General features: G+C 39.9%; 53 protein-coding genes, 1 tRNA gene, 4 pseudogenes and 1 riboswitch. Of the genes and pseudogenes, 28 read left to right on the top strand and 30 right to left on the bottom strand.

Annotated elements, in window-relative coordinates:
* Nucleotides 1–133: 133 nt before the first annotated feature.
* The 8 genes and pseudogenes from ybgF to JCM15074_RS16320 all read right to left on the bottom strand — a co-directional run bounded on the left by ybgF (nucleotide 134) and on the right by JCM15074_RS16320 (nucleotide 6,923).
* Nucleotides 134–871 carry a tol-pal system protein YbgF gene (gene ybgF, locus JCM15074_RS16285; protein WP_025822486.1) on the bottom strand — a complete coding sequence of 246 codons (738 nt, stop codon included), beginning with the start codon at nucleotides 869–871 and terminating at the stop codon, nucleotides 134–136.
* A 24-nt stretch (nucleotides 872–895) separates the two neighbouring features.
* The gene (gene pal / locus JCM15074_RS16290; RefSeq protein WP_025822488.1) at nucleotides 896–1,450 is read right to left on the bottom strand and encodes a peptidoglycan-associated lipoprotein Pal; all 555 of its coding nucleotides are present in this window, start codon (nucleotides 1,448–1,450) and stop codon (nucleotides 896–898) included.
* A gap of 20 nt (nucleotides 1,451–1,470) precedes the next feature.
* A complete protein-coding gene (gene tolB, locus JCM15074_RS16295; protein ID WP_025822490.1) occupies nucleotides 1,471–2,796 on the bottom strand; it encodes a Tol-Pal system beta propeller repeat protein TolB in 1,326 nt (441 codons plus the stop codon).
* A 9-nt stretch (nucleotides 2,797–2,805) separates the two neighbouring features.
* Nucleotides 2,806–3,770, bottom strand: a pseudogene (gene tolA, locus JCM15074_RS22695) (cell envelope integrity protein TolA).
* Nucleotides 3,771–4,208, bottom strand: coding sequence for a protein TolR (gene tolR / locus JCM15074_RS16305; protein ID WP_025822492.1), 438 nt, complete (start codon nucleotides 4,206–4,208; stop codon nucleotides 3,771–3,773).
* Entirely contained in the window at nucleotides 4,208–4,897 is a 690-nt protein-coding gene (tolQ, locus tag JCM15074_RS16310) for a protein TolQ (RefSeq protein ID WP_025822494.1), read from the bottom strand. Before tolQ ends, tolR begins: the two co-directional genes overlap by 1 nt.
* The gene (gene ybgC, locus JCM15074_RS16315; protein WP_025822496.1) at nucleotides 4,887–5,288 is read right to left on the bottom strand and encodes a tol-pal system-associated acyl-CoA thioesterase; all 402 of its coding nucleotides are present in this window, start codon (nucleotides 5,286–5,288) and stop codon (nucleotides 4,887–4,889) included. Before ybgC ends, tolQ begins: the two co-directional genes overlap by 11 nt.
* A 765-nt stretch (nucleotides 5,289–6,053) precedes the next feature.
* Nucleotides 6,054–6,923, bottom strand: a complete 870-nt coding sequence (locus JCM15074_RS16320) for a flagellar protein MotY (RefSeq protein ID WP_025822499.1) — start codon at nucleotides 6,921–6,923, stop codon at nucleotides 6,054–6,056.
* A gap of 147 nt (nucleotides 6,924–7,070) precedes the next feature.
* Between JCM15074_RS16320 and rnt the strand changes: the two genes are divergently transcribed.
* The gene (gene rnt / locus JCM15074_RS16325) at nucleotides 7,071–7,754 is read left to right on the top strand and encodes a ribonuclease T (RefSeq protein ID WP_025822501.1); all 684 of its coding nucleotides are present in this window, start codon (nucleotides 7,071–7,073) and stop codon (nucleotides 7,752–7,754) included.
* Nucleotides 7,755–7,817: 63 nt separating this feature from the next.
* Here the strand turns inward: rnt and JCM15074_RS16330 are convergent, their stop codons facing one another.
* Nucleotides 7,818–8,423, bottom strand: a complete 606-nt coding sequence (locus tag JCM15074_RS16330) for a peroxiredoxin (protein WP_025822502.1) — start codon at nucleotides 8,421–8,423, stop codon at nucleotides 7,818–7,820.
* A gap of 303 nt (nucleotides 8,424–8,726) precedes the next feature.
* Between JCM15074_RS16330 and JCM15074_RS16335 the strand changes: the two genes are divergently transcribed.
* Both JCM15074_RS16335 and JCM15074_RS16340 read left to right on the top strand, forming a co-directional pair.
* Nucleotides 8,727–10,046 carry a Na+/H+ antiporter family protein gene (locus JCM15074_RS16335; protein WP_025822504.1) on the top strand — a complete coding sequence of 440 codons (1,320 nt, stop codon included), beginning with the start codon at nucleotides 8,727–8,729 and terminating at the stop codon, nucleotides 10,044–10,046.
* A 153-nt stretch (nucleotides 10,047–10,199) separates the two neighbouring features.
* Entirely contained in the window at nucleotides 10,200–11,519 is a 1,320-nt protein-coding gene (locus tag JCM15074_RS16340; RefSeq protein WP_025822506.1) for a Na+/H+ antiporter family protein, read from the top strand.
* Between the two features lie 54 nt (nucleotides 11,520–11,573).
* Here the strand turns inward: JCM15074_RS16340 and upp are convergent, their stop codons facing one another.
* Nucleotides 11,574–12,200 carry a uracil phosphoribosyltransferase gene (gene upp, locus JCM15074_RS16345; RefSeq protein WP_025822508.1) on the bottom strand — a complete coding sequence of 209 codons (627 nt, stop codon included), beginning with the start codon at nucleotides 12,198–12,200 and terminating at the stop codon, nucleotides 11,574–11,576.
* A 241-nt stretch (nucleotides 12,201–12,441) separates the two neighbouring features.
* On the opposite strand from upp, the gene purM reads away from it, so the two are divergent.
* Both purM and purN read left to right on the top strand, forming a co-directional pair.
* Complete coding sequence (purM, locus tag JCM15074_RS16350; protein WP_025822510.1) at nucleotides 12,442–13,479, top strand: phosphoribosylformylglycinamidine cyclo-ligase; 1,038 nt, start codon at nucleotides 12,442–12,444, stop codon at nucleotides 13,477–13,479.
* Nucleotides 13,479–14,123 (top strand): phosphoribosylglycinamide formyltransferase, encoded by a 645-nt coding sequence (gene purN, locus JCM15074_RS16355; RefSeq protein ID WP_025822512.1) that lies wholly within the window; start codon nucleotides 13,479–13,481, stop codon nucleotides 14,121–14,123. The genes purM and purN overlap by 1 nt, the downstream gene beginning before the upstream one ends.
* A 58-nt stretch (nucleotides 14,124–14,181) precedes the next feature.
* On the opposite strand, the gene yecR is transcribed toward purN, so the two are convergent.
* On the bottom strand, nucleotides 14,182–14,493 hold the full coding sequence (gene yecR / locus JCM15074_RS16360; RefSeq protein ID WP_025822514.1) for a YecR family lipoprotein: 312 nt from the start codon (nucleotides 14,491–14,493) through the stop codon (nucleotides 14,182–14,184).
* A gap of 539 nt (nucleotides 14,494–15,032) precedes the next feature.
* Complete coding sequence (locus tag JCM15074_RS16370) at nucleotides 15,033–18,452, bottom strand: M66 family metalloprotease (RefSeq protein WP_025822516.1); 3,420 nt, start codon at nucleotides 18,450–18,452, stop codon at nucleotides 15,033–15,035.
* A gap of 106 nt (nucleotides 18,453–18,558) precedes the next feature.
* Nucleotides 18,559–18,646: riboswitch (cyclic di-GMP riboswitch) on the bottom strand.
* Nucleotides 18,647–18,926: 280 nt separating this feature from the next.
* Here JCM15074_RS16370 and JCM15074_RS16375 point away from each other — a divergent pair.
* The 3 genes from JCM15074_RS16375 (at nucleotide 18,927) to JCM15074_RS16385 (ending at nucleotide 22,892) form a co-directional block, all read left to right on the top strand.
* A complete protein-coding gene (locus tag JCM15074_RS16375) occupies nucleotides 18,927–19,673 on the top strand; it encodes an HAD-IIA family hydrolase (protein WP_025822518.1) in 747 nt (248 codons plus the stop codon).
* A 398-nt stretch (nucleotides 19,674–20,071) separates the two neighbouring features.
* Nucleotides 20,072–21,739 (top strand): asparagine synthase B, encoded by a 1,668-nt coding sequence (gene asnB / locus JCM15074_RS16380; protein ID WP_025822520.1) that lies wholly within the window; start codon nucleotides 20,072–20,074, stop codon nucleotides 21,737–21,739.
* An 82-nt stretch (nucleotides 21,740–21,821) separates the two neighbouring features.
* Nucleotides 21,822–22,892 carry a PQQ-dependent sugar dehydrogenase gene (locus JCM15074_RS16385; protein ID WP_025822522.1) on the top strand — a complete coding sequence of 357 codons (1,071 nt, stop codon included), beginning with the start codon at nucleotides 21,822–21,824 and terminating at the stop codon, nucleotides 22,890–22,892.
* Between the two features lie 52 nt (nucleotides 22,893–22,944).
* Here JCM15074_RS16385 and JCM15074_RS16390 read toward each other — a convergent pair whose 3' ends face one another.
* The 3 genes from JCM15074_RS16390 to JCM15074_RS16400 all read right to left on the bottom strand — a co-directional run bounded on the left by JCM15074_RS16390 (nucleotide 22,945) and on the right by JCM15074_RS16400 (nucleotide 24,971).
* Nucleotides 22,945–23,700: an outer membrane protein OmpK gene (locus tag JCM15074_RS16390; protein WP_025822524.1), complete on the bottom strand. Its 756-nt coding sequence runs from the start codon at nucleotides 23,698–23,700 to the stop codon at nucleotides 22,945–22,947.
* A 242-nt stretch (nucleotides 23,701–23,942) separates the two neighbouring features.
* Nucleotides 23,943–24,116, bottom strand: a complete 174-nt coding sequence (locus tag JCM15074_RS24410) for a hypothetical protein (protein WP_159105308.1) — start codon at nucleotides 24,114–24,116, stop codon at nucleotides 23,943–23,945.
* Nucleotides 24,117–24,269: 153 nt separating this feature from the next.
* The gene (locus JCM15074_RS16400; protein ID WP_025822526.1) at nucleotides 24,270–24,971 is read right to left on the bottom strand and encodes a DUF445 domain-containing protein; all 702 of its coding nucleotides are present in this window, start codon (nucleotides 24,969–24,971) and stop codon (nucleotides 24,270–24,272) included.
* A 144-nt stretch (nucleotides 24,972–25,115) separates the two neighbouring features.
* Between JCM15074_RS16400 and JCM15074_RS16405 the strand changes: the two genes are divergently transcribed.
* Both JCM15074_RS16405 and JCM15074_RS16410 read left to right on the top strand, forming a co-directional pair.
* On the top strand, nucleotides 25,116–25,478 hold the full coding sequence (locus JCM15074_RS16405; RefSeq protein ID WP_025822528.1) for a glutathione S-transferase N-terminal domain-containing protein: 363 nt from the start codon (nucleotides 25,116–25,118) through the stop codon (nucleotides 25,476–25,478).
* A gap of 150 nt (nucleotides 25,479–25,628) precedes the next feature.
* A complete protein-coding gene (locus JCM15074_RS16410; RefSeq protein ID WP_025822530.1) occupies nucleotides 25,629–25,811 on the top strand; it encodes a DUF2986 domain-containing protein in 183 nt (60 codons plus the stop codon).
* Nucleotides 25,812–25,883: 72 nt separating this feature from the next.
* On the opposite strand, the pseudogene JCM15074_RS24075 reads toward JCM15074_RS16410, so the two are convergent.
* Nucleotides 25,884–27,199: pseudogene (locus tag JCM15074_RS24075) on the bottom strand (MATE family efflux transporter); the annotation flags it as partial.
* A 6-nt stretch (nucleotides 27,200–27,205) separates the two neighbouring features.
* Nucleotides 27,206–28,045 (bottom strand): ion transporter, encoded by an 840-nt coding sequence (locus JCM15074_RS16420; protein WP_025822531.1) that lies wholly within the window; start codon nucleotides 28,043–28,045, stop codon nucleotides 27,206–27,208.
* A 160-nt stretch (nucleotides 28,046–28,205) separates the two neighbouring features.
* On the opposite strand from JCM15074_RS16420, the gene JCM15074_RS16425 reads away from it, so the two are divergent.
* Nucleotides 28,206–28,694 (top strand): L,D-transpeptidase family protein, encoded by a 489-nt coding sequence (locus tag JCM15074_RS16425; protein ID WP_025822532.1) that lies wholly within the window; start codon nucleotides 28,206–28,208, stop codon nucleotides 28,692–28,694.
* 11 nt (nucleotides 28,695–28,705) lie between these two features.
* A complete protein-coding gene (locus tag JCM15074_RS16430; RefSeq protein ID WP_025822533.1) occupies nucleotides 28,706–29,287 on the top strand; it encodes a VOC family protein in 582 nt (193 codons plus the stop codon).
* Here the strand turns inward: JCM15074_RS16430 and JCM15074_RS16435 are convergent.
* Nucleotides 29,271–29,798: a TrmH family RNA methyltransferase gene (locus JCM15074_RS16435; RefSeq protein WP_025822534.1), complete on the bottom strand. Its 528-nt coding sequence runs from the start codon at nucleotides 29,796–29,798 to the stop codon at nucleotides 29,271–29,273. The genes JCM15074_RS16430 and JCM15074_RS16435 overlap by 17 nt on opposite strands.
* 353 nt (nucleotides 29,799–30,151) lie before the next feature.
* Here JCM15074_RS16435 and JCM15074_RS22705 point away from each other — a divergent pair.
* The 12 genes and pseudogenes from JCM15074_RS22705 (at nucleotide 30,152) to JCM15074_RS16495 (ending at nucleotide 41,433) form a co-directional block, all read left to right on the top strand.
* Nucleotides 30,152–30,531, top strand: a pseudogene (locus JCM15074_RS22705) (RidA family protein).
* Between the two features lie 13 nt (nucleotides 30,532–30,544).
* Nucleotides 30,545–31,825, top strand: coding sequence for an L-cysteine desulfidase family protein (locus JCM15074_RS16445; protein WP_025822535.1), 1,281 nt, complete (start codon nucleotides 30,545–30,547; stop codon nucleotides 31,823–31,825).
* A 14-nt stretch (nucleotides 31,826–31,839) separates the two neighbouring features.
* Nucleotides 31,840–32,496 (top strand): helix-turn-helix transcriptional regulator, encoded by a 657-nt coding sequence (locus tag JCM15074_RS16450; protein ID WP_025822536.1) that lies wholly within the window; start codon nucleotides 31,840–31,842, stop codon nucleotides 32,494–32,496.
* A gap of 141 nt (nucleotides 32,497–32,637) precedes the next feature.
* Entirely contained in the window at nucleotides 32,638–33,807 is a 1,170-nt protein-coding gene (locus JCM15074_RS16455; RefSeq protein ID WP_051536937.1) for an NnrS family protein, read from the top strand.
* A 90-nt stretch (nucleotides 33,808–33,897) separates the two neighbouring features.
* Nucleotides 33,898–34,302 carry a phosphate-starvation-inducible protein PsiE gene (locus JCM15074_RS16460; RefSeq protein ID WP_025822538.1) on the top strand — a complete coding sequence of 135 codons (405 nt, stop codon included), beginning with the start codon at nucleotides 33,898–33,900 and terminating at the stop codon, nucleotides 34,300–34,302.
* Between the two features lie 200 nt (nucleotides 34,303–34,502).
* Nucleotides 34,503–36,023: an asparagine synthetase B family protein gene (locus JCM15074_RS16465; protein WP_025822540.1), complete on the top strand. Its 1,521-nt coding sequence runs from the start codon at nucleotides 34,503–34,505 to the stop codon at nucleotides 36,021–36,023.
* Nucleotides 36,020–36,436 carry an FAD synthase family protein gene (locus JCM15074_RS16470; RefSeq protein WP_025822542.1) on the top strand — a complete coding sequence of 139 codons (417 nt, stop codon included), beginning with the start codon at nucleotides 36,020–36,022 and terminating at the stop codon, nucleotides 36,434–36,436. The genes JCM15074_RS16465 and JCM15074_RS16470 overlap by 4 nt, the downstream gene beginning before the upstream one ends.
* A gap of 144 nt (nucleotides 36,437–36,580) precedes the next feature.
* A complete protein-coding gene (locus JCM15074_RS16475; protein ID WP_025822544.1) occupies nucleotides 36,581–36,895 on the top strand; it encodes a PilZ domain-containing protein in 315 nt (104 codons plus the stop codon).
* A gap of 91 nt (nucleotides 36,896–36,986) precedes the next feature.
* Nucleotides 36,987–38,663: a sensor histidine kinase gene (locus tag JCM15074_RS16480; protein ID WP_025822546.1), complete on the top strand. Its 1,677-nt coding sequence runs from the start codon at nucleotides 36,987–36,989 to the stop codon at nucleotides 38,661–38,663.
* Nucleotides 38,660–39,367 (top strand): two-component system response regulator BtsR, encoded by a 708-nt coding sequence (gene btsR, locus JCM15074_RS16485; protein ID WP_025822548.1) that lies wholly within the window; start codon nucleotides 38,660–38,662, stop codon nucleotides 39,365–39,367. Before JCM15074_RS16480 ends, btsR begins: the two co-directional genes overlap by 4 nt.
* A gap of 111 nt (nucleotides 39,368–39,478) precedes the next feature.
* A complete protein-coding gene (locus JCM15074_RS16490) occupies nucleotides 39,479–40,912 on the top strand; it encodes a carbon starvation CstA family protein (RefSeq protein ID WP_025822550.1) in 1,434 nt (477 codons plus the stop codon).
* Between the two features lie 140 nt (nucleotides 40,913–41,052).
* Nucleotides 41,053–41,433, top strand: a complete 381-nt coding sequence (locus tag JCM15074_RS16495; RefSeq protein ID WP_025822552.1) for a rhodanese-like domain-containing protein — start codon at nucleotides 41,053–41,055, stop codon at nucleotides 41,431–41,433.
* A 66-nt stretch (nucleotides 41,434–41,499) separates the two neighbouring features.
* Here JCM15074_RS16495 and JCM15074_RS16500 read toward each other — a convergent pair whose 3' ends face one another.
* The 8 genes and pseudogenes from JCM15074_RS16500 to queA all read right to left on the bottom strand — a co-directional run bounded on the left by JCM15074_RS16500 (nucleotide 41,500) and on the right by queA (nucleotide 49,073).
* Complete coding sequence (locus tag JCM15074_RS16500) at nucleotides 41,500–42,036, bottom strand: YaeQ family protein (protein WP_025822554.1); 537 nt, start codon at nucleotides 42,034–42,036, stop codon at nucleotides 41,500–41,502.
* 63 nt (nucleotides 42,037–42,099) lie between these two features.
* The gene (locus JCM15074_RS16505; RefSeq protein ID WP_051536938.1) at nucleotides 42,100–43,035 is read right to left on the bottom strand and encodes a precorrin-2 dehydrogenase/sirohydrochlorin ferrochelatase family protein; all 936 of its coding nucleotides are present in this window, start codon (nucleotides 43,033–43,035) and stop codon (nucleotides 42,100–42,102) included.
* Between the two features lie 97 nt (nucleotides 43,036–43,132).
* Complete coding sequence (locus JCM15074_RS16510; RefSeq protein ID WP_373278917.1) at nucleotides 43,133–43,447, bottom strand: putative signal transducing protein; 315 nt, start codon at nucleotides 43,445–43,447, stop codon at nucleotides 43,133–43,135.
* A gap of 126 nt (nucleotides 43,448–43,573) precedes the next feature.
* Nucleotides 43,574–44,521: a protein translocase subunit SecF gene (secF, locus tag JCM15074_RS16515; RefSeq protein ID WP_025822559.1), complete on the bottom strand. Its 948-nt coding sequence runs from the start codon at nucleotides 44,519–44,521 to the stop codon at nucleotides 43,574–43,576.
* Between the two features lie 12 nt (nucleotides 44,522–44,533).
* Nucleotides 44,534–46,383, bottom strand: a pseudogene (gene secD / locus JCM15074_RS22710) (protein translocase subunit SecD).
* 16 nt (nucleotides 46,384–46,399) lie between these two features.
* Nucleotides 46,400–46,729, bottom strand: coding sequence for a preprotein translocase subunit YajC (gene yajC / locus JCM15074_RS16525; protein ID WP_025822561.1), 330 nt, complete (start codon nucleotides 46,727–46,729; stop codon nucleotides 46,400–46,402).
* A 28-nt stretch (nucleotides 46,730–46,757) separates the two neighbouring features.
* Nucleotides 46,758–47,882: a tRNA guanosine(34) transglycosylase Tgt gene (gene tgt, locus JCM15074_RS16530; protein ID WP_025822563.1), complete on the bottom strand. Its 1,125-nt coding sequence runs from the start codon at nucleotides 47,880–47,882 to the stop codon at nucleotides 46,758–46,760.
* Nucleotides 47,883–48,035: 153 nt separating this feature from the next.
* Nucleotides 48,036–49,073 carry a tRNA preQ1(34) S-adenosylmethionine ribosyltransferase-isomerase QueA gene (queA, locus tag JCM15074_RS16535; RefSeq protein WP_025822565.1) on the bottom strand — a complete coding sequence of 346 codons (1,038 nt, stop codon included), beginning with the start codon at nucleotides 49,071–49,073 and terminating at the stop codon, nucleotides 48,036–48,038.
* 230 nt (nucleotides 49,074–49,303) lie between these two features.
* Here queA and JCM15074_RS16540 point away from each other — a divergent pair, with 230 nt between their 5' ends.
* The 4 genes from JCM15074_RS16540 (at nucleotide 49,304) to JCM15074_RS16555 (ending at nucleotide 52,528) form a co-directional block, all read left to right on the top strand.
* Nucleotides 49,304–49,897 carry an acyl carrier protein phosphodiesterase gene (locus JCM15074_RS16540; protein WP_025822568.1) on the top strand — a complete coding sequence of 198 codons (594 nt, stop codon included), beginning with the start codon at nucleotides 49,304–49,306 and terminating at the stop codon, nucleotides 49,895–49,897.
* Nucleotides 49,898–49,996: 99 nt separating this feature from the next.
* Nucleotides 49,997–50,398, top strand: coding sequence for a thioredoxin domain-containing protein (locus JCM15074_RS16545; protein ID WP_159105309.1), 402 nt, complete (start codon nucleotides 49,997–49,999; stop codon nucleotides 50,396–50,398).
* A gap of 40 nt (nucleotides 50,399–50,438) precedes the next feature.
* Nucleotides 50,439–51,092, top strand: coding sequence for a pseudouridine synthase (locus JCM15074_RS16550; RefSeq protein ID WP_025822572.1), 654 nt, complete (start codon nucleotides 50,439–50,441; stop codon nucleotides 51,090–51,092).
* 77 nt (nucleotides 51,093–51,169) lie between these two features.
* Nucleotides 51,170–52,528: a Gfo/Idh/MocA family protein gene (locus JCM15074_RS16555; RefSeq protein WP_025822573.1), complete on the top strand. Its 1,359-nt coding sequence runs from the start codon at nucleotides 51,170–51,172 to the stop codon at nucleotides 52,526–52,528.
* 55 nt (nucleotides 52,529–52,583) lie between these two features.
* Here JCM15074_RS16555 and sstT read toward each other — a convergent pair whose 3' ends face one another.
* The 4 genes from sstT to JCM15074_RS16575 all read right to left on the bottom strand — a co-directional run bounded on the left by sstT (nucleotide 52,584) and on the right by JCM15074_RS16575 (nucleotide 56,032).
* Nucleotides 52,584–53,807 carry a serine/threonine transporter SstT gene (sstT, locus tag JCM15074_RS16560; protein WP_025822575.1) on the bottom strand — a complete coding sequence of 408 codons (1,224 nt, stop codon included), beginning with the start codon at nucleotides 53,805–53,807 and terminating at the stop codon, nucleotides 52,584–52,586.
* 212 nt (nucleotides 53,808–54,019) lie between these two features.
* Entirely contained in the window at nucleotides 54,020–54,490 is a 471-nt protein-coding gene (locus JCM15074_RS16565; RefSeq protein ID WP_025822577.1) for a dual specificity protein phosphatase family protein, read from the bottom strand.
* 21 nt (nucleotides 54,491–54,511) lie between these two features.
* A complete protein-coding gene (locus JCM15074_RS16570) occupies nucleotides 54,512–55,795 on the bottom strand; it encodes a DEAD/DEAH box helicase (RefSeq protein ID WP_025822579.1) in 1,284 nt (427 codons plus the stop codon).
* A gap of 161 nt (nucleotides 55,796–55,956) precedes the next feature.
* Nucleotides 55,957–56,032, bottom strand: a tRNA-Glu gene (locus tag JCM15074_RS16575).
* Nucleotides 56,033–56,110: the final 78 nt, after the last annotated feature.

Raw genomic sequence — 56,110 nt, forward strand, 5'->3', positions numbered from 1 at the left:
TTTTTACTTCTCAACCCGGCTTGCCGTGCTGAGGGCGCCTATAATACCTATTTCATCATTGCATGCAAGTGTAAATATTGCTTTTTTGGTTGTTTGCCTGAAAAACAAGCTAGGCGCCTAAATTTTAGTTAAATCATGATTTAATTGCAGCCAACTGTTGCTTGGCAATTCTTGCAGCAGCACTATTTGGGTATAGCTTAACAACTTCGTTATAGATACCTTGAGCTGCAGTTGCATCACCTGACTTTTCAGAAATCAATCCTAACTTGACTAAACTATCACCACGCTTATTCGATTTAGGGAATTTTTCAACTACCGTCATAAAGGCGGACTTTGCTTTAACGAAGTCTTGCTTATTATAAAGTAGCTGCCCTAACCAATAATTGGCATTAGCTGCATAGGTAGAATTGGGATACTTTTCGATAAACTGACCAAATGCTGGAATCGCTTCGTCATATTTCCGCTGTTTTAAAACAAGATTAACCGCTTGTTCATAACTTGCAGTTTCGCTCAAACTGACATTCGTCACCACTGGTGCTGTAGATGTAGGGGCAACAGTAACAGCTTGCTCTGATGATTTAGCAGTGAGATTCGCAATTTCATCATAAAGTTGACGTTGACGCTGTAACATCTGATTTATTTGATAGCTCTGTTGCTCAGTCAAGCCTCGTAGATCAAGTACGTCTTGTTGTAATTGATCAAGTCGTTGTTGCATTTCAAACTCTGATTGCTGTTTAGCTTTCATCATTCGCTCAAGCATAGCGACTTTATCGCCTTGACTCATTGCAGACACATCTTCTACTGGCGCTGGTGCGGCAGATGCCACACCAAGATAGAATACTGTTGCAACGGCTAATACCGCTCTTTTCATTGATACTCTCCTTAACACTACAGATTAGTAAACTAATACTGCACGACGGTTTTTCGCAAAACCTTCAGGAGTACGTGATAAGTCGATAGGTTTCTCTTCACCGTAACTTACAATGCTCATTTGACTTGGCATCACACCCATGCCTTGTAAATATTTAGCAACGGCTTTAGCACGACGCTCACCAAGAGCAATGTTATATTCAGGTGTTCCACGCTCATCGGCATGACCTTCAATCATCACTTTTACATTTGGATGTTCAACCAAATATTCACCATGTGCTTGTAAAATTTGAGCATATGGACCTTGTACTTCACTACGGTCGAAGTCAAAGTAAATGACATGCTCTTTACGTAACTCTTGGTTCTTTAAACGTTGCTGCTCTGCTGGCGATAAAATAGGAGCAACTGAGCCAGTTTGAACACCTGACCCCGTAGTGCCATCTTGACCTTGGCCTGTTTGTGTAGAATTAGTTGATGAGCCAGATGCATCCACTTCAGATTCTGATGTCGTACTACAAGCACTCAATGCCATAATAGGAAGTGCAACCACCATTGCTTTTAATAATTTGTTCAATTCCATTATTCTTTCCTTATTCTTGTTTAATTTTGTAAAAATGGAGACCAAGCTGGTGACTTCACTTCACCCTGACCTACAGGTAATCTTGCTTTAAAACGACCGTCCATCGACACTGCAGCTAATACTTGCTTACCTTGGTAAGTTGTACCGTAAATAATCATAGTGCCATTAGGTGCAATGCTCGGAGATTCATCTAAGCGAGTTGTTGTTAGTACTTGCATAAAACGAGTTTCTAAATCCATACGAGCAATATTAAATTTGCCATTAGTACGGTTAACAAAAACGATGCTTCGACCATCTGGAGTAATTGAGCCGCCTAGATTCCATTCACCTTCAAAAGTTAAGCGCGCAACCTTACCCGTGGCGATATTCATCTTATAAAGCTGAGGACGACCACCGCGCTCAGAAGTAAACAGTAATGACTTACCATCAGGGAACCAACTTGGTTCAGTATCAATGGCATAGTGATTAGTCATGCGTTTAGCCGCTTTAGTCGCAATATCGATAATATAAATTTCTGGTTGGCCATCTTTAGATAAAGTAACCGCCAACTTTTTACCATCAGGTGAAAATGAAGGAGCACCGTTAATTCCTGGATAACTGGTAATTAATTGACGTTGCTGGGTATAGATATCTTGAATGTAAATTTCAGCTTTTTTATTTTCAAAACTCACATAAGCTAATTTACGACCATCTGGCGACCAAGATGGTGACATCAAAGGCTCTGGTGAACGTAATAACATATGTTCATTATGGCCATCATAATCAGCAATCATCAATTGAAATGGTGATTTGTCAGCATAATTAACAACCACATAAGCGATACGCGTTAAAAAGGCACCGCGAATTCCGGTTAGCTTTTGATAAACGATATCACTGATACGATGACCAAACTGTCTAAATTGATCAGCACTAATCACTGACTGGCGGCTTTCTAATAAAATATCTTGTGCCTTGGCATCATGATTTAACTGCGCTTTAACTAAATCAATGAGATCAAAGCTTACCTGATAATTACCATCAGCTAACGGCTTAACAGATCCCATTAATACTGCTTCGGCTGTTGAACCCGCCCACTGTTTAAGATCAAACTGAGCAACACTATCAATATTATGCTGTGGTAATTTATCTTGAGCGAGTGGCGAAAAGGTACCGCTGCGGGTTAAATCAGATAAAACAACATCAGATATTTGCTCTGGCGCAGGACCAGTGCCTTGCCATACAAATGGAATAACGGCAATTGGTCTTGCAGCATCAACCCCTTCAGTAATAACAATATCCAGCGCTGCTCTTGCAGGCATAGCAATTACGACCAAGGTCAATAACAGCCATTTTGTTAACGTTTTCATGCCACTCCTTTAGTTAAATTCAGGTTTTACCGTTAAATTGATTTCTTTTAATTTGTTATATACATCAGCATCAGGAGATACCGGTAAACGTCCTGCTTTATTAATCGCTGCGGTAGCTGCACGGCATACCACACTATCGCCACTTAATGTACGCGTTGACGTTACAAACCCATCTTTAGCCAATCTAATATTGACTCGACAACTCTTATTGCGCATTGACTCATCGATCACTAAATTGCGCTTAATTGTCGCTTGAATCATCGCAGTATATCTTGCCACTTCACCATTAATCTGACGATTACGCGTTTGTGACAATGCAGCTTGTTCAGCCGCTAATGCGTCTTGCATTTGTTGCTCTTGTTCTTGCCTTGCTTTTTCTTCTGCTAGACGTTTACGTTCCGCTTCCGCTTTACGCTTACGTTCTTCGGCAGCTTTTTTAGCCGCAAGTTCCTCTTGTTTACGTTTTTCGGCGGCTTTTTGGGCTGCAACTTCAGCCGCTTTTTGCTCTTGCTCTTTTTGCTTACGCACTTGTTCTGCTTTTGCCGCTGCGGCTTGTTGCTGTTGCTCTTTTAACTTAGCCACTTTCGCTGCTTCGTTGGCTTTTTTAGTCGCAATTTCTTGCTGTTTACGTTGCTGCTCTAATTCGCGTATACGTTGCTGCTCACGCTGACGAGCTTTTTTAGCCTCATTAGCTTCACGCTCCAATTGTTGCTGACGTTTTTGCTCTGCAAGTCGTTCATCACGTTGCTGTTGTTTAAACTTTTCAACTTGAGCAGCGACTTTCTGCTGATCCACCATCACGGCTTTAACGATAGGTTTTGGCGCTTCACCAGCGACGGAGCTTGAGTGGCGACTTGTGGTAATGGCTTAGGCTCTGAATCAAATTCAAAACCCACCAATAATATACCAATGACAACCAAATGAACCGCAGCAGAAATTAACAAAGGAATTGTCATATCTGATTTAGCTTTCACTTATTGCTCCTTAGGTGAGTCAGTCATCAAACCAACAGAAGGTACGCCTGCATGCTGCAGAGTCACCATTAATTGGATAACGCGATCATAAGGAATTGCTCTGTCTGCTTTCACAACGACAGGACGTTCTGGTTCTAACTGGATCAGTGCACTCACTTGCGTAGCGAGGTCTTCAAGTGTTAGTGCCTGCTTAGTTGCGGCGCCACCTGCATCTAGAAAATATTCACCTTGTGCATCAACTGACGCAATAATAGGAGGCTTGCTGTCAGCAGGTAATGCCTCAGCTGATGCCTCTGGCAAATCGACTTTCACGCCTTGTGTCACTATTGGCGCAGTTACCATAAAGATGATCAATAATACCAACATCACATCGATATAAGGTACTACGTTAATTTCAGCTACTGGGCGTCTGCGTTTACGCTGATAACCCTGTTGCATTAGTCATTATCCTTACTTGTAAATGCTTGACGATGAAGAATACTGGTAAACTCTTCCATAAAATTAATATAAGTAAGCTCTTGTTTCTCAACCATAGTGCAGTAACGGTTATAAGCAATTACCGCTGGAATAGCGGCAAATAAACCCATTGCAGTTGCAATCAAAGCTTCAGCAATACCGGGAGCAACCATTGCTAGAGTGGCATTTTCTACCGCACCCAATGCGATAAATGAATTCATGATGCCCCAAACAGTACCAAATAGACCAATATAAGGTGTTGTGGAACCAATTGTGGCAAGAAGTGGTAAGTTGTTTTCAAGTTTTTCAACTTCACGAGTTAAGGTCACTCGCATCGAGCGATATGTCCCGTCCATTACAGCATTAGGTGCTTTACCGTTTAACTGAGTTAGACGAGTGTACTCTTTAAAACCATTAACAAACATGGTTTCAAGTCCAGAAGTGTTATCGCCACGCGCACTTAATTCTTGGTAAAAACGATTTAAATCGACACCTGACCAAAATTTATCTTCAAAAGCAACAGCATTAACACGGGCTGCTTTTAAGAGTTTATGACGCTGAATAATGACAGCCCAAGATAAAACGGATAATCCAAGCAGGGTTAGCATCACTAATTTAACTAACAAACTGGCTTGAAGAAATAATCCTATAAATGAAATATCAGCGTGCACCTTGAAACTCCTGCAAAATCAACTGAGGGATAGATTTAGGTCGCATTTTGGATAATGCAACACATACAACAACAATGCTGGCTCGGCAATAACATTGACCATCAGCATCAACTAATTCTTGATCAAACACCATAGATGCACGTTTGAGTTCTTGAATTCGACTATTAACTAGCAGCTTTTGTTCAAACTTAGCGGGTTTAATAAAATCGATATCGGCTTTTTTGACCACAAAAGCAACATCTTGTTCAAGTAACGTAGCTTGCTTAATATTCATGGCATATAACCATTCACTACGAGCACGTTCAAAGAAATTAAGATAATTTGAATGATACACAACGCCACCTGCATCAGTATCTTCATAATAAATAGAAATCGGCCAAGTAAACATAATCTTAATCTTTAAATTTGATATAAAAATAGAAGCCTACTATACCGAGCATTATCAATCTTGTGAATGATTTGGAATGGGGATTTAGCGATTCTTTTATGAAAAAAACAGCTTGGTAACTATTTTTGCAGAAGATAGCTTTTTTTTTATAATTTAACGCTATCCATCAGGCGACCACTTTGGCCTTATCTGACTTATCAGTTCAAAATATTCAACACTTAATCATACAGAATTAGCACACGCCATTTATTTGCCGTAGCAAGTGTATATTTACCGTTTAATATTTGTACTAAATGATAAAAAGTTATAAAAATAGTCCACTTAAATATTAATTAAAATACATGTAGGATAGGCCATTGCGCCGCGTTAACAATTTAGCAACACTAAAAAGTTCAATAAAATTAGGTTTACTAATACTAAATTGGGTTATTCCACAAAAATAAGGATTAAATAGTGATCTAGATCGCTTTACTCTGAAAGTTTCACATTAGATTTACTAATCTATATCGCTAATTTTTCTTGGTTGTATAGTGTTATAACTATGCCTACAATTGCCTCGTTTTCTGGAAGTGCTTGTTTAACGACAGGTATGAAAACAAAGAACTTTTTATCGATGTTTGATGACGTCGATTATCCCTGGTTCTTATGCTTGACTTCCTTCCTTCAATTTGTTGATTGCAATCTATTTTTTTGCAGCCCGCTTGATGAGCGGGCTTTTTTTTGCCTAAAAAAAACCAACATCTCTGTTGGCTTTATTCTATTGGTTAATTAACTATTTTTATTAATTCGAATCACTACCCTTCGGTTTTTAGCACGTTCATCAATTTCATCATTCGTCGCAACGGGCCGTTTTTCACCATGAGCCATCGTCACAATACGCTCTTTAGGTATCCCCTTGGCAATCATAAAGTCTTTCACCGAGTGAGCACGCCCTTGAGCAACTCTTTGGTTGACGCTACGGCTGCCATAACTGTCGGTATAAGCATCCACTAGCACCAAATCCACATCTTGATCATATGCAAGGTACTCTTGTACTCGCTTAAGTTGACGCTGCGAAATCTGAGTTAAGTCATTACCGCCTGATTCATAGTTCAATACGGTAAAGGCAATATCTTCATAGCCGTAGGGTAACAAACGTGAAAGACAGTCTTTAAAAGCATTATAATTTCGTTTGAAATTAGCCGATGATAGGCCAACGGCAACTTGTTGATTACGATTGTACCAATCAGAGTAATAGAAAGTCGGTTGCATGCCACGCTCTAATTCATTCAACATAAACCATGCATCTTTTTTGGCGACCTCACCATTAAAGTGTTTTTTGTATTCGATATAGGTAATAGGTGTCGATGCTTTTCCTGGACGCCAGTCAGGTGATTTACTCATTAATTTTGCATTAGTGACAGCATCAGGTTTAAGCCACATATCTAATACAAAATGTAAATTAAGCTGTTTACTCGCCTCGCTAATGAATACCGCTTTGCCGTATGATGGAATATCATGTTCAAGTCGGCACTGTACTGGTGTATTTTCTGCTAAACGCCATGATGAATTATCGATAGCAGCAACATACTGTCGCATATCAGCCACGGCCGCGAATGGAAGGCTTAAGGTTGTTATGAGTAATATTTTCTGCCACATAAAAGTCACTTTTAGCTATTTCAGTCCCTAGTTTCCAACTATCGGCAAAAAAAAAGAATTCTTTAGCTTAGAATTTACGCAATCACACATGACACCTTGCCTGCATTTTTTGCATAATAGCGAGTAGAGAGATAACTAGGGATTTATATGAGCGATATTTGCGATGCACACAAACTAAAACACCGTTTCCGTGGATATTATCCAGTGGTGATTGATGTTGAAACCGCAGGCTTTAACGCTCGCACCGATGCACTTTTAGAGATTGCTGTCAGCCTCTTAAAAATGGATCAAGATGGTGATTTGGTCTTAGATAAAACCCTACACTTCAATATAGAACCATTTGAAGGGGCAAATTTAGAACCTGAAGCTTTAGCATTTACAGGCATTGACCCAACGAACCCTTTACGTGGTGCGGTATCTGAAAAAGAAGCCTTACTCGAAATTTTTAAAGAAGTTAAAAAAGGTCAAAAAGCTTCAAATTGCCATCGCAGTATAATTGTGGCTCACAATGCCGCTTTTGATCATGGTTTTGTTAGCCAAGCGATTGAACGAACAGGTATCAAGCGTTCACCATTTCATCCGTTTGCGACCTTTGACACGGCATCATTAGCTGGTTTAGTGATTGGCCATACTGTATTAGCTAAAGCTTGTAAAATGGCAGGCATCGATTTTGATAATAAAGAAGCACATAGTGCACTGTATGATACAGAGCGTACTGCGGAGCTATTTTGTTATATGGTCAATCGTTATAAAGCATTAGGTGGTTGGCCTTTACACCAAGATGAAGATGAAGACGAAGATAGCCAAGTAGCGATCGCTGCTGAAGGGTAATTTGAAATCAATAGTAATAAAAAAGCTGCCTAAGGCAGCTTTTTTCATTTTATTGCAGCGAGATTATAGCTCGTCTGCATTTTCTGCAAGATAAGAAGCCACACCATCTGGACTTGCGTCCATACCCTTCTCACCTTTTTCCCAACCTGCTGGACAAACGTCACCGTGCTCTTCATGGAATTGCAGTGCATCAATCATACGTAGCATTTCGTCAACATTACGACCTAGCGGTAAGTCGTTAACCACTTGATGACGTACCATGCCTTCTTTATCAATTAGGAATGAACCACGGAATGCAACACCCGCTTCAGGATGCTCAACATCATATGCTTTACAAATTTCATGTTTAACATCAGCAACCAGTGTATATTGAACTTGGCCAATACCACCTTTGTCTACTGGCGTATTACGCCATGCATTATGGGTAAACTGTGAATCGATAGAAACACCAATCACTTCAACACCACGCTTTTTGAACTCATCCATACGATGATCAAATGCAATCAACTCAGATGGGCAAACAAAAGTAAAATCGAGTGGGTAAAAGAAAACAACTGCAGTTTTACCTTTAATGGCAGCAGTAAGGTTAAAACTATCTACGATATCACTGTTACCTAAAACTGCTGCTGCGGTAAAATCAGGTGCTGGACGACCAACTAATACGCTCATTATAAATCTCCATCATGGACTAAGCTTATGACAATGTAATAATCCCTATTACAAGGGTTACTATTTGGTCGCATTAAGATACAACCAAATCAGAAAGAGATCACCTTTTACTTTCTTTCTTGCAACAAATGATCACATTATTAATTCAAATAATATACCTTCGTATAGATTATCCACAAGCCTCAAGATTAAAAATGGATTATTTGTGGATTAATTGAATTTAATGCCATTTCAAGGCTGGACAATACCTGCCTACCCAGTCGAGAATAGGTACATTAACTACAATAACTAAAGACTTAACTAATGAATGCAGTCGTTATCTCTGTGTGTCTGATGCTAGGCCTCAGTATGGCCCGGGTCAATGTCGTGATCGCTTTAACCATCAGTGCGGTAGTAGCCGGATTATTTGGTGGCTTAAATTTACATGATACCATCTCAGCCTTTAATCATGGTTTAGGTGGTGGTGCTCAAATCGCGCTAAGTTATGCGCTATTGGGCGCATTTGCGGTTGCTTTATCGCATAGTGGCTTAACTACCTTAATATCAAAAAAGATTGTGCATTCTATTGGTGCTAATCCCGATGCAGCTAATATTCGTAAAGTTCGTTATATTCTGCTTTTCGCATTATTGTCTATGGCAATTGCATCGCAAAACGTACTACCGATCCATATTGCGTTTATTCCAATTTTGGTTCCGCCACTGTTGCACGTCATGTCTAAACTCAAGCTAGATCGTCGTTTAGTGGCTTGTGTCATGACCTTTGGTCTCGTCACAACCTATATGATATTGCCGGTTGGATTTGGTGGCATATTTTTAAATGATATTCTTTTAGCGAATTTACGTGCTAATGGATTACAAGCGGTCACGGGTGAAGTCACTCATGCGATGTTAATCCCTGCTTTAGGTATGTTTGTTGGTCTATTGATTGCAGTATTTATTAGCTACCGTAAACCACGTGAATATAACGAAGAACAAATTTTAGCCGTTGAGCCTGAAGACGGTATCAATAAGCGAAATATTACCATTGCACTTATCGCTATTGCCTCAACCTTAGCTGTGCAACTTTATACTGATTCAATGATTTTTGGTGCCTTAGTTGGCTTTGTGATCTTTAGCGCATCAGGTGCATTAAAGCATACTGCAGATCAAGATATCTTTAACCAAGGCGTACGCATGATGGCCAATATTGGCTTTATTATGATTGCTGCTGCAGGTTTTGCTGCTGTCATTAAGGCTACCGGCGAAGTTCCAAGCCTAGTTGAATCAGTTGGCACCATGATTGGCCAACATAAAGGTATTGCCGCTTTCTTAATGCTTTTTATTGGATTACTGATCACGATGGGCATTGGATCTTCGTTTTCTACGATTCCAATTATTGCCACCATTTATGTGCCATTAGCCCTAAGCTTTGATTTCTCTGTAGCAGCGACTATCGCGTTAGTTGGTACAGCAGCAGCATTAGGTGATGCAGGCTCGCCGGCATCGGATTCAACCTTAGGCCCTACCGCTGGTTTAAATGCTGATGGTCAGCATGATCATATCCGCGACAGTGTGATCCCAACCTTTATTCACTATAATATTCCGTTATTGATATTTGGCTGGATTGCCGCGATGGTACTCTAACCACATCTTATACGATTCATCTTAAAGCCAGCAAAATTGCTGGCTTTTCATTTTAAAACACTGAACATTTATTAGTAGTAGCTTATTTAAGCTGGTCATTACCTCTCAAGCCTGATAGAAATAAACAATCGCCCTCAACAATAAGAGCACTTTATGAATGCCGTTGTGATTGCTGTCTGTCTGATGTTATTGCTAAGCCTGCTACGAATAAATGTCGTTATCGCCCTCACGGTAAGCGCTGTAGTCGCGGGGTTGATGGGGAATTTAGATCTACATCAAACTATTGATGCCTTTAACTCAGGATTAGGTGGTGGCGCAAAAATTGCGCTGAGTTATGCCTTGCTGGGAGCTTTTGCCGTCGCCCTATCTCATAGTGGCTTAACCACATTGATTTCTAATAAAATAATCCACTATATTGGCGTTGACCAAAACCATGCAAATTTAACTAAAATTCGCTACATATTATTGGTGGCGATACTGACCATGGCTATTTGCTCGCAAAACATACTGCCCATTCATATTGCTTTTATTCCAATTTTAATCCCACCACTTTTACATTTGATGTCCACGTTGCAGTTAGATAGACGTCTAGTCGCGTGTGTACTAACTTTTGGTTTAGTTACCACCTATATGATTTTACCCGTTGGATTTGGTGCGATTTTTATCAATAATATTTTGCTGTCCAATCTTAATGCCAACGGCTTAAATGCGGTTGGGACACAAGTGACTGAGGCGATGTTACTCCCCGCACTAGGCATGATTAGTGGCTTGTTAATCGCAGTATTTATTAGTTACCGTAAACCTCGTCAATATTCCGATAGCCAAATATCAAGTTCCACATCAGAGCAACGAATTAAACCATACAGTATTGTTATTGCGATTATTGCAGCGCTTAGCACATTAACAATTCAAATTTATACCTCATCAATGATATATGGCGCTCTAGTTGGTTTTATAATTTTTAGTTTGTCAGGCGCACTTAAACACAGTAACGATCAAGATGTGTTTAATCGAGGTATGCGGATGATGGCCAACATCGGTTTTATTATGATTGCAGCAGCAGGATTTGCGGCAGTGTTAAAAGCGACGGGTGATGTACCGTTATTGGTTGAATCAATGGCTGGATTTATCGGTCAAAATAGAGCATTGGGAGCAATACTAATGTTAGTAATTGGTCTATTAATCACCATGGGAATTGGCTCATCATTTTCAACGATTCCAATTATTGCCACCATTTATGTGCCATTATCTTTAAGCTTAGGTTTTTCAGTGGCCGCAACGATTGCAATTGTAGGCACGGCAGCAGCTTTAGGTGACGCTGGCTCCCCCGCATCAGACTCCACTCTAGGTCCAACTGCAGGCTTAAATGTTGATGGCCAACACGATCACATTCGTGACAGCGTGATCCCCACGTTTATTCACTACAATATTCCTTTACTGATTTTCGGTTGGGTAGCCGCTATGAGTTTATAATTTAATCAATAAAAAAAGGAAGCCTAAGCTTCCTTTTTATCATTCGATAACTAATTATTTAGTACCAAAAATCTTGTCACCCGCATCACCAAGGCCAGGTAAGATGTAACCCTTGTCATTTAGACACTCGTCAATTGCCGCAGTGTATAATTCAACGTCTGGGTGAGCCTTTTCTAATGCTGCAATACCTTCAGGTGCAGCCACTAAAACTAATGCGCGAATAGCGGTACAGCCACGAGATTTTAATAAATCGATAGTTGCAATCATTGAACCACCTGTTGCTAACATAGGGTCAACAACTAGTGCAATACGCTCATCAACGTTGCTTGCTAGCTTTTCAAAATATGGAACTGGTTCTAAAGTTTCTTCATCACGGTAAATGCCTACTACCGAAATACGTGCACTTGGCATATGCTCTAATACGCCATCCATCATGCCTAAACCTGCGCGTAAAATAGGCACTACAGTAACCTTTTTACCTTTGATCTGTTCGATCTCAACAGGGCCATTCCAACCTTCAATAGTCACAGTTTCAGTTTCAAAGTCAGCAGTTGCTTCATAAGTCAGTAAACTACCTACTTCAGCCGCTAACTCACGAAAACGCTTAGTGCTAATATCACCTTCGCGCATTAGACCGATTTTATGGCGTACTAAAGGATGCTTCACTTCAACAACTTTCATGCTTTTCTCCTGCTTTTTTGACGTATTTGCTCAAAGCAAATTTTACAGATTCTAGTTTATTTCGGTCATAGAAGAAAACACAAAATCAAATTATCATCAAAATCGTGATTTAACTCAGCTATTTCACAAAAAAAAGCGAAAAGATTATTTAGGAATCTGACCTTTATAGGGCTGCTACAAACTGTTAGAATCAGCGCCATAAAAAAATCCATAATAACGATGTACCCTAAGAGGATCCTCCGTGACCACTCCTACCTCACTAAGCTACAAAGATGCCGGCGTCGATATTGATGCAGGTAATGCGCTCGTAAACAATATCAAATCAGCGGTTAAACGCACTCATCGTCCAGAAGTCATGGGCAATTTGGGTGGGTTTGGTGCGCTATGCGAATTGCCTACGAAATACAAACACCCCGTACTTGTTTCAGGCACTGACGGTGTTGGTACCAAACTAAGACTTGCTATCGATTACAAAAAACATGACAGCGTAGGTATTGATCTCGTTGCGATGTGTGTAAACGACTTAATTGTACAAGGTGCTGAACCACTGTTTTTCCTTGACTATTATGCGACTGGCAAACTTGATGTAGAAACTGCGACATCAGTTGTTAACGGTATTGGCGAAGGTTGCTTCCAATCTGGTTGTGCCTTAATCGGTGGTGAAACAGCTGAAATGCCTGGTATGTATGAAGGTGACGATTACGACCTAGCTGGTTTTTGTGTAGGTGTGGTTGAAAAAGACCAAATTATTGATGGCAGCAAAGTCAAAGCAGGCGATGCACTTATCGCATTAGCTGCAAGCGGCCCTCATTCAAATGGCTACTCACTCATCCGTAAAGTATTAGAAGTGAGTCAAGCCGACCCACAGCAAATGTTAGAAGGCAAACCGCTTATCGAACATCTGCTAACCCCAACTCGTATTTATGTTAAACCTCTTTTAAAACTGATTGAGCAAACTGAAGTTCATGCTATGGCTCACATTACTGGTGGCGGATTCTGGGAAAACATTCCCCGCGTGTTACCAGAAGATTGTAAAGCTGTAGTGCAAGGAAACTCTTGGCAATGGCCACCTGTTTTCAGCTGGTTAATGGATAACGGTAATATTTCAGCATTTGAAATGTACCGTACCTTTAACTGTGGCGTTGGAATGATTGTAGCCCTACCTGCCGATAAAGCAGCGCAGGCGGTTGAGTTCCTTAACGCTGAAGGTGAACAAGCTTGGCTCATCGGTGAAATTGCCACTAGACATGGTGATGAAGAGCAAGTGGAGATCTTGTAATGCCTAAGAGCTGTCGCGTTTTAGTATTAATTTCAGGTAATGGTAGTAATTTACAAGCCGTTATCGATAGTTGTGATGACCACCTACAAGCGGAAGTTGTTGGCGTAATCAGTAATCAACCAGATGCTTATGGATTAATGCGTGCTCATCTCGCAGAGATTGATACCAGCTGCGTGATCGCTCATTCAGGTGAAAGCCGCCAAGAATACGATCAACGTTTAGCGAAAGCAATTGAACGTTATCAGCCTGATTTAATTGTATTAGCAGGCTTTATGCGCATCTTATCTAACGATATTGTTAACCAATATCTAGGTAAAATGATAAATATCCATCCTTCGTTGTTACCTAAGTATCCGGGTATGAACACCCACCAGCGTGCACTTGATGCTGGTGATACTGAACACGGTGCAAGTGTTCATTTTGTTATTCCTGAACTTGATGCAGGCCCAGTTATTTTACAGGCTAAAATACCTGTTTATGAAGGTGATGACGCTGAAGTATTAGCTCAACGAGTGCACGAACAAGAACATGCCATTTATCCATTAGTGGTTAAATGGTTTGCTCAAGGCCGTTTAGCAATGGTTAATGGTAAAGCAATACTTGATGACAAAGATGTTGGTCCTAGTGGTTATGCTCCTGATTAATCATTAATTAAATGAAAAAAGGAACCTATTTAGGTTCCTTTTTTATTGAAAGTCCTTTTTATTGGGAAGTACATAGGTACGCTTGTGTAATCCGCCAAGCATTACAGCCATTAGATGACTGTTTATTACACTCTGTAGTTATTGTTTGTTGTTCCCTTGCATAAGTGTAGCCTTTCGCTTTACATTGATTGACCGCGAGTATTGTCGCTTGCTGTCGACTGATCATCGGCGCTTCATAACCATTATATTGATAAGATAATTCAATCATTAGCTCTGTCTGATTTGTGTGCAAGGCTGCTGGCGACAAAGTGTTAGTATGGCAAGCAGATATCAATAGTACAGACACTAATATCAATAGAATATTTACCATACCCCAAACCTCATACGTCCCTTACCTAACTGCAACTTCACCATAAAATATTAAACCCATTAATTTAGTATGGTTATATCATGTTCAAATATTGACCTAATAGAAATTAGTCAAAAGTCGCAATCATCATTATAAATAAAAATGCAATTTGCACATTATTGAATTCGCTAACATGTTCTGAATCCTGCACGGTAAATAGAGATATGAGCCACTTTCCTTTGGCTTTATTAAGAATAATAAGTTGCGCCAACTTGATTAAATAACGCACTATCTTGTAAATAACTGCCAACAAGATTACTTACAACTGCACTTATTAGGAGTTAATAATCTTACGTTTAGCTGTTATCACTTTATGCAATGTACTCCCTGCCTTTAAACAGACTAAATACTTCACTGCTTGCTCATCCTTGAGCTTTAACTCACAACATTGCCGACCCGCAATTAACATAGATCCTCATATTTAATCCACTTAACCACTTTATATAAAAAAACCAGCGATAAACGCTGGTTTTTACCATCAAGAGTTTGCCGCTATAATATTATTTATAGCTATATTGACCAAAACGGCTTGAGAATACCCAATCTAGCCCATTGGACCACTTAATGTGTTCAACTTGCACACATTGGCCAGCAGCATTCACAAATCCAGCACCATAAAAACCATTATTAATCAGACTACATAAGTTGCGATTACTGCCGAGTTGCTCACTTTCACCTTTAGCTTTAACTCGTTCACCAGTATGTATTGGATCCCATAATGATAACCACTCAAATTGATTTAATGGCGATTCAATTCGCTCATCAATTCCAGCTTGTCGCACCGTAATATCATCACCACCACTACAGCGATAATCACCTGTTGCTAACTGCTCAACAAAACCATGAACAGTTTGCACTGTACCATTTATATTAAGATCAAAACGACATATAGGTAGCTGCACATCACCGACTTTCATTGTGGCTAGGTTATTTCTATCTCGTTGACTTAAATTATTTAAATCCATTTGCGCTGAATGCTTAAACCAGCCATTGTCAATTGAACTTGTTAATGCCTGATAACCATATTGCTGCCCAATAATGACGGCCTCTGGTAACTTATCCAAACCAGTGGCTAATGATGGAGTTAACTGAGCTAACTGATGTACACCCTCACCATCCTCACAATTTAAGCTGACATTCGCTAGAGTTTGTTGTGGCAAGTTAATATGGAATTTATTACTTTCACTGCTATTTAATCGCTGCCCCGCCAAGTCATATGAGCTTGATTGACCATGACTATCAATCACCTCTAAGCGGCAGACGTTGTGATGAATATATTGCCCTTGTTCAATATTATTACGCCAAATAGTGTACGCCCAATCACGATTATTACTGTGTTTAATCCCTGCAATTTGTACACATTGTCCATCTTGTACAAAGCCGGCACCGTTATGACTACTATTATCAATATCGGTCAATAAGCATAAACGCACTTCGCCAATTTGTGGCGTTGGGGTATAGCTAATCTCACCACGCCCATATGGGTATAACAGAGAGTAATCGCCAACTTGTGACTGCATCACTTGACGCTGACCATCAATCGTCCAACGCATATCATCACTGACTTGGCAAGTATTGGTTTGTTGATCAACACTACCGACTAAATTAACATTTTCAGCGGCAGAAGTTTGGAAGCTAAATTGGCATAGTCGCTTATACGAACCATTATCAACAATTGTTTTCCAACTCGTTGCTGCAATTTGTTCTGCCGTTAATGACTGCAATTGATGCCAACCTTGAGTCAGTGATAACTCTCCCGCTGCGGGGGTATAATCAGCCCCTTCAGGCAAATTAAACGTATTACCATAATTACCGTATAACACAGGATAAATCTGACTCGCATTCACTCGCATTGGATCATAAATACCCACTAAGGTCGTTACAGGCACGCCAGTTTGCGCTGCAGCAGGAAAATCTGTTTCAGCATCAATATAAGCTTGTAGTGCTTGATCCCATTTTACATAATAACTTGCACTGCTTGGATCTTGGTTATAGCCACTGTTTAACCAAGCTTGAACTCGCCTTACTTGCATAGGATGCTGATACGTAAAATTACTGACTAATCCTAATTTTCTATATTCACCACCCGCTTGGCTGTCAACCACAAAACGGAACGTGTCTAAATAAGGTGCAGAGGTTTCACCGCCAAGGGTAATTTCCCTTGCCTCACCACGCCAGTCTAAACTACCAATAAAACGTTTAAATAAATTATCCCAACCCCAGCCACTTTGCATATCATGCACTGACGCCATGCTTGGATAATGTCCTAAGCCGTAATTATGTGCCAACTCATGCGACCACTCATTACCGGTTGTATCTTCTAAAGTCACAATACCACCGCCGCCACTACCACCATGCACGACCGTTTTAGTCGCGTGAGTTTTTGCATCGGTATAAACTCCCACGTTGGTATGAGCCGTAATATGATTAAAACGTCGATTATAAGCTTGTGAACTGCCAGCTGTGGTACTTATGCCCACATTGGCATTATTGATACCAGTAGAGATAAGCGCTTTACCAATCGCCTCACGCATATCGCCAGAATGCCAGCCGCCATCAGTATCGCTACGCTCTGTGTAAACTTTACCATTTGGCATGGTCACAGTAGCAAAATAAGCGGGTGCATATTGACCAATAACCATTTTTGAAACTGGGATCTTTTGGAAATAATCTGCTGCATGTTCAGCAGTATTATTGGCCATCGTATTACGGCCTCGAGGCTGAGTAAGCATACCCATATCAATATTTTGAATCACAAGCTCAGGGGCGCCGCCAAATTCGATAGGTTGCGCTAATTGCGCATGCCGACCGTGATTATCAATAAACGCTAAGGTTAACCCCGGCAGCATCCAATCCCATGGTAAAGGTAAACTCCATACTTGATGACCAAAAATAACCGTAGGACGACCATCCACTTGATATTGATCGGTTTTAGGTTGCTGAGCAGGACTTTGCATCGGTAATCGACCAAGCAAAACGCCATCTTGATAGGCTTCTAACCAAAGTTGATTGATGTCGCTAAGCTGTGGAGTAACGAGTAACATCGCATCTCGCTTCATCACCACATCTGGCGCACCAATATCAGCATTACCAAATGGAGCAGTTAAGCTGTGACTTTGCATCAAGGATAAGTGCGCACCAAAATCTCCCTGCAAATGGTTTAATTGGCGAATACCATCATGAAATCCCATCTGAGTAGGTGCGGTAGTAAAACTGATGCTTGGTGCATCAATACAACCTGTTGTATTACAAGCTTGCAATTGAATTTGATACTCAGTATCCGCGACTAATTCAGGAAGAAAAAACTCAGGCTCTGTGGCACTAAACGCCTGAATGCGAGCGTCCGACGCAGAGGTTAATTGAATATGATATTGATTACCGGCCTGATGCCCTTTCCAAGTAATACTTGCCCCTACATCATAAATGCCCGATAACTGCAGCTCAGAAATGACAGGAGCACTGATACATTCGGTTTTCTCAAACCGCATAGTTTCAGCAGTTGAGAAACTTTGATTTGGATAATATTCAATAAAACAGCCTTGAGTTGAACTACTCATGCTACCAAATTCGTCATGAATAAAATAAAAACCATAGTCATTATTCATCACGACATCCCATTTATCATCTAAAAATGGAAAAGTATCGTAATACGGTTTTAGGGCTTCAGGGCCACCATAAGGAAATGGGAATTTAGGATAATTATTTTGATGGAGCTCAAAACGATGCTGATTATAAATAATATAACGTTTGCCATTTTCAACAATAACGCCATCGTCAGCATTCGCTCGTTGCTGGATACTCGTTATAATATCAAACGTTTGTTCAGCAGCTTGCTGCATATTAATTTGAGCATAACCACTAACAGGTAAAATTGCACTCGCAATTAATAGGGTCAGTGGTTTAATTTTGCTAGGTAACATATTAAATTCCTTATTGAATCATATAATCAATAAGGCAAAAACGCGTAAACGTAACCTGCGACTCATCCACTGCAACTCAGCTACAGTAAACGAGTGGTAAGATACCAATGGCATCCCCGCTATCATAGGTACAAAAGACCCTTAGACCGGTGGTTTTGCGTCCCAGCTTTTCAACTGGTTTGCCTTTTTCAATGTCACAGTAATCATTTACTGCTGTTGCAATATATGTGTAACTAAATAATTACACAAGTTTTTATAATGTAACGCGCAACCTACTATCACCCTATTTATGACGATTTGCGTTACTTATTGATACACTAAAAATAGCGTTAAAACGCGGTCTGTTAGACTTCTCAAGCATTAAAGTCGCTAATATTTTATTTGTATCAAGACCAACATTAAATTTGTATCACAATCTTGATCTTCCGCCATAAAAAGACTTAGATGAAATCAAAATGATAGCGAGGATAACCAATGAAAAGTGTAATTTGTGATATTGATGGCGTGTTATTACACGATAATCGGCTTATTCCAGGGAGTGATCTATTTATCCATCGCTTACTTGAGCAAGGTAATCCATTGGTACTGCTAACCAATTACCCCGTACAAACTGGATTAGATCTACAAAATAGATTGGCATCAGCAGGGATTAATGTTCCCGCATCATGCTTTTATACTTCAGCAATGGCCACTGCTGATTTTTTAAGGCATCAACACGGTACGAAAGCTTATGTCATTGGTGAAGGGGCATTAACGCATGAGCTGTATAACGCAGGTTTTACCATCACAGATATAAATCCAGACTTCGTCATTGTTGGTGAAACCCGCTCATATCATTGGGATATGATCCATAAGGCCGCTCAATTTATTAATAATGGCGCCCGTTTTATTGCCACTAATCCAGATACTCATGGTCCCTCTTTTAGTCCTGCTTGTGGCGCATTATGCGCACCAATTGAACTGATCTGTGGTAAAAAACCTTTCTACGTGGGTAAACCTAGCGCTTGGATTATTCGATCAGCACTGAACAGTATCAATGCTCATTCTGATAATACCGTTATTATTGGTGATAATATGAAGACAGACATATTGGCGGGTTTTCAAGCAGGTTTAGAAACCATTCTAGTCACCAGCGGTGTCAGTCAATTAACCGATATAGAAAAAGAGCCTTTTGAACCTAATCACGTCTTTAGCTGCGCAGGTGATATTGACGTCATATAAATACTCCCCCCAGAGTGAGCCACTTGCTCACTCACCTTTGGTTATACCCATTCTGCAACTGCTCTCATCTCACTTCAAAATAATGATTTCTACTATATGCATCAATAAAACTGTTATTTTTGACTATTTTTATATACGGGTTCAATTAGTTAACTCTGATTATGGTTTCATTAATCCAGCCCTTAAAACTAAGATACAAATTAAAGATTAACCATTAAAATCACAAATCACTTAAATAATATTCATTTTACAAGCTAAATACCAAAGAAATAATCAATAAAAATAGCGAAAATAGTGAGTTTTCATCAAAAATAAATTTGGCAAATATATTTTTTACTGGCACAGTGAGTCCATCAGCGTACTAAGCGCTCACATTATTGTAGTTGGAGTGACCCCACATGTGTTCAATTTTTGCCATTTTAGAATTACAACAACAAGCACTGACTTTACGTCCTACCGCCTTAGAACTTTCAAAATTGATGCGCCATCGAGGCCCTGATTGGTCAGGTATATATTGCGCAGATAATGCTATTTTGGCGCATGAACGCTTAGCAATTGTTGATATTGAACATGGCGCACAACCATTAGTTAGCGACGATGAGCAGATTATTTTAGCGGTAAACGGTGAAATCTATAACCATAAACAACTCAAAGCAGAGCTAGGTGATAAATATCAATACCAAACAAACTCTGACTGTGAAGTCATTCTGGCACTGTACCAAGAATATGGTGTCGATTTTTTAGATAAGCTTAACGGCATTTTTGCCTTTGTACTCTACGATAAAAGCAAAGATTTTTACCTAATTGGCCGTGATCATATGGGCATTATCCCGCTCTATACTGGTCGTGACAGCCAAGGCCAGCTATATGTTGCCTCAGAAATGAAAGCACTGATGCCAGTTTGCAAAACTGTTAGCGTATTTGAGCCTGGACAATATCAAACCAGTGATTCACCAACGCCCGTTAAATATTATCAACGTGACTGGCATGACTTTGCTGCAGTACAAGATAACCCAGCAAGTGTCGATGAACTTCGCCAAGCACTTGAAGCTGCCGTTAAACGTCAATTAATGTCAGATGTACCTTACGGCGTATTATTGTCTGGTGGTTTAGATTCATCCGTTATTTCAGCCATCACTCAGACATACGCAAAAATGCGTATTGAAGATGACAGCCAGAGTGAAGCTTGGTGGCCACAACTGCACTCATTTGCAGTTGGCCTTGAGGGCGCGCCCGATCTAATTGCTGCTAAAAAGGTCGCTGATAGTATTGGTACGATTCACCATGAAATCAACTTTACCTTCCAAGAGGGATTAGATGCCATAAAAGATGTGATTTATCATCTTGAAACATACGATGTCACTACAATTAGAGCGGCAACACCTATGTATTTAATGGCGAGAAAAATTAAAGCAATGGGAATTAAAATGGTGTTATCAGGTGAAGGTGCTGATGAACTATTCGGTGGCTATCTGTACTTCCATAAAGCACCAAATGCTCAAGCGTTCCATGAAGAGTTGGTCAGAAAATTAGATAAACTGTACTTATTTGATTGCCTAAGAGCCAACAAAGCGATGGCGGCTTGGGGCCTAGAGGCACGTGTACCTTTCCTTGATAAAGAGTTTATGGATGTTGCAATGCGGATTAATCCTGAAGCTAAAATGTCTAAAGATGGTCGCATTGAAAAGCATATATTACGTCAAGCATTTGAGCATAAGTTACCGCAAGAAATTGTATGGCGCCAAAAAGAGCAGTTTAGTGATGGTGTTGGCTATTCTTGGATTGATGGCTTAAAAGATCAAGCTGAGCAACAAGTGAGTGATAAAGATATGGCACAAGCAAGTTATCGCTTTAGCTACAATACACCAACAACTAAAGAGGCCTACTTCTACCGTACGATTTTTGATGGATTGTTCCCACTTGAAAGCGCAGCACAAACCGTACCAGGCGGCAAGTCTGTAGCATGTTCAACCCCAGAAGCTTTAGCTTGGGACGAAAGCCTGCAAGCTTGTATTGACCCTTCTGGCCGTGCAGTACAAAACGTCCACGCAGATAGTTACCATTAATTAATCGTTACAAAAATCTCATTATTAAAGGATAGCAATCAGCTATCCTTTTTTTATGTTCAAGCATAAGAAGGAAACCGAGATGCGGCAATTTATCGGAATATTATTGATAAGCTTATTGATTGGTATTAATCAAGCTCAAGCCATTACCTTAATTAGTGATAAATTTGAGTCACCTTGGGGCATGGCATTTATTGACAATAATAATTTACTGATCAGCGAAAAGCACGGAAGTATAAAACAGCTCAACATCAACACCGGTAAGGTAATTATGTTAACCCAATTGCCTAAAGTGCTCGGCGCAGGCCAAGGGGGGTTAATGGATATCCAACTCGCCCCAGATTTTGAACAATCACAACAGATATACGTGACTTATGTCACAAGTCATCCCCAGACAAAACAACCCGCAACGACGTTAGCGAAATTGCAATACACGGCCAATAATGGCAAGCAAAAACCTAGCTTAACACAACTAACCCCCTTGTATTACAGCTTAGCTGATAGCGATAAAAGTCATCATTTTGGCAGCCGTCTTGCCTTTGATAAGCAACATATCTATATGACGGTTGGCGATCGAGGTCACCGAACAAGTGCTCAGGATTTAAATCAAGATTCAGGTAAAATACTAAGATTAAACTTTGATGGCTCAGCGGCTCAAAATAATCCTTTTTTCGGTGAAACGAATAAACGCGCAGCGGTATACAGCTATGGCCATCGTAATCAGCAAGGCATCAGTTTTGATAAAGCTGGACAACTATGGACCATAGAACATGGCCCCAGAGGAGGTGATGAACTCAACCTCGTTCATAAAGGAGTAAATTATGGTTGGCCAGTGATCTCATATGGACGTGAATACATGAGTCGTTTGCCTGTTGGTACAAGCCATCAAGCAGGTATGGAGCAACCTGTACATTATTATGTTCCATCAATTGCACCGAGTGATTTATTAATTAGTCAGCAAAATCAATTCTATATCAGTGCATTAAGCGGTAAGCAAATTAATAAATTAACGCTTGATGATAATAATCAAGTTATTAATGAACAAGTGCTGGCTAAATCATTAAATCAGCGAATACGTAGCTTAGCTGAAGATCCGGATGGAAATATCTATTTTGTGACAGATAGTGGTAATTTATATAAATTGACAGATTAACGATTAGGGCTCAATTATAATTAAATGAGCCCTAATTTAATTATAGCAACTTTTAAAGGTGGTATTTCACCATAAATGAGAATGTATTTTGGTCTATACCATCAACACCATATTTATTACGCCAGTAATCATATTCTACACCGACATATAAATGATTTTTCTGCGCCTGACCGAACATCACAGCACCTAAATCGTATTTTAATTGTGGATTAAAATGGAAGTTTTCTTTAAAGTTTGCTTCATCAGCAGAGAATACCCAGTCAATATAACCATCAAATACAATACTTGAATTACCTACTGGAAAATCCATTCTAAATGATGGCGAAACTTGCCAGCCATCACTGCTATTTAAATCATCATCAATCGCCATACGGCGGAACACGTTTACATTAAAATAACTGAATAACGGCACATCAAAATCAACACCTAAACCATATAGGAAGCTTTCTACAGGGCCCTCGCCCTCTTCAAGGCTTAACGCTAATGAAAGATCTTTTACAGGGCCAAAGCCTACTGATTGGCCTAGAATCTTACCCGCACTAAAACGAGTAGTGATCTCACCATAAGTCGTCTCATCGGTACCATAGTTATTACCGTTGAAATAAGTCACATCTTGGAAGGCAAACCAGTCGCCGTATTTCCAGCCACCAGCGGTTTCGAAAGTAATCGTTGTTTGCTTATCCGACGCTGCTAGATCATAGTCTTCACCATATAATGCGCTGACACTGACATCCCACCATTGAATAATATCACCAGCCATTGCTGGCGGTGTTGCGAGTAATGCTAAAGCAATCAATTGTTTTTTCATGAAACATGTCCTTGTTATTGGTATAAACAATTTTAATTCTAGTGACGTATTTATTTAAAAAATGATACCACCGTCAAATAAATGATAAATATAACTGTATTCAAATAATATTAACCGACTGTAAAGTTTATACTTTTAAATAAGTACAACCTATTTAAATACACAAACAATCGATTTAATTATCACAATGATAGAATATTAATTAACGCTCTATCATTGTAATAATTTAATATTAACTATGGTTATATTTTATTTTGTTTTTCAGCATATATAATATTACTGATAGATATAAATGCTAACACAGGCAATAATATTGTTGTTAATATAATGGGCGCACTTAATATTGCTGCGGCTATGATAGCGGCTCCCCACAAAATCGAATTTGAAATCACTAGTTTTTTACATTGCCCCGTCATGCCTTACTCCCTATTTTCATTTTGAACGTGAACAGCAACGACAAGGCAATTAACCTAATACTGATATAAAAAAGGATAGCTAATCACTATCCTTTAATACAATATAATCATGTAACAGACTATCAAATTGATACTTTTTTAAGCAACTTTTAATTAAATAAAAGCGGCGACTAAACCAATCAAGCCACCAAACACGCCCCCCCAGACAACTAACCACCCCAAGTGCTGTTTAATCATCTGCTGTACTATCTCTTTAACCATTTGCGGTGTTAACTCATTTAGGCGCTGCTCAACAATAGCATCGATTCGGGCACTTAAACCACTGACTAGATCGGGTGCTGCTAACTGTTTTTTAATTAAACTTTGAAAGTCTTCGCTATCTGCGATTTCAATTAAAGATGCTTTCATTTTCGCTTCAAATGGTTGTTTTAATGGTGCAATCGCTTCGCTACCACCAAACATCGACAACATACTGCCAAATGAAGACTGCTCTACAGTCGTCACCAATGCATTAAATGCAGGGGTTAAATCGACTTGCTCAATAACAGGTTTAAGTTCGATGACATGATCAGACTGAGATTGATTTGCCATAAATCGTTCAATATTTTCAGGATTAAAAAACTGCTGCATCATCATGCTATGAATAGCTGCTTTAAATTCCTCAAACCGACTTGGAATAACGCCGGAGCCATAAAAGCCAGGTACTTTTTCAAACAACATATGAATAGCTATCCAGTTAGTCAGTGCACCCGATAATGCAAATAACCCTACACTGAGTAAAATCTCTGAATTAATCCCATAGCCAACTGCCACTAAAATGGCTGCAATACCATTCGTCACTAAACTTTTATTCACCGCGTTAACCTAAGTTTGAATTAAAAACGGCGTAGTTTAACAAGAGCAACTAAGCTCAACAAGTTAAGTGCCTTATAAGACCTTAATTGCTTGCTAATATGAATTTGGTTACCATGCCTTCAAGCAATTTTTTAAGGAATTTTTATGAAATTTATTCGCTGGATTTTGGCTCGTCTTATTCTTTTTTTCAATTTTGCTTTTCCTGCATCACGTAAAAAGCATAACGCGGCAGTACAACAACAACTCGATCTACAGACTCAAGCACTTAAGCTGTACCAATACCCAGCCTGTCCATTTTGCGTCAAAGTACGCCGAGGTATACGTCGTTTAGGACTTAATATTGAGTTGGTTGATGCTAAACAGGAGCAGAACAAACAGATATTGGCGAGCCAAGGTGGCAAAATTAAAGTGCCCTGTTTACGTATTGAGCAAGATAACAAGGTTACTTGGCTGTATGAATCAAACGATATTTTAGCTTATTTGCAAGATAACTATGGTCAGCAATAATTCAATGCTTAAGATTTATGTACGCAATACTGGCTCATAAAGCGCTTTTAAGGTAGGATCCGCCTCCCATTCGCGGCATCTAGATTGAAGCAGTTTGTTTTTCTGCCAGAACCGCTATAATTAGACAAAATTTAGCAAGTAGACATTACTATGAACCGTAAGCAAAAGATGATTAAAAAAACCGCCAAGCGCGCGAAAGCAAGATTTAACAAGGTTGAAAATCCTGGCACAGCGGCAGCTAAAGAACGTTATATCTCTAAAGCTGAGCGTGCACGCTTGGCTGAACTAGAAAAAGCTGAAGCAACGACTGAAGTTGTCACTGAGCAAGAGTAATTCCTTACATAAAAAAACGGACATCATTTGATGTCCGTTTTTTATCTACGATTTAGAACAATGATAACGTTTGCTCACTTTATCAACTAAGCGATAAGCCCACCACACAGCAACAATCGAAAAAATAACCATGCCTAATGCCTGTCCAACCAATACCCCGTAAACACCGCCGATTTTAGCACCCACATAAATAAATGGAATCGTACCAACAGTGGCTCTGCCTACGTTAAAAAAGGTTGAATATTTCGCTTTACCCAAATTATTAAAACTCGCATTAGCAATAAATAGCGCACCAGAAAAAACAAAGGTAATGGCGATATAATGGCTAAAGAAAGTAAACATATGGGTTCCCTCCGCCGACAAACCAAACCAGTGGCTTACGTGGGAAGATAGCAACATCAACAATAATGATACGAAAACGACGTACACCATGCTAAATTGCAAGGCTCTGGTTAAACATAACCGCACTCTGTCAAACTGCATCGCGCCAAAGTTTTGTCCAATAATCGGACCTACAGCACCCGATAAGGCAAAAATCATCCCAAAACAAACAGGAATAATCCGCCCAATGACAGCCCAAGAGGCAACATAAGTATCGCCAAAATCAGCAATGGCACGGGTAATAAAACCATTGCCTATTGGGGTTGCAATATTGGTTAGCATGGCAGGTCCTGCCACATTGAAAATAGGTCTTAAATCTTCAACAAAGTATGTCCATTGAAACCGGCCAATCAATCTATGTTTAACGGCAATCGCCATATCGCAAGTGATAATGCAGCAAATCGCGCAATAACGGATGCAATTGCCGCACCTTCGATTCCCATTGATAACGCAAAAATAAAAATGGGATCAAAAATGGCATTAACCACCCCACCAAGTAAGGTGGTATTCATGGCCAATTTAGCATCACCTACAGCTCTTAACGCTGCACCTAATGACATGGTTAAACAGATAAACGGTAGCGATGGTACTAAGATATATAAATAACTGCTGGCAAGCTCTGCAGTGCGACCATGGGCACCGAGTAAATTAAGCAAATCAGGGATCAACATTAATACGACGGCTAATACCAAAATTGAGATAATCAGGGTAGTTACCGCAGTACTCATTAATAACCGCTTAGCACGCTCAGTTTCACGAGCGCCAATGGCCCGCGAAACTAAAGCGCCCATCGCGATAGATAACCCAATACCAATAGATGTAGTAAAAAATGCTATGGTGCCAGCATAACCAACCGCAGCAGTGACCTCATGCTCACCAAGTAAACTTAAGAAGAAAATATCAACTAAGTCGACCACAAAAATGGCTGAAATACCAATTGCAGAAGTAGAACTCATGACTAATATATGCTTTAGAATCGATCCTTCTACAAACTTAGCTTGTGGCATCCAGTATTATCCCTCTAATTCTAATTTACTTCCGCAACGATCGCAGAAGTTTGCATATTGTTCGTGCCCCGCTTTTTTACAAGTATGACATACTCGGCTATTACGACTGCGCCCCATCTCATTATGAATTGATGCCGTTAAAATACCGGTTGGAATCGCAATAATCGAATAACCCAATAGCATAGTAAATGACGCAATTGTTTGTCCTAACACGGTTTTAGGGGTGATATCCCCATAGCCAACAGTAGTAATAGTCACAATCGCCCAATAGATAGACTTAGGAATTGAAGTAAAACCATTAGCTGGGCCTTCAACCACATACATCACAGGACTCAGCACTAATACAATCAGTAATACCGAGAAGAAAAAAACAAAAATCTTACGTCCTGATTGCATTAACGCGCGTAATAACAAGGTACCTTCGCTTAAATAGCGTAGCAACTTTAAGATTCTAAAAATTCTGAATAACCGCAAAATACGAATAATCAGCGTAAAATTTGCACCCGGTAAAAATAGCGCTAAATAGCTTGGTAATACTGATAATAAGTCGACGATACCGTAAAAGCTGCGGCCATAGCGCCATGGGCTTGTCGAACAGTACAAGCGTAATCCATACTCGATGGTAAACATCACAGTAAAAAACCACTCTAATACTTGAATGATAAAGCCATATTTAGCGTGAATTGATTCAACGGTATCAATCAACACTAAAATAACGCTACAAATAATACATAAAATCACCACCAAGTCGAAATAACGACCTGCGGCAGTATCAGTATCAAAAATAATCGATCTTAATTTAAGTCTTAATGGACTTTCCTGCGCTGGAGTATGTTGCTCTACCATTCAAAAACCATCTAACAATTGAACATAAAAAATAGGGGCAATAGTCTGGCATGGAATCTGTCATTTGCAAAACTTTGTTACAGACTCCACCCAAAAATTAGGTACACTGTTGTTTATTCTTACTCTACTTTATTAGTTACTTATGCCATTTGCAGCAAAAATGCTATTCGCCACGTTATCACTGACATTAACTTGCTTAAGTTTTAATAGCATGGCAGATATTGGCAATATAGATAGAGTTGTGGTTTACAAATCAAAAGCGCAAATGCAATTATTCCGTGCTGGTAAACTCATTACCCAATACAAAATTGCGATGGGTGATAATCCTGTAGGCCATAAATATCAAGAAGGTGATCAACGCACTCCTGAAGGCATTTATGAATTGGATTATAAAAAAGCAGACAGCGCATATTATAAAGCCATTCATATTTCTTACCCAAATCAAGCTGATCGATTTAGAGCAGAAGCATTAGGTATCAATCCAGGTGGAATGATCATGATCCATGGTCAAAAACCTGATGCTGAACTCACACCAGAACAAGCACAACAAATTAACTGGACCGATGGCTGCATCGCCATCACCAATGACCAAATAGACCAACTATGGCAAGCAATTTCTGTCGGTACACCGATTGAAATTTGGCCCTAATGAGACCTCATATGCAGCAATCAACAACTTATGCCGTTACCGAAACAAGTTTAACTCAATCTTGGCCACAATTTTCAGCTGCTATTTTAGCATTGATAAACACCTTAGGATTAGACACAGAATTAACATGCGATCACGTGGCTTTACGTGTTAATAGCCATCAAAATGCAGATATGCTCAGCCAATACTTTGCCCGTCAAGGCCAAGTCATCTCAAACAACATGATTAATGGTCGCCCCATTTTAATCATCAAACTCAATCAATCATTAAATTTAGGCCACTTACAAATTAACTGTGTCGAATTGCCCTACCCGGGCGAGAAAAGCTATCCACAACAAGGCTGGGAACATATTGAACTGGTATTTAAATCAACAGCGACAAGCTGCCAGCAATTAGCGGATGAGTTAATCACTTACTATCCACATTTAGCGGATGTGATTGCAGGAAAAACAACAATAAAAGTCAAAATGAGTTCGCCACAAGGTGAGCATGAGCGTCTAGCAAATCCCACCATCGCATTTAAACAAGATGGGCTCTGCATCAAAATTCACACTCACACCATTGAAGCAATTATTGCTAGCGAGCAGGCTTAACCCGTACTCGATTATTGGTATCACGGCTTTGCTTTATCAAGTCATCACTGGCAAGCGTCTGTGATGATTTGGCTAAACGGTCATATAAAAGCACATTCACTGATGCAGCGAGATTCATACAGCCTACAGTTGGCACATAAACCACACTATCCGCGCGATCAATCACGGCTTGGCTAATCGTGCCATCTTCTGGCCCAAAAATATAAATAGCTTTAGCTGGATGTTCAAATTGCGGTAACGGAATGGCGCCAACAACCAGATCGACACAAACCACTGCAATATCATCTTCCAATTCATCTAATAAATCTGCGACACAAACTTTAGCAATGGTCTCTTTCGCATTATGAGTATCTGTGTTGTACTGCGTCATATTGCGTAATGCTAAATCATAACGTTTACCGGTATAACGTACTTCATCAACTTGATAGCAACCTGATGCTCGCATGACTCCGCCCACATTGGTTGGACTCTTAGGGTTTGTTAATCCAATAATTACTTTTGTTGCTGTCATGCTTAATTCCAATCAGTACTCAAATAAAAACGCGCCATTTTGACCAAGCATCATTGAGAATACAAGTCATCCACAAGCTCAGCTGATAACTAAATACAGAGATAACCACAAACCTAGTACTTAAGCATTTGAATACTTAACTAAAGTAGTTAAATTATATTTGCTCAATTATTTTTGCGATCTTCCCCTCAATTTTTATATCCAACTGTTTATAAACATATTTTATGTGATCAACTCAATAAATTTATTTGCAACCTTCTATTATTTGCAAATTTTTTTGCAAATTTAATTGCAACATGCCCTTTCTAACCGCTACACTGACCGCAATTAATTAACCAGTAGGAATTAAATAAATGAAACAGATTATTGATGCACAACAAGCACCAGAAGCAATTGGTCCATACTCTCACGGCAATACCTATGGCGATTTAATTTTTACTTCAGGTCAGCTACCTGTATGTCGTCAACTAGGCGCAGTTGTTGAAGGTGGTATTAGCGAGCAATCAGAGCAATCAATCAAGAACTTACAATTTGTATTACAAGCTGGCGGTGGTGATTTAGATAGCGTGTTAAAAACAACTTGCTACCTTGCAGATATTGCTGACTTTGCAGCATTTAACGAAGTTACAAGCAATACTTTAAACAAGACTGCCCAGCACGTAGCTGTTTTGCAGTAAAAGATTTACCACTTGGCGTTAAAGTTGAAATTGAAGCTATCGCGCACAAGAAGTAATTAAGGAAACCGCATGAATCAGCAATGGCAAGATTACATTAATATCGTTCAGTCTGTAGTAAAACCTGCTTTAGGGTGTACTGAACCGATTTCAGCAGCATATGCCGCAGCAGTTGCAGCACAAATGCTTGATGCTCCAATCGACCGACTAGAGATCCGTGTATCTGACAACCTATATAAAAACGCCATGGGGGTATTTGTCCCTGGTACTGGCAAAATAGGCTTAGCCATTGCAGCAGCGGTTGGTGCCATTGGCGGAGATGCAAACGCAGGTCTTGAAGTACTCGCGAATATCAATGCTGCTGATGTCACCAAAGCTCAAGCGCTTATTGATGCAAATAAAGTCTCTGTTGCGCGTCATACTGACACCAATGAGTTTATCTTCTGTTATGTCAAAGCCTATGCTGGCGAACATAATGCCGAAGTGACCATTAGTGGTGGGCATACCCTCATTATTGATAAAAGCATTGATGGTGAATCAGTTTACCAACACGCGGTAATCCAAGGTTGTGCTACAGGTAATGTATGCGACCATGTTGATATTAATATCGCCAGTATTTATGAGTTTGCAACTCAAGTTAATTACGATGCCATTAAGTTTATTCTGCAAGCTGCAGAGCTTAATCGTAAGTTAGCTGAAGAAGGCATGAAAAATGCCTATGGTTTAGAAATTGGTCGCACCATTCAACGCTGTATTGATACAGGTATGCTACCTGATGGCATTATGAATCAAATCGTAATGATGACCAGTGCGGCATCAGATGCTCGTATGGGCGGTGCAACCCTGCCTGCCATGAGTAATTTTGGCAGTGGTAACCAAGGTATTGCAGCAACGCTACCTGTCTGTTTAATTGCAGAACATTATCATTCAAGCGAAGAAAAGCTAGCACGTGCCTTAATCATGAGCCACTTAGCTGCCATTTATATGAAATCATATTATCCGCCACTTTCAGCATTCTGTGGCAACTCAGTTACCAGTGCAGCTGCAGCAATGGCAATGGTTTATCTTGCTGATGGAAGTCTACAACAAAGTAATTATGCCATTATTAACGTATTAAGTGATTGTTCAGGCATGATCTGTGATGGTGCTAAATCCACCTGTGCGATGAAAGTTAAAACCTCGACCAACAGCGCAGTAAACGGATTTTTAATGGCCATGCACAGTCAGCATGTCCAGAAACAAGGTATTGTTGGCAAAGATGTGGAACAAACAATTCGTAATGTGGGTAAATTAGTCTCGATTGGTATGTCCAATACAGATGCGACTATTATCGATATTATGTCTGCGCAGTAATTAAAGGGAAAACCATGCAGCTTTCAAAATTAACCCAAGCCGACTGGGATATTTTAAATGCAACCAAAGCGATTGTAGATGGTATTGCAGCTATGTATGGCCAGCATACTGAAGTGGTATTGCATGGCTTAGATATTGATGATTTGTCTGTAATCAAAATAGCCAACGGCCATGTTACTGGTCGTTGTATTGGTGCGCCAGTCACTAACTTGGCTTTAGTGAAGTTAAAAACAGGTCAGGATATCAGTGATGCTTATTTCACTAAAAGTCCAGACGGCCACACCTTACGCTCAGTCACCACGGTGATCCGTAATCCTCAGCAGCAGCCCATCGGTCTATTATGTATTAATACTGATATTGATGCGCCGCTGCAATCTGTGTTGAGTCACTTTTTGCCTAATGCGATTACGCCGCAACATGATGTGCCATCGCCAGAGACGTTTGCACGCAGCTCTGATGAGATGTTACATAGTACCATTGACAGTATTCGTCAGCAGATCAGTGATAATGAATTAATTTCACCTTCTAAGAAACACCGTCAAATGGTAACGCAACTCTACTACCTAGGTATTTTTGATTTAAAAGACAGTGCCCAAATTACAGCTGACAGACTCGATATTTCAATTCACTCGATTTATCGTTATATCCGTGAGTTAAAATCAGCAAGTTAATGAAAATTTGCTAGACCGGTTACTCTAAGTCATCGGTCTTTTTTCCCTCTGCCTCTCGCTTTTTATCAAATCAAATACCACACACCTTTACATGTATATAAAATACATCTTATAATTCACCTTTATAAAGAGGGGAATAATATGCTGCATGACATTAACGAACCGCAAAGCTCACCAGCCAAATTTGCATTGTTTAATTTAGGTTTCAGACCTTTCTTTTTTGCTGGAGGGTTATTTGCTATTGTCAGCATTCTGCTTTGGGGAGCAATCCTTGCAGGCAAATTATCAATTGGCGCCATTAATCCACTATGGTGGCATGCTCACGAGTTAATTTTTGGCTTTAGTGTCGCCATTATTGCAGGCTTCTTACTCACAGCGGTCCCAAATTGGACCAACTCAAAAGGATTAAATGGTTGGCCATTATTTATCCTTTTTAGCCTCTGGTTAGCCCCTAGAATATTACTGCTCATCCCTCAGGTACCAATTAGCTTGGTTGCTACCATTGATATTTTATTTTATCCCTATCTTATTTATGTGTTGGCTAAACCGATTATTCAAACCAAACTCTGGCGCAATATTGGCTTAATATTCATCCTTAGCTTATTGGCCAGTTGTAATGCCATCAGTTACTACTCACTACTGAGCGATAACCTCGCATTATTTAAAACAATCCATTATGCGGCAACGCTATGTATTATTATGGTCATTAATGTGGTAGCTGGAAGAGTGATTCCATTTTTTACAAGCCGTGCTACTGACTGGAAAAAACAAGACACAAGCACCCTAATAGAAATGCTGACCATCATCACATTTTGCATTTTTGTATTTGCCGTGATTTTAAATATTCCCATATTAACCAAAGTATTTTCAGCTATCACCGCCACCGTATTATTCGTCAGAGCGAGTCGTTGGGGTTGGCAACATACCGCCAAGAATCCATTACTTTGGTCATTACACCTAAGCTATTTTTGTCTACCTTTAGGGCTTATCTTAATAGCCAGCTTAAATAATTTTAATGTCGGCTTTCATATAATGACCATCGGCGGCATTGCAGGTATTATTCTAGCAATGATAGCAAGGGTTTCCTTAGGACATACAGGCCGTATGTTAGTCATCTCACCATTGATGAAAATAAGCTTTATTGCCATTTTTGGTGCAGCAATATGTAGAGCCCTTGCCCCCTATTTTATTGAGCACTATCTGTTATTAATACTAACATCAGCGAGCTTATGGATATTGGCATTTGCTTGTTTTATATACTGTTATAGCCATATTTTATGGTCGCCACGACCAGATGGTAAGCAAGGTTAGCACTAAACCGTGAACAAACTCACATTCATTAACCTCAAACATGTGAAAATGCTGGTATTATTTAGTCATACTTTCCTGTAGGGAATCTTTATGAATAATTTGTACCATAAATACGGCTCAAAAAGTCTTAAAGCTATTGAACATTTCGTCTTGTTTTTAATTGCATTAGCAACTGTTTTTGCTATTGGTGAAGAGCTAGTGCATATGGTGTCTAATCGCACTGTTGAACTGGCTGATTTGCTACTGTTATTTATCTATTTAGAAGTACTGGCGATGGTAGCCAATTATGCAGAATCAGGTAAGTTACCAGTTCGGATGCCTGTTTATATTGCCATTGTTGCCTTAGCTCGTTACCTCATTTTAGATATGAAGAGCATGGATGACTGGCGTATTCTGTCGATTGCAGTTGCATCAATCGTACTGGCTGCAACCGTGATAGTGATCCGTTGGGGTCAATTAAAAATGCCTTATCCTAAAAATCACGACAACGATTAATACCCAAATAATCCGCTTCCACTCGTTTTTTTCAAAAACAGCCAAGCAAAACTTGGCTGTTTTTATATCAATAAAAATAGCTAGCCTTTCCTCTAGAAATAAGCCAAAAGTTTGAAATAGTTCGATTTATATACCATTCTCCTCAATAGAAACCTACAGTTATAATTAGTCAGTCCTCAATAATGCAGTAGGATTTTGATATGTGTGGATTTTTTATTTCAAACAGTTCAGTCATAAATAAGTCACATGAGCCTATTATTGAAAAATGGCTAAGATTCCGTGGGCCTGATGGTTCTTCAGGCTTAATCAGTCATCATGGCTGGCAAGCCTATCACGCTCGGTTATCAATCATCGACCTAACAGCGGGCACTAACCAACCCATGCTTGACGACACTGGTGGAATGCTGGTTTTTAATGGCGAGATAGTGAACTACAAACAACTTGGCTTAAAATATTTCAACCAAGAATTTCACAGTGATACTAAACTATTAAGCCAACTACTAAGCTTTAACAAATTAAAAATTGATGAACTGGATGGCTTTTTCGCATTTGTATACATCAATGCTTTAGGTGAATTGAGACACGCTACGCGCGACTCATTTGGGGTCAAACCGCTTTTCTACCATCAAGATAATAATGGCATATCATTTTGCTCTGAACCCAATGTACTGAATCAACTATTTAGCTGTGAAGTTAATCCTGATGCCATTCAAGAGTACCACGCCACAAGAGCACCTATTTTTTCAGGCTCATACTTTAAAGGGATATCCTCAATCAATCCCGGCACCTGCTTGGTTAACGGTTGCTTTTTTGATTGCTCAACATATTTAGAACAGCATCGACAAATAAACAGCAATCACAATATTAAGTCTGCTTTAAAAACAGGTCTAACAACCCGTATGGTTGCCGACGCTCCTGTCGCACTGTTACTCAGCAGAGGGATTGATAGCAATTTGCTGAGGAGCATGGGAAATTTTAAGCAATATTACACTATTGGTTTTAGTGGCGATGACGATATTGAATATCTTCACCGCCAAGATATTGATGGCTTAACTGCAATTGAATGTCATCCAGATGATTATAAAAAAGCATTTGATTACTTATTGCACCTACGCGGAGAACCAATGTCGGTGCCTAATGAGGTACTACTCTACCTCATCGCTAAAAAAGCTGCCGCTACGGGCATAAAAGTATTACTCTCTGGCGAAGGCGCTGATGAATTTTTTGGTGGCTATGATCGTGTGTTTAAATGGGCCCATACAGCACCTCAATTCAACTTAGATGAGTTTCTCTATCACTATTGCTATATCCCACCTCAAAAAGACACTCCGCTATACCATCAATTTGAACATCTGTTTGCGACGACAAGATTTGAAAGCGTCTTTGAATCAGTGAGGTGGTTCTTTATTCGATACCATCTACCGATTTTATTTAGGCGCTTAGATTTTGCCTTAATGGCTGCAGGGGTTGAAGGTAGAGAACCGATTGCCAATATACATACATTTTTAGAAGCCATTAAATGTTCACCAGATCGGCTTATGGGCGATAGTCTTGGCAAACTGCCCCTCAGAGAAATCATCAGTACATATATGGGACAAGAATTTGCCTATGAAAAGAAAGTCGGCTTTCCTGTTGATTTAACTAAAGTGTTTAACAATAGCGACAACTTAAGCTCGTATGAACTTTGGTTTAAAGAGAATTTAAAGGTGCTAACGTTATGATTATTGGTTATACCAGTGGTGTTTATGATCTATTTCATGTTGGTCATGTCAATATTTTACGCAATGCAAAATCGATGTGCGATAAATTAATCGTAGGAGTAACCGTAGATGAACTTGTGCTCTACAAAGGCAAGCAACCGATCATTCCATTTTATGAACGAATTGAAGTGGTAAGAGCATGTAAATATGTAGATGTTGCCATCCCACAAAATAATATGGATAAAGCCGCAGCGGCTCAAAAAAACCAAGCTGATTATCTATTTGTCGGTGATGATTGGTACAACACCGACAAATGGCAAGAGCACGAGAAGAACTTAGCCTTAATAGGCTGCAAAGTTATTTATTTTCCTTATACCCAAGGCACCTCAAGCACACTTATAAATGAAACACTTAATGAGATAAGAGAGAAGTAAATTTACCAGAATAATTGAATACCTTATTTCTAACCTTACTCAATTAGACATCCTTTTTATTGGCAAGTATCTGGATAACAATTAAAATTTATAGTATAAATTTATTTTTAAATCATGTTAAACAAACGACAAAGGATTTGTCTTATGCCAGAGTTAACGCAATTAGTTAATGAAAAGCGTCGTTCAGTACGGATCGACATGGAAAGTGAATCACTCATCCTACATTGGTCGAATCTTGATGACCAGCCTCAAAAAATGCAGGTTCAATGTATCGATATTTCACGCTTTGGAATGCTACTGCTAGCATCAACGTCTTCTCTTGAAACTCAGCAGCAAGTTCGTATCCAAACGGCCCCATTAAGTCACCCAAATCAATTTATCACAGCCAATGTCCGGCGTATTGAGCAAAAATCAGCACAGCGTTACCATATTGCCGTCGAGATTGAACCAGAAAATTAGATTAACTTAAATTAATTCAGCCAAGATCACGGATAATTATCATTAACTAAGCCACAATATACGGCCTTAGTTAATGATAGTTCTATTATCTATGTCCCTTATTCTATTACTTACTCAACAAATGTGCTTGTACCTAGTCATTGTTTATTTGGTAAGTAAAACACCACTTTTTAAACCTTTTACAGAAGATTCGAGCCGATTACCTCATAAGGTTTTTATCTATTTCTTTTTCTCTACCTTCTGTATTATCGCAAGCTATTTTGGCGAACAAACCCAAGATGCTATCGCCAATACTCGTGCTTTAGGTGCAGTATTAGGTGGACTATTAGGCGGGCCAGTTACTGGCTTCTTTATTGGTTTAACAGGAGGAATACACCGTTATACTCTTGGCGGTTTTACCGATATTGCCTGCACTATCTCAACCACGCTAGAAGGGTTATCAGCAGGCCTTATTAGCCGATATTTTCAAAGTATTAATAAGCGTGAGTTAATTTATCACCCTATTATTGTATTTATTATCACTTTGTATGCTGAATTAATGCAGATGACGATTATTCTAATGGTCGCAACGCCATTTGATGAAGCATGGCGATTAGTGCAACAAATTGCGCCGCCAATGTTATTGGTAAACTCAATAGGTGCGGCGATGTTTATGAGCATGATCCGCGATCAAAAAACCATGCAAGATAAACTGTCCTCAAATTTTACCACCCAAGCATTGCGTATTGCAGAACGTAGTGTCGGCTTATTATCGACAGGCTTTAATCCGCTCACCTGTACCCAAGTCGCCAACATTGTGCGTGAAGAAACGAAAGTCGGTGCAGTCGCCATTACTGACCGCGAAAAAATCCTCGCCTTTATTGGATTAGGTGACGACCATCATCTGCCTAATACACCAATATCATCCCAAATAACTCTTGATGCAATCGAGCATAATCAGGTCATGTTTGCGGATGGCGTACATCAATCTTATGCATGCTCAATATCCCCACAATGTAAGTTAGGTTCAAGCTTAGTGATCCCACTCACCTGTGGTAATCAGGTGATCGGCACCATTAAATTATATGAACCTAAAAACAAATTTTTCCTCAATATTAACCGTACCTTAGGAGAAGGGATTGCAAAACTGCTGTCAAACCAGATCCAATTTGGTCGCATTGAACAACAACAGCATTTATTAGTGCAATCTGAGCTAAAACTATTACAAGCTCAAATTAATCCTCACTTCCTATTTAATGCTTTAAATACCATTAGTGCTATCGTTAAGCGCGATCCGGAACAATCAAGAGCGCTACTCTTACAGTTATCACAATTTCTCAGAATCAACTTAAAACGTAGCCACTCATTAGTGTCATTGAATGATGAACTTGAACATATTCAAGCTTACCTCGCCATTGAGAAAGCCCGGTTTGCAGAACAGTTGCATATTGAAATCGATATTGCAGATGAGTTACTCACACTCTATTTACCTGCGTTTACCCTGCAACCTATTATTGAAAACGCAGTTAAACACGGTACCTCTCACCTATTTGAACCGGGTCATATTCTGGTCACCGCGGAATCTGAAGGCAGCCATTTAATTTTAACCGTTAGAGATAATGCAGGGCTTTATCAAATCAATACTAAATCAGAAGGGTTAGGGATGAATATTGTCCATAAACGCATTCAAAACCTATTTGGCAATAGCTATGGTGTGCGGGTTCAAGTCGAACCGGAGCAATCAACCTCAGTCATTATTACCCTACCATTAAAGGAACAAGCGCAGTGATCCGCACCATTGTTGTAGATGATGAACTTTATGCACGTGAAGCACTTATCGAGCTTTTACAACCATTTAGTCAAATTGAGATTATTGCACAGTGCGCAAATGCTATTGAAGCAATGCAAAAAATTAATCAGTTAAAACCTGATTTGGTTTTTCTCGATATTCATATGCCTAAAATTTCAGGAATGGAATTATTGGCCATGCAAGATCCTGAAAATATGCCCTATTTCGTTTTTGTCACGGCTTATGATGAATTTGCCATTAATGCATTTGAACATCATGCGTTTGACTATCTGTTAAAGCCTGTTGAACCTCAGCGTTTACATAAAACCATCGATAAATTGCAACTAGTCAACCATAAACAAACCATTACCGCTATTGCTCCAGAACAACTACAGCATATTCCATGCTTTAATGGCTCACGCTTAAAAGTCGTTAAAACAGATGAAATCGAGTTTGTGATGAGTGATGTTGGCGGTGTACATGTTTATAACCAGAACGGAATGAGCCATACCCAGTTAACGCTCAAAGTATTAGAGCAAAAAACACCATTAATACGCTGTCATCGTCAATATTTAATCACGCCAGCAGCTATTAGAGAAATAGAGCTATTGGATACTGGTGCACAAATAACTACGACATCTGGCCAGCATGTGCCAGTGTCACGCCGTTATCTCAAAGAGCTTAAAAGCTTATTTGGATTTTAACCCCGTAAATGATGCCGCTGACTAAGCTAAAATGACCGCTTAGTCAGTTTTGCCACTATCTATTAGTACAAAAGAATAGAATGCCCGCAATTAACTTGTGGAGTATTAACAATGACTTGGTTCATATTATGTGTCGCCCTACTGATAGGCGGCTATTTTATTTATGGTAAATTTGTAGAAAGAATTTTTGGTATTAAACTGGGTCGACAAACACCCGCTCATACCCAAACAGACGGTGTGGACTATGTTCCTATGTCTAAAGGCAAAGTTTATCTAATCCAGTTATTGAATATTGCCGGTGTAGGTCCAATCTTTGGCCCAATTTTAGGTGCATTATATGGTCCTGCAGCAATGTTATGGATTGTAATTGGTTGTATCTTTGCAGGTGCAGTACATGACTACTTCTCAGGTATGCTTTCTGTTCGTAACGGTGGCCAGTCAGTACCTAACCTTGCAGGAAAATACTTAGGTAAAGGCGCAAAGCACTTTATGAACGTATTTGCCATCATTCTACTGTTACTTGTAGGTGTGGTATTTATCTCTGCTCCAGCAGGCTTATTAAGCAAACTAACCGGTTGGGATCTATCAATCTTTGTTGGTATTATTTTCGTATATTATTTGATTGCGACTATCGTACCTGTAGACAAAATCATTGGTCGTTTATACCCATTCTTCGGTGCACTCTTAGTATTTATGTCTGTCGGTTTGACCCTTGCACTTATCATGTCTAGTGAGCATCAAATGCTACCAGGTTATGAAATTGGTCACTTCTTCGAAAACTTAAATCCAAATGATATGCCACTTTGGCCTGCCCTATTTATTACTATTGCTTGTGGTGCAATTTCTGGCTTCCACGCAACGCAGTCACCATTGATGGCACGTTGTATTGAGAACGAACAAAATGGCCGCTTTGTATTCTACGGCGCAATGATTGGTGAAGGTATTATCGCCCTTATCTGGTGTGCACTTGCAATCTCATTCTTTGGTGGTGTTGAAGGACTAAACGCTGGTATGGGTGGTAACCCGGCTAATGTAGTGTATGAAGCATCAACAGGCTTACTCGGTGCTGTAGGCGGCTTCTTAGCAATCTTAGGTGTAATCGTACTACCGATTACTTCCGGTGATACGGCATTCCGTTCTGCTCGCCTTATTCTGTCTGAATTCTTTAAAATGCCACAAACAGAATTACCAAAGCGTTTGGTATTAGCGTTACCATTATTTGCCATCGGTGCAGTACTGACTCAAGTGGACTTCGGCGTTATCTGGCGTTACTTCGGTGTGGCGAACCAAGCAACAGCAGTAATGATGCTATGGACTGCATCTGCATATTTAATGCGTCACGAGAAATTCCATTGGATCTGTACTGTACCTGCAATGTTTATGACCACTGTAGTCATCAGCTTTATGCTTAGCTCTACAACATTAGGTGCGGGCTTACCAATGACAATGTCAACCATTACCGGCATGATCGTTACTCTTGCGGTAACCGGTTTAGTGATGGCAAAGTGCCAGCCAAGTAAAACTCAAATTGTAGAAGAGTCGTAATTAATCTTATAAAGATGATGCTTATCGCAAGATGAGACATATCACGAATTAACAAAGCCGACTGAGATAGTCGGCTTTTTTTATTGAATAAAACCTACAAAAGCCTAAGATCTAGGTAAACAAATATTAAGGATTAAAATATGTTTACTGCCCTACGCCGTCATTTAACCTTATGGTTAACCCTCGTACTCGCCACATTCAGCTTGTCAGCCCAAGCAACGGCTATCGAAAAAGACCCTCAGCATGCTTGGCAAATGGTCAATCAAGGTGCTGTAGTCATTGATGTAAGAACTGCTGAAGAGTTCGCTAGCGGGCATTTAGAGAACGCTATCAATATCCCTTTTCAACAGATTGTGGCTGGTGCAAATCATTATAAATTAGCTAAAAACACCCCAATCATGTTGTATTGCCGTAGCGGTAATCGCAGTGGTAAAGCTAACCAGATGCTAATCCAGCAAGGTTATACCCATACTTATAACGGTGGCGGTTACCAGACACTAATGAGTCATAAACCACAATAATAATCGTAATAATAAAGGGCTCAATGAGCCTTTATTCCAATCATATTAAAGTAGTTAATGAATATATTACTTTAATTGCTCTGCAATGATTTGAATCGAGTCTTGACCATTTGATAACCAAACCTCACCTTCACTAATTGAATAACTTAGTGACATTTGGCGATTGACCATCAGTCCCATTGCTTTAACAGCATCTTCAGGAATATTGTAAACAGCTAGATTCTTATAGCGCTCTAAATTTGCTTGGTTCTTCTTCCACCATACAGGTACGCTTCTGCCACCATAGGTGTATAACACTACCTGCTTAGCGCGTGCAGATGCCTTACGTAACCATTTCTCATCAGGCTCACCAAACTCAACCCAAGTTAACACTTCATCAGCAAGGCTTTTGTCCCATAGTTCAGGCTCATCATCAGCACTTAGCCCTTTAGTAAAGGTTAAGCTTTCGCTGGCATTAAGTGCAAAGGCTAATAATCTGACCATCATACGATCGTCAGTTTCAGAAGGATGTTGGGCGATAGTAATATTGTGATCTTGGTAGTAATGCCGATCCATATCAGCAATTTGCATATCAACTTTATAAACCGTTGCTTTTAAGGCCATAACTCATTAATCAAATAAAATAGTGGGCTAAGTGTAAAGTAATTGGTCAGCAATAACCTAGCATTAATACTGAAATTGTTCCGCTAATAATGCAGCTTGAGGATATTGGTTAGTTAGCTTAGGAATTTGATCTTTTTGAGCTAATATTAATGTCATCCCATCAAGTAAACTAACACTCGCTAATTCAGAGATATCATAACGGTGTGCATCACGCCGAACGAATTCTAAAATAGCGGGTGCGGTATTAACGTCAAAAACGATCTGATCAATGCTTTGCAGCACAGGTAATATACCGATAGGTAATGAATTAACCGGACGTAATGTGTCTATGATATATATTTGAGATGTCTCAGACTGCTCTATTTTGGCCTGCTCAAATAACGCTAATGTGGCATCATTAAATTGTTGGCCATTTTGTTTAAAAAAATAGCGCCAAAAAGCGCGGCGTTCACTGACACTTTGATAATAGGCTTGGATCTCAGCTCTTTTCTGCGCGACAAAATCTAATAATAAACTGAGTTTGCTATCCAACATGGCTTCTATTTGAGCACGCAGACTGCTAGCAAATACGGGCGCGACTCCTGCTGTACTTATAGCAACCACTAATTTGTTACGATCGATAATCGCAGGCGTGATGAAATCACATAATAAAGGTGCATCAACGACATTAACCCAGATACCTAAACTATTGGCTTGCTTGGTTAATTGACCTTGTAGTGCTGTATTAGATGTGGCGATATAGATAAGTTGATAGTGTGGGTCAATATCTGTTAGGCAAACTTCACGTTGATAAAGTTGGATACGACCAGTGGACGATAAGGTTTCAATTTCAGTTGATATTTGCGGTGCAATGACAGTGATTTGAGCTTGAGTTCGCGCTAATAGCGTTAATTTTCGACTGGCAACTTGACCTGCACCAATGATTAAAATATTGGTTTTACTGGTATCAATAAATAACGGGTAATACTGCATTAAATCACCATAGATTAATAACATCATCAATAAATCAACAGCCGAAAGCTCAAACTAGCATAAAGTCAGTCTGTCGTAATAGTTGAATTATTAATAAGTTATATACGCTAATTTAGTAGAGTAGTTATTTAATGGATTTAACTTTCTCAGCACTACAATGCCAACATAAATCAAAACTAGCATCGTTTATCTCATGACATTTTAAACATTGCCAGTCTGGAGTTTGTACATCTAAATTAGCTAATTGAATTAGCGCATTTTCACTGTCTAGTTCATCAACCCATAACTCTACACTTTGTACGTCTGTTGGTAACTCACCAACCCCACCTAATAATGCCTCACCGCGCAGCTCAACCTGAATCCCTTTTGCTTCTAGCATGCCTTTCCATGTATGCGCTTGCAGTAAGTTACCACTTGCTACCCTCTGCTTTCGTTGCATAATGTCTACCATTAATTGTCGCCAAACTCGATATTAACATATTTACAACAATAAAACCTAGCTGCCAATGAGCATAAAAAAAGCCATCTCAATTGAGATGGCTTAATCGTACTAAGAGCTGAAAGTTTAAGGCATGATCGATGGTTGATCAGCACCCTCTTTTTCAATCTCAACAGGCATCATACATTCACGATTAACACCAAGCTTCATCGCTAAGTAACTTGCAACGTAGATTGAAGAATAAGTACCAAATAGGATACCCATTAGCAATGCAGTTGCAAAACCATGGATCATCGTGCCGCCCTTAAGGAATAGTGCGACTACGGTAATCAATGTTGTACCCGTAGTAATAATGGTACGGCTCATCGTTTGCGTGATAGAGATGTTAATAACGTCGTACGGCGTTGCTTTACGTAACTTCAAGAAGTTTTCACGCACACGGTCATAAACAACGATGGTATCGTTAAGCGAATAACCCACCACAGTTAACACACCCGCTAATACAGTTAAGTCGAACTCCAACTGTAAAAATGAAAACAAGCCTAATGTTAAGATAACATCGTGCGCTAACGATACTGCAGCACCTGTAGCTAAGCGCCATTCAAAGCGGAAAGATACGTATATAAGAATACATATTAATGCTGCAATAACGGCTAAACCACCTTGCTCAGCAAGTTCTTTACCTACTTGCGGACCAACGAAGTCAACACGCTTTTGCACAACATTTTCATCAAGCTTTTTCGCAGCAGCCATTACTTCAGAAACTTGGTCATCACTATTGGCGCCATTCTTCACTTGTAAGCGAACAATAACGTCAGTACTTGAACCAAAGTTCTGCACCACAGCACCCGTAGTAATTTCTGAATTTAATTGACTACGTAGCTCTGGTAAATCAGCAGGCTTAGAAAACGATAATTCAACTACCGTGCCACCAGTAAAGTCTAGTCCCCAGTTAATACCTTTAGTTGCTAATGAAACAACGGACAGGATAACAAGTAATACAGACAGATAAGCAACTGGCTTAGCGTAGCGTAAGAAGTCGACCGTTTTCTTTAAAGATAGAACTTGTAACATGATCAACTCCCGTTAGATTGATAGTTTCTTAATACGCTTACCACCCCAAATCGCATTCACAATTGCACGTGAACCGACAACGGCTGTAAACATTGAAGTCGCAATACCAATCATTAACGTTACCGCAAAGCCTTTCACTGCACCGGTACCCACAGCAAATAAAATTAACGCTGTAATAAAGGTGGTGATGTTAGCATCGGCAATGGTAGAGAACGCATTAGCATAACCTTCATGAATCGCTTGCTGGACACTGCGGCCATTACGTAACTCATCACGAATACGCTCGTAAATAAGTACGTTACCGTCCACAGCCATACCCACAGTCAATACCATGCCCGCAATACCAGGTAGGTTAATACCGCACCAGGGATCATCGACATAATACCTACGATCATGATTAAGTTTGCGCATAACGCTAGGTTTGCAATAAAACCAAATGCACGGTAATAAATCACCATGAAAATAAGTACGATTGCCATACCCCAGATCATTGCTTGCAGACCATTTTCAATGTTCTGTTGACCTAAGCTAGGACCAATTGTACGTTCTTGTACAATTGATACAGGCGCAATCAAAGCACCAGCACGAAGTAATAGTGCAAGATTTTGTGATTCCGCATGGTCAAGACCTGTAATCACAAAGTTACGACCAAGACGGGCTTGAATCGTTGCAACTGAAATAACTTCTTCGATTTTCTTTAATTTAACGCTGCCATCAGGATTGCGCTTACCACTGTCTTTATATTCAATAAACAGGGTAGCCATTGGCTTACCAATGTTGTCCTTAGTTACGTTAGAGAAAATGTTGCCGCCTTTAGCGTCTAAGTTAATGCTCACTTGTGGTCGGCTGTATTCGTCAAAGCTTGGTTGTGCACCAGTGATATGATCACCAGTTAACATCACCTCTTTCTTCAATACAACAGTACCGCCACCACGACGCTTATAAACTTCAGAACCTGCAGGAACTAAACCATTTTGCGCAGCACTTGGGTCAGCTTGCTCATCAACCATATGGAATTCAATCGATGCCGTAGCACCAAGAATTTCTTTAGCGCGAGCCGTATCCTGCACACCAGGTAGTTCAACGATAATACGGTCTGAACCTTGACGTTGTACCACTGGCTCTGCCACACCTAACTCGTTAACACGGTTACGAATGGTAGTAATATTCTGCAGTAATGCTTCTTCTTTAACTTGCTTTAAGTAAGTTTCACTCATTGTCGCAAGTAATGTGTAGTTATCACCAGATGAAGCATCGGTGAAGACCATTTCATTACCACGAGTCTTAAGGAAGTTCTCAGCTTTGTTCAAGCTTTCTGCATTACGGAATTTGATTTCAATTCCCTTCGCAGTTTGGCGAATACCCGCATAACGGATACGTTCTTCACGTAGTTGGCCACGGAAGTCAGCAACTTTAGCTTCTTCCATTTTACGAATTGCTTCGTTCATATCCACTTCCATTAAGAAGTGAACACCACCACGTAAGTCCAAACCAAGCTTCATAGGTGAAGCACCAATATCAGCTAGCCATTTTGGTGTCGCAGGCGCTAGATTTAACGCTACTGTATAATTTTCGCCTAATGCTTTCGCAATAGCTTCTTTAGCCAGTAACTGCTGATCAGCGTTTTGCATACGAACTAATAACTGACCATTTTCAAGAGACGAACGCTTAATTGCAATTCCCTTGCTCTTTAAAATATCAGTTACTTCAGCTTGAGTAGCTGCGGTAACCTGAGCACCGCGTGTAGCAACCACTTGAACTGCATGATCTTCACCAAATAAATTGGGAATAGCATACAGAAAACACACGGCGACGATTAACGCCACCATGATGTTTTTCCACATAGGGTATTTATTTAACACGCCTTAGCCCCCTCGATTACGACTGGATAGAGCCTTTAGGCAATACCGCTGCAATGTAATCTTTTTTGATGGTAATTTGAGTTGTTTCGTTAAGGCTTAACAAAACATATGCATCTTCATCGCTAATTTTTGCGATTTTACCAACGATACCACCGCTAGTAAGCACTTCATCACCTTTACCTAAAGAAGACATTAGGTTTTTATGTTCTTTAACACGCTTTGATTGTGGGCGGAAAATCATAAAATAAAAGATAAGGCCAAAAACGACCAACATGAAAATTAATTCCATAGTACCACCACCCTGAGGTGTTCCAGCAGCATTAGCATAAGCATTTGAAATAAACATATTTTTCTCTTCTTTTTAGCAATAAAAATTAATCTTTTAATTCAGGTACTTCACGACCTTGACTGGTATAGAAGTGCTCAACAAAAGCGTCTAATTTACCCTCTGCAATCGCACCACGCAAACCTTCCATCAAACGCTGATAGTAACGAAGGTTATGAATAGTGTTTAATCTTGCACCTAAGATTTCATTACAACGATCTAAGTGATACAAGTAAGCACGAGAATAGTTTTTACAGGTATAGCAATCACATTCTGCATCTAATGGTGCAGTGTCTTCACGGTGACGTGCATTACGGATCTTAATTACACCTTCAGATGTAAATAGATGACCATTACGCGCATTACGTGTTGGCATAACACAGTCAAACATATCAACGCCGCGGCGAACACCTTCAACTAAATCTTCAGGCTTACCCACGCCCATTAGGTAACGTGGTTTATCAGCAGGGATTTGCGGACATACGTGTTCTAAAATACGGTGCATATCTGCTTTTGGCTCACCTACAGCAAGGCCACCAATTGCATAACCATCAAAACCGATATCTAACAAACCAGTTAAGCTTTCATCACGTAAGTCTTCATATACACCACCTTGAATAATACCAAATAGTGAATTTGGATTTTCAAGACGATTAAACTCATCACGTGAACGCTTAGCCCAGCGTAAAGACATCTGCATTGATTTACGAGCTTCATCTTCAGTCGCAGGATATGGTGTACATTCATCAAAAATCATTACTACATCAGAACCTAAAGAGTTCTGAATTTGCATTGATTTTTCTGGATCTAAGAAGATCTTCTCACCATTAATTGGTGAACGGAAATGAACACCTTCTTCAGTGATCTTACGAATGTCACCTAAACTGAATACTTGGAATCCACCTGAATCAGTTAAAATTGGACGTTGCCAATTCATAAAATCATGTAGATCACCATGCTTACGCATCACTTCTTCACCAGGACGTAACCATAAGTGGAAAGTGTTACCTAGCAGAATATCAGCACCAGTTGCACGCACTTCTTCAGGCGTCATACCTTTCACAGTACCGTAAGTACCAACAGGCATAAATGCAGGAGTCTCTACGGTGCCACGCTCAAATATCAAGCGACCACGACGTGCGCGGCCATCAGTTGTATCTAATTCAAATTTCATCTCAATTCACCTTGCCAGAGAAACAGTCTGACACTTAACTTAATGACACTAGTGTCTATGTAATGGGGGTAATTTACCCTATTTCAACATTTGATTAAAATAAAATACCCATCATGGTTTATTTTGACGGGTATTTTAATTCAATTTATTCAATTAGTTTGTTTTTTTAGTCACAAACATGGCGTCGCCATAACTAAAGAATCGATATTTATTGGCAACAGCATGTTCGTAGGCGGCAATAACATGATCAAACCCCGCAAAAGCACTCACTAACATGATCAGCGTTGACTCAGGCAAATGAAAGTTAGTCACCATGGCATCCACCACTTGAAACTCATAACCGGGATAAATAAAGATATCTGTATCACCATTGAATGCTTCAAGTTCATTTTCACTCGCTCTAGCGGCGCTTTCTAATGAGCGTACTGATGTTGTACCAACAGCAATTACTCGGCCACCGTTAGCTTTAGTTTCAGCAATTTGTGCGACGACTTCTGCTGGCACCATCGCCCATTCTGAGTGCATTTTATGATCCAAAATGTCATCGACTCGAACTGGCTGGAAAGTACCCGCACCCACATGTAAAGTGACAAATGCGGTATTAACACCTTTAGCCTTTAATGCTACAAGCATCGCGTCATCAAAATGTAGGCCTGCTGTTGGCGCAGCTACCGCACCGGGTGTTTGATTATAAACAGTCTGGTAACGTTCTTTGTCAGCATCTTCATCTGGACGATCAATATATGGCGGCAACGGCATATGGCCTACAGCTTCTAGTACTTCTAAGATGGTTAATTCACTTAAAAGTTCTAATTCAAATAATGTATCGTGACGGGCAGCCATGCGCATCTGATAACCACCATCTAGGTTGATTAACGTATCAACTTTTGGAGATTTAGAACTACGCACATGTGCTAAAATACGCTTATCATCAAGCATACGCTCAACTAGAATCTCTAATTTACCACCCGTAGCCTTTTGACCAAACAAACGCGCAGGAATAACTCGAGTGTTGTTAAACACCATTAAATCACCTGGTGCTATCATCTCAAGTAGATCAGTAAAGTGCTTATCTTCGATCTGACCACTATTACCTGACAACGTAAGTAAACGTGACGCCGTTCTATCAGGCGTAGGATAACGAGCAATAAGCTCATCTGGTAGGTCAAACGAAAAATCTGCAACGCGCATGGTAGTCTCTCATTAGCTATAATCGGCGGCTAGTCTATTGTTAGCGGCCAATAATATCAAGATCCAATAGTCGCTTAGGCCAGCAGTTAACCGTTGAAACGGGGTTAAATCAATTTTTTGCCCAATAATTTAGCAAAAGAGCTTAAATTTAATTCATTTTATTTGAATGTAAGTTTCATCTTATGCATCCCCCGTGTTAAGTTAAGTCATCCCCCTACCTAGTCGTAATTATGAATTTTTTAGCACATCTACATTTGGCAGATAATAGCCGCACATCATTAGCAGCCAACCTAGCAGGTGATTTTTGCAAAGGCGCTATCAGCAATCACCCAAAATCACTACAACAAGGTTTATGGTTACATCGACAAATAGATCAGTTAACTGATAGTCATGAATTAACCATGGAGTTAATTCAGGCGTTTCCAAAATCATTACAACGAGTTGCTCCTATTTTGATGGATCTCGCCTTCGATCATATGCTGGCAAAATATTGGGATGAATATCATCACCAACCTTTAGCTGATTTTTGTCAGTATGCTTATCAACAACTACAACAGCATCCAGATCTGCCAGAACAGCTCCGTACTATTGTACCGACAATGCAGCAACAAAATTGGTTAGCCGCATATGAAACTCGGGAAGGTTTAAATAAAGCGATTAACGGTGTAAGTAAGCGCTTATCTAAACCTGAGTTGTTTGATGGTGCGACTAAAACAGTCGAAAAGATGGATATCGAAATCGAAATAGCCTTCCGTACCTTTTACCCACAATTGATGGCTTATAGCCGCATTTGGACTCGTAAAACGCCAGCTGAATATCTATAAATGCTAAAAAATAAACGAAGAGTCGCACTCAAACTCATACGTGATGTATCGGTACTGCTCTTCGTACTTTACCTCGTAAGCTACTACCAACAACGTAATATGAACCATGGTAACGCATTACCAATACAGGGATTGTCCACCACAGGACAGATTCTCGATAATCAGCAGTTTGATTCAGCTTATTTAATCTACTTTTGGGCTACCTGGTGCGGAGTCTGCAAAATGACATCTCCCGCAGTCAGCGACATTGCGGCGCAGTCTCCCGTCATTGCCGTAGCAGTAGCATCAGGCAGCAATACCCTGATCAATCAATTTCTGGCAACCAATAACTACCAATTTTCGAGTTTAAACGTCGATTCTATTCCCGGCCAATGGCGTGCTGAATACCTACCCGCTATTTATATTGTCGACAAAAAGGGACAAATTCGTTTCGTTACGACAGGAATAAGCTCAAAGTGGGGCTTAACATTAAAATTATGGATCGCAGACACTTGGTGGTAACTCCTGATTTTGCTAGAATCCTCGCTCCAAAGGAGAACTCATGCATATTTTTGATTACAACCCCCCTTCCGTTCCTTGGTTAGACATTCGCTATATAGATCGCGATATGATTGCCATAAATAAACCTTCGGGTTTGCTATCTAATCCAGGTATTGCTGCGCATACGCATGATTGTGCGCTTACTCGCCTACAAGAACGCTATCCTGAAGCCATTTTGGTACATAGGCTTGACTGTGCGACCTCTGGCATTATGATTTTTGCTCGTAATAAGAAAGCTGAATCGAGCTTGAAAACGCAATTTCAAGACAGACAAACAACTAAGGTTTATATTGCTGAAGTTGCAGGGCGACTTGAACACTCACAGGGAATAATTGATTTAGCCATTGCTCCAGATTTGGAACATCGTCCTTTACAAAAAGTGTCGACATCAGGCAAATCAGCCATCACTGAATATAAAGTACTAGCGTACAGAGACAACTCAACATTGGTTGAGCTCACCCCACAAACAGGACGCACTCACCAACTTCGAGTACATATGCAAGCATTAGGGCATACTATTCTTGGTGATGACTTCTATGGTGATGATAAGATTATCTCAGCCCGTCCAAGATTATGTTTGCATGCCCAGCAGCTCACCATATTGCAGCCCTACCGCAAAACTCCAGTCACACTTTACAGCAAACATCCGTTTTAAAATCATATCGTTTAAAGGAGCATTGCGCTCCTTTATGATATAACTTTCCTTGGGTACTTTTTAGCCAAGGATGATTAATGAAACAGATAAACCGCCGTGACTTTCTAAAAGCCACCTCTTATGCTGCAGCAGGTCTTGCAACAAGCCAAGTCTCTGCAGGTAATAGCGCTTCTGCTAACAATAATGCTTCAGTTATTGGCCTCATTAGCCCCAAACTCGATATCGTAAAAGTGGCATTTATTGGTGTTGGTCAACGTGGCTTTGGTCATGTTAAACATTTTTGCCACCTTGATGGCGTTGAAATAAAAGCAATATGCGATCCTGACCAACAAGTATTGGATAGAGCGATTAACTATGTCACTCAACAAGGGATCACTCGCCCCGCAGCCTACAGTAATGGTAATTATGCCTATCAAGAAATGCTCAATAGAGATGATATCGATATCGTTATTATTTCAACACCATGGTCATGGCATGCACCAATGGCAATCGATACCATGCAAAGCGGTAAACACGCTTTTGTCGAAGTCCCTTTAGCACTTAGTGTTGAAGAATGCTGGCAGATCGTTAATTGCAGCGAGCAAACTCAAAAACATTGCATGATGATGGAGAATGTTAACTACGGTCGTGATGAATTGATGGTACTTAACATGGTCCGGCAAGGCCTATTTGGTGAATTATTACATGGTGAAGCGGCTTATATTCATGAACTAAGATGGCAAATGAAAGAGTTCACTCAAAAAACGGGGTCATGGCGCACCTTTTGGCATACTAAACGTAATGGCAATTTGTATCCAACGCATGGTCTTGGCCCTGTGGCTCAATATATGAATATTAATCGTGGTGATAGATTTGACTATTTAACCTCGATGAGTTCACCAGCTCTTGGGCGGCAACTGTACGCACAACGAGAGTTCCCAGCCGAGCATGGTCGCAATCAATTAAAGTATATCAATGGCGACATCAATACCACGCTAATAAAGACAGTTAAAGGCCGAACAATCATGGTTCAGCATGATACGACAACTCCGCGCCCTTATAGCCGTCATAATTTGATCCAAGGCACTAATGGTGTATTTGCAGGGTTCCCAAATCGCATTGCGATAGAACAAGGAGGTTCAGGCAACTTCCATCAGTGGGATACAGATATGCAACCTTGGTATGCGAAATATGAGCACCCTCTTTGGCAACGTATGGGCCAAGAAGCACAAAAGAATGGTGGCCACGGTGGCATGGACTTTCTCATGCTATGGCGTATGGTTTATTGCCTACGCAATGGTCAACCATTAGATCAAGATGTCTATGATGGAGCCAGCTGGTCAGTCATTAATACATTGAGCGAGCAATCGCTCAATAACCGCAGTAATTCAATCACAATTCCTGACTTCACCCGCGGCGCATGGCAAACAGCAAAGCCATTAGCAATCGTAAGTTGAGTAAATAAAAACGGTGGCCTTAGCCACCGTTCAATTAAGCTTGATGAGTATAACTTTATGCTTGATTACGTTCCGCAGCTTCACACGCTGCGGCGGTAAAGACTACGTCTGTTGAGCTATTCAACGCAGTTTCTGCTGCATCTTGAATCACACCAATAATGAAACCAACCGCAACCACTTGCATTGCAATCGAGTTATCAATACCAAACAAACTACAAGCTAATGGAATTAATAGTAATGAGCCACCTGCTACGCCTGATGCACCACAAGCAGATACAGCAGCAACAATACTCAGTAGCAAGGCAGTCATAATATCAATTTCAATCCCCATGGTATGCACAGCGGCAAGGGTTAAAATAGTAATGGTAATTGCTGCGCCACCCATGTTGATTGTTGCCCCTAATGGGATCGACACAGAATAAGTATCTTCATGTAACTTCAGCTTCTCGCATAACGCCATGTTCACTGGAATATTAGCTGCACTTGAGCGAGTGAAGAAAGCCGTCATACCACTTTCGCGTAAACACTGGAATACTAAAGGATATGGGTTACGACGTATTTTATAGAATACGATAAGAGGATTAACCACTAATGCCATAATTGCCATTGCAGAAAGCAATACTGCTAATAAATGAGCATAGCCAGCTAATGATTCAAATCCGCTTTTAGCAAAAGTTGCCGCAACTAATCCGAAAATACCAATTGGTGCTAAACGAATAATAAAACGCACCATTTGCGAAATACCATGACTCACATCAGCAAATAATTGCTTGGTCGAGTCACTCGCATGATGTAGCGATAAACCAAGGCCTACACCCCAAGCTAAAATGCCGATATAGTTGCCCGTCATTAATGCATTAACAGGGTTATCAACTAATTGGAAAAGCAAGGTATGGATAACTTCTAAAATACCTTCTGGTGGTGTAGTACCAGCAGCACCTGTGACTAACACTAAATTAGTTGGGAATAAAAAGCTTAATGCTACAGCCACAACCGCAGCGGCAAAGGTACCGAAAAGATATAGTACGACAATCGGCTTCATATTAGTTTTAGCATTTTTCTTTTGATTGGCAATTGAAGATGCTACTAAAATAAATACTAATATTGGCGCGATGGCTTTTAACGCACCAACAAATAATTCACCAAAAAATGAAATAGATAGTGCTGTTTGAGGGGCAAAGGTTGCAAGTAAAATACCCGCTACAATACCGACTAAAATTTGCAGCACTAAGCTGCTATTAGCAACTCGCGCTAATAATGATGATGAATTGTTACTCATTGCTTGACCTTATTAGAATAATTTTTTGTGGGCTTACGCCTCTGAACAATCTTTGTATCTAATGTTATCGCCATTGTCTAGTATTCCATTCAATACCCACCGACAAATTACCATTACTTTACATTTAAAGCTCAAGACGATCACATCACCCGCATTAATGTAAATAATAAAGGCGCTACTAGAGCGCCTTATCCACACTATATTAATAATAACTAATCTTGCAATGCATATAAAACATCAAATACAAATTGATCCCATCCCTCGGATGAAAATGCGATATCTCTTATTGCCCTCACCTGACTCACGGCATGTAATGGTGCAGCACCCGAGCACATTAAATAATATGCCATAACAAGCCCAGTTCGGTCCTTACCTGAACGACAATGAATAAGTACCTTATTCCCTAATGCTTGTTGTTCTTGAATAAACTTCAATGCCTTAGGTAACCGTTCAACACAAATCGAGAGATCACTTTCTTGTGGTGGGATGTTATCAGGTAACTCTTGATGACAATATGCAAAACCCATTTGTGAAATAGAGTCAACGTTACAGCCATCAGCATTATTAACAGACAAAATGGCTCTAAAACCGTTTTGATATAGCTCTGCAAGATCCCAATCCAGTTTATTTGGACCACTACGACCTGCAATTTCACCTTCAACTAACCAGAACACATCACGCATAGCATTTTCCTAGAACTAAGGTTACTTAGTTTTACTGCCCCAAATATCAACATTAACTGCTGGTTTATTTTTACGCTTCTTTTTGCCTGTTCCTTCAGGTTTAGCCATCGGTTTAGCATCCCTAGACGGACAGTCTAGTGGCGCTTCATCATCAGCCTCAAATCCAATAATTTGCTCTTTTACAAGCTCTAATTTATTTTTCTTATCGATCACATTAAAATGATGGAATTCATCATGTGAAATAAGACTAATCGCTTCACCATTTTCACCTGCACGACCACAACGACCAATCCGATGAGTATAATCAGCAGGACTTCTTGGTAGTTCAAAGTTAATAACGACAGGTAGCTTTTGAATATCAATACCACGAGCAGCGATATCAGTTGCGATAAGCACCTTTATATCACCAGTTTTAAATGCTGATAATAATTTAGTTCGTGCATTTTGAGCTTTGTCACTATGAAAAACTTCAGCAGTAATGCCACGTTTAGCCAATTTACTTGCTAAATGATCACAAGTTCTCTTAGCACTCGCAAAAACTAATACCTGTTGCCAGTTATTTTCTTTAATTAAGTGCGCTAAAAGCGCAGTCTTATTAGGCTTATTTACTGTGATAACACGTTGATTAATTGTTTCCACAGTCTGTTCAAGCTGAACTTTAACCGGTGCATTTAATAACGCATCAGCAAAACTAATAATCTCATCAGGGAAAGTTGCTGAAAAAAGTAACGTTTGACGTTTTTTAGGTAATAACTTGATGATTTGATTCAGTTCATCAGCAAACCCAAGACCGAGCATACGGTCAGCTTCATCCAATACAAGATGCTTAACTTTAGACAATTTCACGGCATTGCTTGCGATAAGATCCAATAAACGCCCAGGCGTCGCAACGATAAAGTCTGCACCACCTCGTAACTTAAGCATTTGCGCATTAATTGATACGCCACCTAATACCGTTACAATTTTAGGCTTACGTGCAAACAGTACTGAATAACTAATGAGTGAATCGGTAATTTGTTGCGCTAATTCTCGAGTTGGTACCAAAATTAATGAATTAACATAATTACCACGTTCAGAGGTCTCAGCAGTTAAAAGGTGTCTCTGTAATAAAGGAATGGCAAAAGCCGCTGTTTTACCTGAGCCAGTTTTAGCTCCGGCAAGTAAATCTTGCCCTTGTAAAATATGAGGAATTGAGCGCTGCTGAATTTGTGTAGGTTCTGAATAATTTAACTCAGCCAAACGAGATAGTAGCTCAGGTGCTAAGCCAAGAGTGTCAAACTGAATATTTTTAGAAACGCTGCTCATATTTATTAATAATCGATGAAGTAATGGAATATTTTAACTGATTTAAACAAGAAAGGCTTATATAAAACTGTGAATTGTGGGAAATACAATACAAAAAAACCACCCTAAAGGTGGCTTTGCTAGAGCAATCGCCCTAAATCTATATTTAACCATAAAATAAGTGGTATCCCCTAGGGGATTCGAACCCCTGTTACCGCCGTGAAAGGGCGGTGTCCTAGGCCTCTAGACGAAGGGGACCTTGAACTTATTTTATAAAATATGGTGGAGCTATGCGGGATCGAACCGCAGACCTCCTGCGTGCAAGGCAGGCGCTCT

The organism is Shewanella marina JCM 15074, assembly GCF_000614975.1.
Lineage (GTDB): Bacteria > Pseudomonadota > Gammaproteobacteria > Enterobacterales > Shewanellaceae > Shewanella > Shewanella marina.

Coding starts and splice junctions, on each gene's coding strand:
- ybgF (WP_025822486.1), bottom strand. CDS start 871: ATGAAAAGAGCGGTATTAGCCGTTGCAACAGTATTCTATCTTGGTGTG.
- pal (WP_025822488.1), bottom strand. CDS start 1,450: ATGGAATTGAACAAATTATTAAAAGCAATGGTGGTTGCACTTCCTATT.
- tolB (WP_025822490.1), bottom strand. CDS start 2,796: ATGAAAACGTTAACAAAATGGCTGTTATTGACCTTGGTCGTAATTGCT.
- tolR (WP_025822492.1), bottom strand. CDS start 4,208: ATGCAACAGGGTTATCAGCGTAAACGCAGACGCCCAGTAGCTGAAATT.
- JCM15074_RS16320 (WP_025822499.1), bottom strand. CDS start 6,923: ATGTGGCAGAAAATATTACTCATAACAACCTTAAGCCTTCCATTCGCG.
- rnt (WP_025822501.1), top strand. CDS start 7,071: ATGAGCGATATTTGCGATGCACACAAACTAAAACACCGTTTCCGTGGA.
- JCM15074_RS16330 (WP_025822502.1), bottom strand. CDS start 8,423: ATGAGCGTATTAGTTGGTCGTCCAGCACCTGATTTTACCGCAGCAGCA.
- JCM15074_RS16335 (WP_025822504.1), top strand. CDS start 8,727: ATGAATGCAGTCGTTATCTCTGTGTGTCTGATGCTAGGCCTCAGTATG.
- JCM15074_RS16340 (WP_025822506.1), top strand. CDS start 10,200: ATGAATGCCGTTGTGATTGCTGTCTGTCTGATGTTATTGCTAAGCCTG.
- upp (WP_025822508.1), bottom strand. CDS start 12,200: ATGAAAGTTGTTGAAGTGAAGCATCCTTTAGTACGCCATAAAATCGGT.
- purN (WP_025822512.1), top strand. CDS start 13,479: ATGCCTAAGAGCTGTCGCGTTTTAGTATTAATTTCAGGTAATGGTAGT.
- yecR (WP_025822514.1), bottom strand. CDS start 14,493: ATGGTAAATATTCTATTGATATTAGTGTCTGTACTATTGATATCTGCT.
- JCM15074_RS16370 (WP_025822516.1), bottom strand. CDS start 18,452: ATGTTACCTAGCAAAATTAAACCACTGACCCTATTAATTGCGAGTGCA.
- JCM15074_RS16375 (WP_025822518.1), top strand. CDS start 18,927: ATGAAAAGTGTAATTTGTGATATTGATGGCGTGTTATTACACGATAAT.
- asnB (WP_025822520.1), top strand. CDS start 20,072: ATGTGTTCAATTTTTGCCATTTTAGAATTACAACAACAAGCACTGACT.
- JCM15074_RS16385 (WP_025822522.1), top strand. CDS start 21,822: ATGCGGCAATTTATCGGAATATTATTGATAAGCTTATTGATTGGTATT.
- JCM15074_RS16390 (WP_025822524.1), bottom strand. CDS start 23,700: ATGAAAAAACAATTGATTGCTTTAGCATTACTCGCAACACCGCCAGCA.
- JCM15074_RS24410 (WP_159105308.1), bottom strand. CDS start 24,116: ATGACGGGGCAATGTAAAAAACTAGTGATTTCAAATTCGATTTTGTGG.
- JCM15074_RS16405 (WP_025822528.1), top strand. CDS start 25,116: ATGAAATTTATTCGCTGGATTTTGGCTCGTCTTATTCTTTTTTTCAAT.
- JCM15074_RS16410 (WP_025822530.1), top strand. CDS start 25,629: ATGAACCGTAAGCAAAAGATGATTAAAAAAACCGCCAAGCGCGCGAAA.
- JCM15074_RS16420 (WP_025822531.1), bottom strand. CDS start 28,045: ATGGTAGAGCAACATACTCCAGCGCAGGAAAGTCCATTAAGACTTAAA.
- JCM15074_RS16425 (WP_025822532.1), top strand. CDS start 28,206: ATGCTATTCGCCACGTTATCACTGACATTAACTTGCTTAAGTTTTAAT.
- JCM15074_RS16430 (WP_025822533.1), top strand. CDS start 28,706: ATGCAGCAATCAACAACTTATGCCGTTACCGAAACAAGTTTAACTCAA.
- JCM15074_RS16435 (WP_025822534.1), bottom strand. CDS start 29,798: ATGACAGCAACAAAAGTAATTATTGGATTAACAAACCCTAAGAGTCCA.
- JCM15074_RS16445 (WP_025822535.1), top strand. CDS start 30,545: ATGAATCAGCAATGGCAAGATTACATTAATATCGTTCAGTCTGTAGTA.
- JCM15074_RS16450 (WP_025822536.1), top strand. CDS start 31,840: ATGCAGCTTTCAAAATTAACCCAAGCCGACTGGGATATTTTAAATGCA.
- JCM15074_RS16455 (WP_051536937.1), top strand. CDS start 32,638: ATGCTGCATGACATTAACGAACCGCAAAGCTCACCAGCCAAATTTGCA.
- JCM15074_RS16460 (WP_025822538.1), top strand. CDS start 33,898: ATGAATAATTTGTACCATAAATACGGCTCAAAAAGTCTTAAAGCTATT.
- JCM15074_RS16465 (WP_025822540.1), top strand. CDS start 34,503: ATGTGTGGATTTTTTATTTCAAACAGTTCAGTCATAAATAAGTCACAT.
- JCM15074_RS16470 (WP_025822542.1), top strand. CDS start 36,020: ATGATTATTGGTTATACCAGTGGTGTTTATGATCTATTTCATGTTGGT.
- JCM15074_RS16475 (WP_025822544.1), top strand. CDS start 36,581: ATGCCAGAGTTAACGCAATTAGTTAATGAAAAGCGTCGTTCAGTACGG.
- JCM15074_RS16480 (WP_025822546.1), top strand. CDS start 36,987: ATGTCCCTTATTCTATTACTTACTCAACAAATGTGCTTGTACCTAGTC.
- JCM15074_RS16490 (WP_025822550.1), top strand. CDS start 39,479: ATGACTTGGTTCATATTATGTGTCGCCCTACTGATAGGCGGCTATTTT.
- JCM15074_RS16495 (WP_025822552.1), top strand. CDS start 41,053: ATGTTTACTGCCCTACGCCGTCATTTAACCTTATGGTTAACCCTCGTA.
- JCM15074_RS16500 (WP_025822554.1), bottom strand. CDS start 42,036: ATGGCCTTAAAAGCAACGGTTTATAAAGTTGATATGCAAATTGCTGAT.
- JCM15074_RS16505 (WP_051536938.1), bottom strand. CDS start 43,035: ATGATGTTATTAATCTATGGTGATTTAATGCAGTATTACCCGTTATTT.
- JCM15074_RS16510 (WP_373278917.1), bottom strand. CDS start 43,447: ATGCAACGAAAGCAGAGGGTAGCAAGTGGTAACTTACTGCAAGCGCAT.
- secF (WP_025822559.1), bottom strand. CDS start 44,521: ATGTTACAAGTTCTATCTTTAAAGAAAACGGTCGACTTCTTACGCTAC.
- yajC (WP_025822561.1), bottom strand. CDS start 46,729: ATGTTTATTTCAAATGCTTATGCTAATGCTGCTGGAACACCTCAGGGT.
- tgt (WP_025822563.1), bottom strand. CDS start 47,882: ATGAAATTTGAATTAGATACAACTGATGGCCGCGCACGTCGTGGTCGC.
- queA (WP_025822565.1), bottom strand. CDS start 49,073: ATGCGCGTTGCAGATTTTTCGTTTGACCTACCAGATGAGCTTATTGCT.
- JCM15074_RS16540 (WP_025822568.1), top strand. CDS start 49,304: ATGAATTTTTTAGCACATCTACATTTGGCAGATAATAGCCGCACATCA.
- JCM15074_RS16545 (WP_159105309.1), top strand. CDS start 49,997: ATGAACCATGGTAACGCATTACCAATACAGGGATTGTCCACCACAGGA.
- JCM15074_RS16550 (WP_025822572.1), top strand. CDS start 50,439: ATGCATATTTTTGATTACAACCCCCCTTCCGTTCCTTGGTTAGACATT.
- JCM15074_RS16555 (WP_025822573.1), top strand. CDS start 51,170: ATGAAACAGATAAACCGCCGTGACTTTCTAAAAGCCACCTCTTATGCT.
- sstT (WP_025822575.1), bottom strand. CDS start 53,807: ATGAGTAACAATTCATCATCATTATTAGCGCGAGTTGCTAATAGCAGC.
- JCM15074_RS16565 (WP_025822577.1), bottom strand. CDS start 54,490: ATGCGTGATGTGTTCTGGTTAGTTGAAGGTGAAATTGCAGGTCGTAGT.
- JCM15074_RS16570 (WP_025822579.1), bottom strand. CDS start 55,795: ATGAGCAGCGTTTCTAAAAATATTCAGTTTGACACTCTTGGCTTAGCA.